Origin of the sequence: Psychrobacter pacificensis (assembly GCF_018336615.1) — a bacterium.
In the GTDB taxonomy this organism is placed as follows: Bacteria; Pseudomonadota; Gammaproteobacteria; order Pseudomonadales; family Moraxellaceae; genus Psychrobacter; species Psychrobacter pacificensis.
Genome location: NZ_CP048752.1, coordinates 980,415 through 1,038,085, shown reverse-complemented (window position 1 = coordinate 1,038,085; position 57,671 = coordinate 980,415). Strand labels below are relative to the sequence as shown.

Genomic DNA, 57,671 nt, shown 5'->3' with positions numbered 1-57,671 from the left:
CATAAGGGTCTCAAACTGTCTATACAGTATGAGACCATATAAGTGTTATGAAAAAGCCGTATCTATATCACTTAACTTATACTGTCGCTGTGTTTGCCATATCTGCGTCATTAAAGGCCGTCTCATCGTTCGAAACCGTTTCGTTTTTTAAGACCGCACTTGGTAAATCGGAAAAATGCAGCGTGTCAATATTGTTAGGCTTCACCGCAGTGACTTGAACCACACCGATGGTACGCTCCAAGAATCCCCCTTCGCAGTAACAGAAATAAAACGCCCATAGGCGGATAAAGGCATCGTCATAGCCAAGCGCCTGAATCTCTGCACGCTGTGCCATAAATGCAGCACGCCAATCACGCAGCGTGTATGCATAATCAAAGCCATAATCATGTAGTTGCTTGATGACCATGTCCGTCTGCTCAGTAAACTGTGTCGTCAGCTCTTGATTGGATAGCAGACAGCCCCCTGGAAAAATATGCGTTTGGATAAAATCGACCGAATCGATATAGTCTTGATAATTCTGATCATTAAAAGTGATGGCCTGCAATACCATAAGACCTGTCGGTTTGAGCAAGCTATTACATTTAGCAAAGAACGTCGGTAAGTACTCATGTCCCACCGCCTCAATCATCTCGATACTGACTAGCTTGTCATATTGACCTGTCAACTCGCGGTAATCTTGTTTGAGTAGCGTGATCTTATCAGACAATCCTGCCGCTTCGACTCGTCGCTTCGCTTCATCATACTGAGCATCAGAGATAGTCGTGGTGGTCACATGGCAGCCATAATGAGTAGCTGCATAAATCGCAAAACCACCCCAGCCTGTACCAATCTCAATGACACTATCATCAGCACTCAGCTGTAAACGTTGGCATATGAGCGACAGTTTGTGCTGCTGAGCATCGCTAAGCGTCACGTCAGGCGTAGGATAGACTGCCGATGAGTACATCATCGTATCATCCAAAAAACGCTGATACATATCATTGCCCAAGTCATAATGCGCTAGGATATTGGATTTAGAACCAGATTTGTCATTACTACGTAGCTGATGCTTTGCTTTCTCAAATGCTTTACTAACGCCCGCAAAACGATTTTCTAATTTATTAAGCACTTCCAAATTACGCGCCGCCAAACGGATCAGGCCCGTCAAATCATCCGTGTCCCATTCGCCATCGATATACCTGTCTGCCAAAGCGATAGAGCCACCAAGCAGCAGTTGACGATAAACCGCACTATCATGAATCTCTAACGTGACGTTTAGAGAATGTCGACCTACTGCTGAACTACTTGCTACCTGAGGAGTGACTTTGCCAAAGCTAGTTGTCTTTGCTGTTTGCTCACCAAAGGTCTCAATCAAAGTAAGACTGCCAAACTGGATATGCTGTAATGCGCGAAATATAAGCTTTCTAGCTAAATGATTCATCCCATCGCTGACGGGTTGTAGTACGGCACTTTCGTTAACCACTTTACTCATGCGAGCGGTTAATTTCTCTAATTTTGTCACTGGTGCTCGGTCGGTCGGTCGTACTGACATCGTATGGTTGTCCTTGTCTAGGTTCTTTTGTTTTGAAATTGACTATATAAAATGTGTTGCTGATTTTTGGATTTCTAGATTATCAATCGTTTAAAGTTTCGCTTTTTAAAGAGGCAGATGTTTTCTGATTACTGTCGGCTAGCTTTTCATCATAATTGATATAAGGCACCTTTTTGATCGCATAGAGTTTAAAGGCTTGCCCATAAATACGTGCTAACGAGGTCATGTTCATCAGTGGGTTTTTTCGCAAGCTATTGCGAACGGTGGTTTCTGTCAGCGGCACCCCTGATATCTTTATACCCGTTTTTAGGACCTCACCGCGCTTATCACTGATATCAATAGCGATACGAACTTGCAAGCCTGTGCTTGGCTGCTTATCTACCGTATGTTGTTGTGTACGTTTTACCGTCACCTGCCAGCGGTATAGCTGATCGATAGGATTAAAAGGTGACACATGAAAGTCCTTGTCATGACAAAACTCAGTCTCTTCTCCTTCTAACAAAAACCCATAGTAATGACGCTTGTCCCAAGGTGTATTGGATACTTCAGCCAATAAGTGCGTCGGCGTCTGCTGCTCATTAAACCCTAAGTAAAAATTGACTGGGCTAAAATACATACCCGCATTACGGCATACGAGTAATCCCACCATATCTCCTGTAGGACTGCTACCTGCATGTTTGATAAATGCTTGGCTCAGACGCTGCTCTAGCGCTTGATTAGATGGTAAGTTGATATCAATATCTTTATTGTCACTTATGTTCTCATTGTCATTTAGGCTCTCATTGTCATTTAGGCTCTCATTACTACTTAGGCTATTGAAACCCTCTAGATAATCATTAGGGCAAAATTGTTGCAGCGCTTTTGTCTTAGCTGAAAATAAAGGCAATCCCTTTGCCAATAACTTCTTTGGTAATATCTTGCTCAGGTGTGATACGCCTAAAACCTTATGCTCACCAAAAGCTGCCGTGTCTATTTCTGGAAGATCCTGTCCTGCCGCCAATGCACTGATATTGATGCCCCAATAGCGATACGGATAAACAAAATTATTCACATTAGGTAGCAACCGACTATGCCATGTCGTGCCCTCAAGCAATTGATGCGCTAATGCAGTAGTATCACAAGCTAGCTCATGACGTAACATATCATTAGTAGGTTTGGTGGACACGGTCATAGACACTCTCTTCGGTAAAGGCACATGATGATAGAAAAATTTGCAATATTGCTCGCAAGGCTATTTGGCTTTACGGCGAGCAAATAAACCACGTTTTTTATTTTGGGAACTATCATGATCCTCACTCTGTAAGCGCTCAGCATAATCAACCAGCTCCTGGTTGGTGGTCGCAGTGTTAATCTGACGCTTATCAAGGGTGCGTGCTTTTGTGTCAGCTTTTACTGGCAAGTCTTTATAACGAAACGGCGTATGTGCGCTATCCGCATTAGGCAAATACGCTGGATCAACCTCGTCTTTTATATCCATATCATGACCGAGCGCCTGACACACACGTAGACCGCTGCGTACGCCATCTTCATGAAAGCCATTAAACCAATATGCTCCGCAAAAATGCGTATGCAACCCTGTGCCAGAGATACTTGACCATTTGGTTTGCGCCTCAATCATCTTTAGATCGAACACTGGATGGCTATAATCAATGCTTTTGACGATTTGCTGATCATCGACTTCATGGTTAAGCGTAACCAAATAATTATGCTTCTTGGTCAGACGCTGCAAGATATTCATATGATACGTTAGCACGGGTTTTGCAGGTGCTTGTGTATTTACGCTAGCTTGATTCTTGTCTGTCACATTGTCTGAAGTCTTTCTATCAATAAGGTAGTTCCAGCTTGCCCATGCCAGTGGCTTCTTGGGTAAGACGCTCGTATCGGTATGCAATATCGCCGTGTTTTCGGTGAAGCGGAAGTGACTCAGCACCTCAGTTTCAGTGGTACTGGCATCTGTTAGAATCTTCAGTGCGGTGTCTGCATGACAGGCAAAAACAACCTCGTCAAATACAAGGTTCTCGATGTTGTTAGCATTACCTTTGTTCTGAACCGTCAACAGCACTTTCTCACCATCACGTGTCACAGACTGTACTGGACTATTGACTCGCACTTTGCCACCCGCTTTGATAAAGCGTGGAATCAGTTTATTAACGTATAGTTTTGAGCCGCCTTTAATCGTGAACCACTGCGGACGATTGACCACATCGAGCAAGCCATGATTGTCAAAAAATTGCGCAAAAAACACCAGTGGGAAATCTTGCACCTCATCCAGACTGGTTGACCAAATGGCAGATACCATGGGCAGTAGATAGTTATCAGTAAACAGCTGACCATAGTTTTTTTGTGCTAGATAACCACCGAGTGTCTGCTCAGTAAATCCGCTAATGTCTTGCCCCGCAGCACGCGCACTATCATACTCTTGACGGAGCTGCTTAATGTGTTTATTAAACTGCAAGATATCTTTGATAAACTGCCAGAACTTTGGATTGAGTACGTTTTTGCGCTGCGATAATAAGGTGTTGAGCGTATGCCCATTGTATTCAAAACGACGTGCGGTATTTTTGACCGAAAAGCTCATATCCGTCGCCTGAAATGGCACTTGCAGATCGTGGAGCAAACGGAAGAAATTGGGATAAGTACGCTCATTAAAAACAATAAAACCGGTATCTATGGCGCTACTCTCTACGTTACTAGTCTTTGCTTTTTTGCCGTCCTGTAGTGCCACATCAATGGTATTTACATGCCCGCCGATATAATCATTGGCCTCAAAAACGGTCACCTCATGTTGCGCGCCTAAGTAATGCGCACAGGTCAGTCCTGACACACCCGAGCCAATAATGGCGATACGTTTTTGCGCTGCCTGATGGTCAGCATTTTTGGCATCATTGCTGTCCGTAGTTTTTTGGTTATTTGCACGCTTGAAACGAATAAACGGCATAAAAGCATTCCCTGTTATATTTTTGCGGTTGTTATCGTGGATGATCTGCTTATCAGTAAGTTATTTCTTATTGAGTTTCTCACTCACTTGCTGCCAGACCAAATCAGGCAATGTGCCCAATGCTTTTAGTGGCATCGTTAATTTTTTGGGGAACTCAATAACCTCGTGCCCGCTTTCTATGCCATCACGGATGGCTTGACTGGCCTGCTTTGGCGTCTGGATAAACGGCATAGGAAAATCATTTTGCTCAGTCATTGGCGTTTCAACAAAACCCGGTACGACCAAGCTCACCGACACATCGTGTGGTGCGAGGCTAATCTGTAATGTTTTCATCAGATAATGGATAGCAGCTTTTGAGCTACCATAAGCTTCAGCACGGGCAAACGGCACGTAAGCAGACGCTGAACCGATACCGACTAGTCGACCTTTAGACGCAATGAGCTTTGGCAATACGCCTTCGATGGCATGAGACAACGTACCCATATTGACTGACATCACTTTCATAAATACCTCGCTATCGAAGTTTGGCATATCTAAATACTCACACATGCCAGCACCGCAAATCGCCAAATCAATGGTGTCGACCTTTTCAAACGCTGCAATGACTTTTTCACGATCCATCAGGTCCAAATCAATCGTCTCTGCGCCGAGCGATTTTAGCTCAGCCAGCGCCTCGTCATCACGGCCGACAGCATACACGGTATGGCCCTCTAGCAGATAATCCTTGGTCAATTGATTGCCAATACCAGAGGTCGCACCAGTAATAAGAATGTGTTGTTTTTCAGCAGAATCTGTCATCGTGAATATCCTTTTTAAATGTTCTTATAATATGAAAAGCGTATCGCTCAACAAAGAGCTGAATAGAGCTGTTTTTAAATTCGGATGCAAGCTTTCATCTGAGCGTATTTGTGCTCTGTTATATGGCTTGTTTTTATTAACCTATACGCCATCTTATTTAACAAACCTAAATAGTTATAGTAGTCGGCTATAGGTTTATTGTTGTGTCTTCGCAATTGCCACAACGAAACCATCTTATCTTTGCTGTGGTCTTCATATTTATACAGTGAGTCATGCTAAAAGACAGTCTGCAATGTTTTGTTATCGGGGTAATAAGACAGCGCTATATCAGCATGCTACAATATTAAAATAGCCGCGCAGACATGGATGAGCGTCTCATTTATGATCGAATTGTGGCTATCTTCACGATAAAATGAGGTGATTGTCTAAACTGCCTGATATCTTGTCCTGATAGTGATAAAAGCGTTATATAATTAATATCGATTTTTACCAATCCCACTTCCATATAAAAAAGGATCTCTCATGAGCGAGTTGCAACTGTCTGACCGCGTCAATAGCATCAAACCCTCTCCTACGCTAGCGATTACCAATAAAGCAAAAGAACTAAAAGCAGCTGGCAAAGACATTATCGGTTTGGGTGCAGGCGAGCCTGATTTTGATACCCCTGACCACATCAAAAAAGCAGCAATCGATGCCATCAATAATGGCTTCACCAAATATACTGCTGTTGATGGTACGCCAGAGCTAAAAACCGCCATCATAGAGAAATTCAAGCGTGACAATGACATCAGCTACGAGCCAAACGAAATCCTAGTATCGGTCGGTGGTAAGCAGTCATTCTTTAACCTTGCCCAAGCGTTTATCAATCCTGGCGACGAAGTCATCATCCCAGCACCATACTGGGTGAGCTATCCTGATATGGTTATCATCGCAGAAGGCGTACCAGTCATCGTAAAATGCCCCGCTGAGCAAGATTTCAAAATCACCGCTGAGCAGCTAGAAGACGCCATCACTGAAAAAACCAAACTGTTGGTATTGAACAGCCCTTCTAACCCGACTGGTATGATTTATACCTTGGATGAGCTAAAAGCCATCGCTGAAGTATTGAAAAAGCATCCACACGTGTATGTGGCATCAGACGACATGTACGAGCACATCCGCTGGACGGGTGATAAGTTCTACAATATCCTCAATGCCGCGCCTGAGCTAAAAGACCGTGCCATTATCCTAAACGGTGTGTCTAAAGCCTATGCGATGACAGGCTGGCGTATTGGCTATGCTGGTGGCCCTGCCAAACTCATCGGCGCGATGAAAAAAGTACAGTCACAGTCTACTTCATGCCCAACCTCCATCAGCCAAGTGGCTGCAGAAGCAGCCATCAGTGGCGATCAGAGCGTACTTGAGCCAATGGTAGCGGCATTTGAGAAGCGCTGCGACCTAGTCGTTAATGGTCTAAACGCCATCAAAGGGATCACTTGCTTGCGCCCTGACGGTGCGTTCTACGTGTATCCTGAAATCAAGCCACTCATCAAAGCCGCTGGCCTATCATCATGTACTGAGTTTTCAGCATGGTTACTAGAAAAAGTCGGTGTCGCGGTCGTACCTGGTGATGCTTTCGGTCTTGGTGGCTATATGCGTATCTCTTACGCGACTGATGAAGCCACATTGCAAGATGCCTTGTCACGTATCGAAAAAGCCATTGCTGACTTGGACGTTGCCGAATAAGTCACAAAGCATCGTTAGCCTTACAAGTGCTTTAACAAAAAAGACGCCGCGTCGTTTCTATGCGGCGTCTTTTTTATGGTTGTTTTTGCTATTTATCCGTAAAAGCCCTCTCCCTCATCATTAAAGTGATATTTTTTACGAGTTATGAAAAAAAACGCTTGACGTATTTTTTATCTTTGCTAGAATACGCCCCACTTAGCAAGAACTCGTTAGAGACTTCTAAGGCTCGTTGTAAGCGATTAGTTACTTACAACCTATTCTCCAATAGCTCAGTTGGTAGAGCAACGGACTGTTAATCCGTGTGTCCCTGGTTCGAGCCCAGGTTGGAGAGCCACATTTTAGTAGTAAACCTTTTGAGTCACTATAGATTCAATTATGGCATTTGCCAAAACCCCCATCAGTTTGATGGGGGTTTTTTTATGGCTTGTATTTGAAAGCAACTCTGCACTGACTCTACTGTCTTAATTAGCTTGGCAGCATAGGCAGCCAAACAACCAAGGCCAAAAGCGTCACTAGTAACACAGGAGGCGTAATCAGCAGGCCTATTTTTATATATTGTCCCCAGCTAATTTTGTAGTTTTTTTCTGCCAATACATGCAACCATAATAACGTCGCAAGACTGCCAATCGGTGTAAACTTAGGGCCCAAATCGTTGCCGATTACATTGGCATAAATCATCAGTTCTCGCGTCGCAGCGGGCACTTGCGCCTGATCAATCGCGAGCGCACCGACCAAAGTCGCTGGCATATTATTCATGATAGACGCGACAATGGCAGATAAAAACCCAGTCCCTACTGTGGCAATGACTGCGCCCTGCCCTCCTAGCCAGTTAAGCACGCGCGCGCCATAGGCGGTAAGACCTGCATTGCCCAAGCCATACACCACCAAATACATACCAATCGAAAACAGGACGATTTGCCAAGGAGCTTTGCGTACGACATCACTGACAGAAATCACCGCGCCGCGTCCGCCTTGCCACAAACGACCAGCGATGGCCATTAGCAACAATGCGATAGCGCCAGTGACAAGTGAAATAGGTAACCCTAGCGGCTCGGTCGCAAAATAAGCAACCAGTAGCAAACCCAACAATGGAAAAGCGGCGCGAAAGACCAATGGATCGGTAATAGCGGATGCAGGGGCACTTAGATTATCGACTGGATAGTGCTTAGGAATATGACGGGCATAGACCATCCACAATACCAGTAGCGTCGCCAATACGGACACAATATTCACGGGCACCATAACTGCCGCATAACGCCCAAAACCAATATCAAAATAATTGGCGCTAACGATATTAACTAAATTTGAGGTGACCAAGGGCAGACTTGCTGTATCAGCGATAAAACCCGTCGCGATGATAAAAGCTAAAGCGGAAGGTGGTGCAAAATTTAGGCGCAGCAAGATCGCAATCACAATGGGCGTCAGTAATAGCGCCGCCCCATCATTGGCAAAAAACGCAGAAATAAACGCACCCAATATAACAATCATCGGAAACAGCAGTCGCCCTTGCCCATTGCCAAGGCGTGCCACATGCAGCGCTGCCCAACCAAAAAATCCTGCTCTATCCAAGATAAGCGAGATGATGATCAGCGCCACAAAAGTAAAGGTCGCATCCCAAACAATATCCCACACGATACCGACATCTGATAGCTGCACGACGCCAAGCGCTAACGCGACCAAGGCGCCGCCCATCGCACTCCAACCGATACCCAACCCTTTCGGTTGCCATATTACCAGCACCAGAGTGACAACAAAAATAGCGAACGCAAGCATGGCACAGCCTTACTTAAATAATAATGTTAATGTGATTGTATTGGGGTAACAGTCTTAGCGTATCCGTATCAAAGCGACTTTTGATTGACGCGGTTCGATACTTCTTCAGCGCTCTCGACGCGTTCTGAATAGCGATCGGTAAGATACGCTGAGCGTCCGCGGGTAAGCCAAGTAAATTTCACCAACTCTTCGCAGACATCGACAAGACGCAGATATAACGGCGACATATCCATGCGATTGTTATCGTTAAATTCTAAAAAGGCTTTGGGTATAGAGGACTGATTAGGGATAGTGATCATCCGCATCCAACGTCCAAGAATACGCATCTGATTGACCGTATTAAAGCTTTGACTGCCGCCACTGACTTGCATTAGTGCTAAGGTTTTACCCTGTGTTGGACGCACGCCACCCAAAGACAGCGGAATCCAATCGATTTGCGCTTTCATGATACTGGTGATACTGCCATGACGCTCTGGACTCACCCAAAGCATCCCTTCTGACCACTGCGCCAACTCTCGTAGCTCTTGCACTTTTGGATGATCTGAATCTACATCGTCAGGCAGTGGCAAGCCTGATGGGTCAAACATCCGCACCTCACAACCATACCAGCGTAACAGTCGGCTCGACTCTTCCGCGGCCAATCTAGAGAATGAGCGCGCGCGGACAGAGCCGTACAACACCAATATTTTGGGCGCATGACGTGGGTCATTAGGCGCGATCAACGACTCAATGTCGATTGGTTGAATATTGTCGACATCGATATTGGGTAAATCGTCAAAGCTAGAATTTGCTGAAGCAGTAGACTCCGTTATTGATGCTGGTTCGGCCTTAGTGTTTGCCATGATAAATGACCTCTCCATCTTCTTTTGTGAAGCTACTGACAGGGTTTGCTAGCAGTTCAAACACGCGCTCTGAAGGACGACATAAGGCCGCACCTTTATCAGTCACCACGATCGGACGATTGATCAAAATAGGATGCGCGATCATGGCATCGATGATGTGATCATCAGAGAGCTCAGGGTTGTCTAGGCCAAGCTCATCATTAACCACCTCTTTACTTCTTAGCAACTCTCTTGGAGAGATTTGCATTTGGGCTAATAACTCAACTAAGCGTGCTCGTGTTGGTGGGTTTTTTAGATATTCCACCACTTCTGGCGTCTCTCCTGATGCTTTCATAATGGCAAGTGTGTTGCGAGAGGTTCCACAATTAGGGTTATGCAAAATTAAAGGTTTCATCGTCATCTTACCTATTTTATCAGTATGTTTATTGAATCGATTATTGGTTTAATGATTATCTTGCTCAGCAGACTCATTTACCCTGCATCCACTTAAACTGTCGATGAGTGAGGCACACAATTCTGGATGGCCTGCACAGCAGTCTTGTAATAAAAATTGAATGACGCTATCCATATGTGAGAGCGACGCCCGATAGATAATTTGCCGACTCTGTCGCTGTGAGACCACCCACCCTGCTCTTGACAGCACTGCTAGATGCGCCGACATGGTATTGTGCGGCACAGAGAGCTGACGGGCTACCTCACCCGCAGGGAGTCCTTCAGGCTCGTGGCTGACCAGCAACCTAAAAGCCTTTAGACGAGTGTCTTGAGAAAGTGCTGCAAAGCTTGCAGTAGCATTAGTTATTTCCATATGTCCAATAATATAGACATATGGAAATAATTCAATGATTTTTGGATGAAATTTTTTCTTTTGGAAGTATCAAAGAACACTCACTATCGTTCAATGAGCCAAACTACTTCTAGCACTAGTGGCTATTATCCTTGGGAGTAATACTGGATAAATTGATTGTATTTGTATTTATAGTTACAGCTTATGGGTTATAACAAGCGCGGTATTACCTAACGCTATAACTTACCGCTGATTTGATAGGTTGTATACTCGACCGACATGAATCAAGCTGATCAGCTTGATCAGTGGCTTTATAAGTAGCTGTGCACTACCAAGAATAAACAGCCACGTCCCATCTGTGGTGAGCGACTCTTTTAAAAAGAAAGACCTACCAATCAAAAACTAAATAGCGATAAGTAAATCATTGACTGCGCCCAACGCATCGTAACGTCGCTGTATCACAATATGATCTTGTCCAACCCCTAAATCTAGCTTTTTACTATCACTCAAAATGCATCCCTTATATATCTATATTTATTAGGCAAACAGATATATCAGGCTGCAAATGCCGCTGTCAACAGAAGGCGCTGTAAGGCGTACGAAAATAAAGAGATTAATACCTGCTATGGCTTATTTATCCAATAATTTTAAGACTAATTTTTACTTATATTACATATTACTGAAAATAGTGGCAAAAAGGATTTTCGATTGATGATCGTGCTATCGTGGGTGGCTCATCTGCAATATACCAAAATATGATGACATTAAGCAAAAACACCTAAACACAAAAAAACCCCAAGTAAACTAATACTTGAGGCGAAACTTGCTTAAACTTTACAGTCTAAATTCGTTTTAAATATGGCGCAGCGGACGGGACTCGAACCCGCGACCCCCGGCGTGACAGGCCGGTATTCTAACCAACTGAACTACCGCTGCTTAGGTCGTCTTAGCTTCTTGCTCTTATTTAAAGAGCCCACTTGCTAAAAAGTGGTGGGTGATGACGGATTCGAACCGCCGACATTCTGCGTGTAAGGCAGACGCTCTACCAACTGAGCTAATCACCCTGAGAACCGTTAAAAAATTGCACTGCAATTTTAGGTTCGCAAGAGAAAATTCCTTAAAGGGAATTTTCTGAAGCTTTTAAAGCAATCAAGCTTTTCAACTTCTAAAGCTATCATCAGCTGTCACACTCAATGTTAACTTAATCAGCTGGGCTTATCTAAGTAAGTCCTCTTGCTGTGGGTGTGTATTATATAGATTTACACTTGGCTGTCAAACGCTATTTTTCAATTTTTTAAATATTTTTCAATTTTATATCGAAATTTTTAGCAAGCATATGTTTTTATTGATTTTATATTTTCATAAAAAATCATTTTTTTTAGACTCGATACTTACTTATTGGTTAATGCTTGCTCAATGTCTTTTTTGATGGCATCTGGCTTGGTCGTTGGCGCATAACGATCGATGACCTGCCCTTTGCTATCGATTAAAAACTTGGTGAAATTCCATTTGATGCCATCTGTCAGTAGGCCACCTTTTTGGTCTTTAAGCCAGTCATAGATAGGATGAGCGTCTGCACCATTGACATCAATTTTCGCCATCATAGGAAAGCTGACACCATAGTTTTTTTGACAAAACGCGCCGATCTCGTCATTGCTACCGGGATCTTGGCTGCCAAATTGATTACAAGGAAAGCCGATAACGACTAGCCCTTGATCTTTGTATTGTTGATATAACGATTCTAACCCTTCGAACTGCGGAGTGAATCCACATTTGCTTGCCGTATTAACGATTAGCAATACTTTATCTTTATACTCAGAAAACGCTTGCGAGCTGCCGTCCATACGCTCAGCGGTGAAGTCATAAATAGTACTCATCATCTATCCTTAAATTGAGAATTTTATTATTTGTTTCAATAACGCCGTTTTCTTTATCACATGAATATTAGAAACCCTTGAAAAGGAAGCACTCTGTACTTCCCCTCTCACACTTCTAAAATCAGATAAAGGACTTACTTCTCAGATTTATCCAAATCAATAGATACTGAGTTGATACAATAGCGCATACCTGTCGTCTCACGTGGACCATCAGGGAACACGTGCCCTAAATGTGCACCGCAGTTGCTACAGGTGACTTCGGTACGAATCATACCCAATGAGTTGTCAACATGCTCGTCTATCGCGCTGTTATCAATCCCTTGATCGAAACTTGGCCAACCACAACCCGCATCAAACTTGTTGCTTGAATCAAACAAACTGGCACCGCAGCCTTTGCAGCGATAAACACCATCATCAGTTGCATCGTTATAAACGCCTGTAAATGGACGCTCTGTGCCCTTTTCACGCATCACATGATACTCGTCAGCGCTCAAACGCTCTTTCCAGTCAGCTTCGGTCAATTGGCTGATTTCTTCTTTACTCAATTGATTGTCTTGCATAATGTACCCTTATTCGATTATTTATTATTGATAACTATTTTATCGCCATATTATTATAAAAACGATGAGTTATATGTGAAGGTTCACAACTCACTATTCAAGGCATATTTAAAAAGAGTACTGCCAACGCTATGTGATTTACAGTGCTTTGGGCAGCACCCTTTGAATAAAATACAGTCAATAATATTCGCTTATCTATAGATGTGAGCAAGATATGAGCATCCAGGAAAGGGGAAAAGACACAATATTGCAAGTTATTCTTGCATTTTATAAAAAGCGTTTCTATCTCTTGCAATATGTTTTGCAATGCAATAATATCTTGCATTGGTAAGTTATGAAAACAATATTCAATTTTGTATCATCTATACACGTTCACTGATTGATAAAGGCTCAAATAACAATGTCCGATAGCAATAGTAAAAGCACGCAAGCAGAGCGGCTAGTACAGCTACGCCGAGACAAAGGATTTACCGCAGAGCAGCTAGCACAGGCAATGACAGCCGCTGGTGCAAAGGTCAGTCGCGGCGCTATCTCCAACTGGGAGCGCGGCACTAATGGTATTGTCTCATCCAAGCTACCGACACTGGCTCGTATTTTAGGTTGTAGCGAAGGCTATCTCTTGCGCGGTGATCTTCAAAGTGAAGATACTAATATGTTTTTATCCGAAGACAACTATTTATCTCAAAGTATGGATTTAGAGACAGCTCCCGCTTCAGCTAGCTCATCAGACAATGGGGCAGCTAAGACTCAGCTTGAGACTTTTCCCGACACCGATAAACATTCACAAACCTACCCGACAAAGGGTCACGCTATGAACACCATAAAAAAATCCGATAAATTACAAAACGTCTGCTACGACATTCGCGGCCCCCTACTCCAAACTGCCAATAGAATGGAAGCAGAGGGTAAGCGCATACTGAAGCTAAATGTAGGCAATCCAGCGCCGTTTGGTTTAGAAGCGCCTCATGAAATCTTGCGTGACGTGGCAATGAATTTATCTGAGGCAACGGGTTATTCGGACTCACAAGGGATTTTTTCGGCGCGCAAAGCCATTTTGCAATATTACCAGTCTAAAGGCCTCTTATCAGCAGTTGATGTGCGTGACGTCTATCTGGGTAATGGTGTCTCTGAGTTGATTGTGATGACCATGCAAGCATTAATGAACGATGGCGATGAAGTGCTGATTCCGATGCCAGATTACCCACTTTGGACAGCAGCGGCTAACCTCGCTGGCGGCACCGCTGTGCATTATCGCTGTAATGAAGCGGACAACTGGCATCCTGATGTTGAGGATATTAAATCTAAAATCACTAGCAAAACAAAGGGCATCGTGGTTATCAACCCCAATAACCCGACAGGCTCCCTTTATAGCGATGAGTTATTAAAACAAATTATCGAAGTTGCTAAAGAGCACAACTTAATCATCATGGCGGACGAGATTTACGATCGTATTCTCTATGATGATAATGTACATACACCGATGAGCACCTTGACCGATGAAGTACTGGTACTCTCATACAATGGCTTGTCAAAATCACACCGTATTGCCGGATTTCGCTCAGGCTGGATGATGGTGTCTGGACGCAAGCAACACGCGACTGACTTTATTGAAGGCTTGGATATGCTGGCATCCATGCGCCTTTGCTCGAATGTTCAAGGACAGTATGCCATCCAAACAGCGATGGGCGGTCATCAGAGTATGCAAGACTTGACCTCCGAAACAGGTCGCCTATATAAACAGCGCGAAATGGCGGTTTCACGTCTCAATGCGATTAAAGGCATTTCTTGTACCATGCCGCAAGGTGCGTTTTACTGTTTTCCAAAAATGGATCCAGAGGTTTACCCTATCACGGATGATATGGACTTTATGATGGACTTACTCGTCGAAGAAAACGTGTTGATGGTGCAAGGCACAGGCTTCAACTGGGACAAACCCGATCATTTTCGTTTGGTCTTTTTGCCTAACTTGCTTGATTTAGAAAATGCGATGGATAGATTGGACCGATTTTTTGCAAAAAAACGCCAGCAGTTTGGCACTGAGTAAATATTCATATGACATTAAAAAACGCTTATCGGCATCATGCTGATAAGCGTTTTTTATGGCTCTAGAATAAGCTTTAGTGCAGAGCTCTAGCGCCTTAAGATTAAAAAATATTGCTCAATACAATATAGCTGATTGCTGATAGACCAGCAGCAACTGGCAAGGTGATGACCCAAGCCAAACCGATTGGTTTCATAAGCGCCCAATTGGTATCTTTATTGACCATACCAATACCCAATACAGCCCCAACCAAGGTATGTGTGCTTGATACAGGAAGACCCATCGTTGATGCGCCCATAACGACAGCAGCAGCGGCCAGCTCAGCTGAGAATCCAGAAGCTGGATGCATCTTCGCTAGATTGGTACCGACAGTTTGAATGACTTCTTTACCGATAAACCAAAGACCAACAATCAGTGCCACACCAAAAGTCAGCATAACAGCAGGTGGTACAGCCGCTTCGGTCGAGATGCTATTGGTACGAATGACATCCATAATCGCAGCAAAAGGACCAACCGCGTTGGCAATATCGTTTGAGCCGTGACTAAAAGCAAATGCTGACGCGGTAAAGACCTGCATCCAGCTAAACATAATAAAGGTGGCTTTGGTCAGATCTTCTTTGTGCTTGCCGCGGATACTTTTGGTATAAATATAAGTTGCAAGCCAAACGAGGGCTGCTATCATCCCCATGATTAAAAAGCCTTGCAGCGTCGTCATACCGTTATTGACGTTTTTCAAACCTTTAAAGATAACCAAGGAGGCCATCACTGCACCGCCCGCAGCCGCAATAATAGGCACCCATTGCTTCAATGCTTTTAAGGTATCGAGGTTGCTGCGCTCGTTTTCAAGCTTATAAAGTTCTTTGTAATAATCCGTCTCTAAATCTTCAACCAAGCAATCATCATCTTTATAGATTTCTTGATCTCGTAGCATCGCTGACGTGTAAGCCAATTGCTCTGACTCTGTCAAGCCATCCAAAAACTCTTTATGGTTTTGCTTTAATACTTTTTTATTGGCTTTTAGCTCACCAATATGCGCTTCTGTTCTATCATTATATTCAATGATATTTTTCTTGATTTGGCCATATAGTAGATAAGACAAAACGCCGCCTAGTAACGGTGATAGAACCCAAGAGATAGCGATAGTGCCAATCTTGCTCCAACTTACCGTTGATAACGCCATTTCAGTACCACCTAACGTGATACCCAATACGATGGAGCTACCCACCACTCCGCCAATAATTGCATGGGTGGTCGACACTGGCAGACCTTTTTTGGTAGCAAATAACAACCAAAACGCAGCAGCAAACAACGCTGAGAGCATGACATAAATAAACTGGTTGGGCTCGACTGAGAGGCCGTCTAAATCGACAATACCGCTTCGGATGGTATCGGTTACTTCACCACCTGCCAGTACGGCGCCCGACACCTCAAATATCGCTGCGATACCCAATGCTTGCGGGATAGTCAGCGTTCCTGCACCCACTGAAGTACCAAAAGAGTTGGCGACATCGTTACCACCGATATTGAATGCCATAAAGACACCAAACGCGGTCGCTATAATAAACAGCGTCGTTTGCTGACGCATGGTGTAATCTAAACCCCACCACAAAAAGTAGATGGTCATCGCAATCAATAAAATGGCAAAAAATAGATTTACTTTCGTAGAGCCGACTGATTGGGTTGGCCCTGTAGAACTGTTGCTAATACCCATACGTTAATACGTCCTGCGTAAGCTGATTGAAATTATATGCGATTAGTAACATTGCGCAGCCATACATGTGAGTTTTAAAACCACACACTAAAGTAGCATGATGATAAATACGCAACGTGCTTTTTAAACAATGAATGCTAAACAATAATATTTAGCGGATTTTGCTGCCGTACCTTAGAATCATTCATCTATGCTTGATTCAAGGCGTTGATAGGCTTCTCTGTAAAAACACATCACATATCAAAAAGCCGCAAAGTATATTGCCCAATCATTTGATTACAGCATCTTGCGGCTTATCTTTCTGGTGATGTTACGGTCTTTATCAGTACATTTTTTATCAATACAGTGTTTATCAATACTTAGATACGGCGATAATGTCTTTTAAATATCTGTACTCATCATAAAATATGCATCTGTCAGCGCATTTTATGACAGGGTAAAGACAATTGCGGCCCTATTATATTAAATATAATCACATAATGCATAATGATATTGCAAGATTTGTAACTGTGAGCGTGTCCACAGAACTCATCCTTTATCAATGACAGATTAAATTTCGTATGTTTCCCTAAGCAAAATTGGGGAAAAATGGTTTTTCAAAAGTATAAATAACTGGCAAATCTTAGTTATTTTGTGATAGCTAATTGCCATCAGATGCTTCCGATAACTGCTGTATGGCATGATCTAAGACGTCTAAACGCGCTTGTCGCTTTTCATTGGTCGCGATAATACACCACGGCGCTGTTTTTGTATTGGTGCGTGCCAGCATATCTGCTGCAGATTGCACGTAATCTGACCATTTATCACGATTGCGCCAATCATCATCAGTGAGTTTGAATTGCTTGTGCGGTGTATCTTGACGGGCTTCGAAGCGTTTTAGCTGCTCTTTTTTATCAATAGCTAACCAGTATTTAATGACCAACGTTCCAGCTGTTGTTAAGTCGGATTCGAAACGATTGATTTCATCATACGCGCGTTGCCACTCCTCATCGGTGGCAAACCCCTCAACACGCTCAACCAATACTCTGCCATACCAAGTCCGATCAAAGATGGCAATACGGCTAACACGGTTGGTTTGTTCATTGGGCAGTTTGGTCCAAAAGCGCCATAAATAAGGGTGCTGAGTCTCGTATAACATCGGTGCGCCGATATTGTAAATTTGATATTCACGTGGATCGAGTGCGGCAACTAGCCTTTTGATTGCGCCTCCTTTCCCAGCCGCATCCATGCCCTCAAAGGCAAAGACAACATGACGACCTTGACGCGCCCGTAGTAATTCAGCGAGACGTGTTTGCTTCTTTGCCAAAGCATCATTATATTCAGACTTACTAATCTTTGAATCATCAATATTGGTCAAGCTTTTCGGTATCTTTACCGGTTCAAACGGCGCCTGTTCAACTTTTGGTTTGGATTTTTTTGTCTTGGACGGTGGTTTTTTTTCTGCAGATTCAGTTGTACTGGTACGACTACTAACGAGCGCCATTTGCATAGCATGTAAGACTTCATGACAAAAATCGTCAGCCGCTGCCGATTTATCATCACCATCAATGATGATCCAGTCATCTTGTTGCCGTAAGAGAGTGGCTGCAACCTCATTAAATTTTTCGATCACTGTTTTGCTGTTCCAGTCAATTTGATACAAAAACTGCGGATCAGCCTTACTATCTTGTAGACGGCTATGCAGTGTTTCCATATCCACATGGAACCAGCATTTCAGTAGCCGAGTGTGATTGGCTATAAGATCCTGCTCAAATGCTTTGAGCTCAGCTAACTGCTGCTGTAAATAGGCTTGCCATTTCGCAATAGGAAGCGCATTTTTATCGATATGTTTTTGATTTTTTGACTGCTTCTTTTTATCTTCGTTATTTGATGTTGCTATGCGCATGACGTTGTATAACAAGTCAGCATACCAATTACCAAAATAAACCATCACATCGCCATGGCGCGGCATCGCGCCGGTATGAACTTGCCAAATAGGCTGATAGCTTAGCGGCGCATGGCCGACGGTTGCCTCAACTTTAAGCAATCTTGGATCGACCCATTGCCTCAATTGCTTAACAGCGGTACCCTTGCCTGCCTGCTCCATCCCATTAACGAGTACCAGCAGCCCCGTTGGTTTATTGAGCGTTGGCGGTGTCTGTTGCCGGGTGGCTCTTAGCGCATACTGCGCCGTAACCAAGGCGAGCCTAAGGGCATCCTTGTCCATAGAAAACTGACTCAAAGGATTGGGCGTTAGGCGCTCCTCGACGACTTGCTCACTAAACTGCGAACTGACCGCTTGTGGTGCCTCTGGTTCAGTAGTATCATTTTTTTGGGACATGATTGGACTCACTTTTATTGTTATTGAATGATATTGTTATTACACTGCTTTGCCATTGAATGATATTAGATACTCTCGCTTGGCAGACTCTTTTTGACACTGCGTTTTATGCTAGAGTAATTTCATCAAGCTATTTCATCATAGCATTGCGCCAATCGAGTAAATAATATTGCTATGTAACAGTTTGGCATTTGTATTCTCATTTATTTTCTTTTATGGTGAACACAATTTTTAATACTTGCTAAAATAGCTATTCAAAAGCCTATGCGGTTAAACAACCACAATAACGCTGCCTCAAATTTTCAATATTATCTATTTTTATTATAGGATTTACTGCCATGACCGCTCTAGCCGACTTGCAACAGCATTTGACACGTTTTTGGGCTCTGCCTCACCATGAAAATGACGTATTGAGAGCCAAGCTCAATGAAGTACAAACATGGCAACAAGTACGTATCCGTCACACCCATCGTGCACTGTTTGAACAACCCAAAAACCAGCTAATGGCAGATTATTTTTTAACGAAGCTATATGGTGGTGATGAGTTCGAGATACTAGCAAAACAACTGGCCCGTATCCTGCCAAAAGCCAAAAAACTAGAACGTCTTGCCAAAGAGTCTGCATTAGAGGCTGGCAGCATGGGTATTCAAGCAGCAATTTTGGCCATTGAGCTGGATCTACATTTGGCTGAGTGGCTACTCGATCAAAACTTACCAGTGAACGCAGACAATATGCTAGCTGCCTACCGTGCGGTTGATGAGGAAGCTGAACGCCGAGTACAGATTGCCAACCTAAAAGACGTTTGTTACCGCACTGACAAACACTTAAATACCTTTATGCTCAAAAAGGCCTTTGCATTGGCAAAAAGTGCTGCTTATCGCAGCAATTACCAGCCACTTTATGATTTCATCGACGCAGGCTTCAAAGCTATGAAACCTTTAAGTAGTGTAAGCAGTTTTATTGAACCGTTTTGTGAACGTGAACTGCTAATTGTTGATGAAGTACATAATGGCGGTAAGCCAGTAGGGTTTGGTGTATCATAGAATCAATACGCTAAATAGCCAATTAATTCTTGGCATATCTCAGGCTGTACATAGCCTAATAAAAACAAATCTTAGGATAATGTGATGACCGACACATCAAGTAATAACAACGCTCATTTGCAGAACAAATTGGTAAAAGACAGTATCGATCACAACCAAGATATCAGCGCGCAAATATTACGCGCGCAGACAGCTGCATCTAATAAAGATAACAGCAATAATGACTTTACTAAAGTCCAAGACCTACCAACTGGAACGCCACAAGGCCAACAAACGACTATGCCAAATACCGAAAAACCAACCAGCACGGATACTTCAGTACGCACAGAAAGGCAAGCGCTTTTCAATCAGCGTGATGATATCAATAACCCACATACGCCTGAAACTGATGGCAATGAGCAAACTCACTTTGGCTATAAGACGGTCAACAAAGCCGAAAAACAAGCACGTGTGGCTGATGTATTCACCTCTGTCGCCAAAAAATACGACATCATGAATGATTTCATGTCATTTGGTATTCATCGTCTATGGAAGCGCTACGCCATTAGCCTATCAGGGGTTCGTGCCGGTCAGCATGTACTCGATATCGCGGGCGGTACAGGCGACTTAGCCAAAGTATTCAGCCGTGAAGTCGGTAGAAATGGCCATGTTGTATTATCTGATATCAATGCTGCCATGCTAGAAGTGGGCCGCGAGCGCTTAATCAATGCTGGCTGCAATAACGTTGATTTTATATTGGCGAACGCTGAGACGTTGGCACCATTTGATGACAACAGCTTTGATTTGGTCACCATCAGCTTTGGTTTACGTAATGTCACCGACAAAGATGCAGCGCTGCGTGCGATGTACCGTGTCCTAAAGCCGGGTGGTCGCTTATTGATTTTAGAATTCTCAAAGCCCGTGTTTGAGCCATTATCTAAAGCATATGACTTGTATTCATTCACAGCGCTGCCAATGATGGGCAAGCTGATTGCTAATGATTCTGAAAGCTATCAATACTTGGCAGAGTCGATTCGCATGCATCCTGATCAGCAGACGCTCAAACAGATGATGCAACAAGCAGGATTTGAGAACTGTGATTATCATAACTTGACTGCTGGCATTGTCGCTGTACATCGTGGCTTTAAAGCGTAAAGTACGATTAGCAATACTATATTAAACCAAACATACTACGCGCTGACTCAAAGGCGCTCACTTAATGATGCGAGAGCCTTATGCTGACTGTCTTACTATTGGCTGGTGCCGAAAAGCTGATTAACATTGCTATTGCGAGTGACGAGATTACCAAGGCAGGGTTAGCGCCGCTTGCTGGTAAAGTACTGCGTCTCAACATGGGTATGCCTGACATTCATTTGGACGTGTTGTTCACTCATGAACGGTTGCGTTTTGAGCCAGTCACGACAGACAGTGTCTTTGAGCCAAGTGGTCAGATGAATGAGCGCCAAAAAGCCAGTATGGAGCGCGCCCGTTTTGGTCATAGCCGTCCGGACTGTACCATTACAGTCGATAATCCAGCGCAGCTACTCAATCTGATGCGCGGCGCGGAGGGTAACTTACCAATCGCGGGCGATTACAAAATACTGATGCAGCTCAAACAGCTGGTGGCTGGCTTCGATCCTGATTTGGCTGGGCAGCTTGAGCCATTAATCGGCAAACCAATGGCCAGTCAATTACATCTTCTTATCTCTCAGCTTAAAGGTAGCTGGCGTCATAGTGCCAAACGTGCATTTGATGATGTCAGCGATTGGGCTAATGATGTGGCAGGCAATAGCGCGCCTGACCCTATTGAGGTCGCTGAAGTCAACGATCTCAAACAGCAGATTCTAAAGTTGCGTGCTGATGTCGAACGTGAAGAGGCCAAACTTGCGGCTATCAAAGCAGAGCAAGCACTTTCCCACAATAACTCGTTTCACCAGTAGTTTGCTTTATTAGTAGCTTGTCTTATCAATGATGAGCACACGCTATTACTGATAGCATTATCTATAATGACGCATAGCGCCTACCCTATTTTCGTTTTTGTCCAGAGTACCCAATCCCATGCTATTATCTCACCGCGCCCGTCTACTAGAGCTTTGGCGTATCGCCGCAACTTATCGCCTTGATACCCATTTATCTGTCGAAGAAGCGCCGCAACTGCAACCTTTAGCACGCTTAATTCGTACGCATCCAGCAGCATGGGGTAAAAAGCATCAGCCAAATGGAATCAAGTACGCGCTTGAAGAGATGGGTACACTGTTTCTCAAATTGGGTCAATTACTCTCAACGCGTCGCGACTTGGTACCGCCTGAGATTATCGCTCAGTTAGTACAGCTACAAGATAAAGTTAAACCTTTCGACGCTGATATTGCTGTCGCTCAAATTGAGCATCCAAAACATGGCCTAGGTCAGTCCATCGATACATTGTTTGCACGATTTGATATTAAACCACTAGCGGCAGCCTCTATCGCCCAAGTCCATACTGCAGCTCTGCATGATGGGCGTGAAGTGGTGGTTAAAGTCGTGCGTCCTGATATTCGCACTGTGATTGTCTCTGATTTTGAGCTGCTACGAGAATTGGCAAGTTGGGCATCGGCTCGTATCGAAGCGGCGCGTGCCGTCCATATTATAGATATTGTCGAAGACTATCGACAAGTAATGCTCAATGAGCTGGATTTGACCCTTGAGGCGGACAACACTACCCAGATGCGCAATAACTTCTTGGGTTCAGCATTGATGTATGTGCCTGAAGTATATGATGCTGCCAAAAACGTGATGGTCATGGAGCGTATCCAAGGCGTTCCCATCTCACAAGTTGAGGTGTTTGATCAGTTGGGTTATGACCGTGCCGCGCTTGCAGAGAAAGGCTTGACGATATTTTTCACCCAAGTCTTTCGGGATAACTTTTTTCATGCTGATATGCATCCGGGCAATGTGTTTGTTGAGACGCCACCTGTCAAAACATTACATGCAGATATGGCAGCGGTTGATTTGGGTCATCAGCCACGCTATATCGGGCTTGATTGTGCCATCATGGGTACCCTGTCAAAAGATGATCAGCTTATCGTGGCACGTATGTTACTTGCAGTCATGAATAACAACTTTACCGCGGTCGTCGACATCGTTAGCCGTGCAGGTTGGATACCACCAAATGCTGATAAACATGCGCTGATGCGTGATATGAAGCGTACCGTAGGCCCCATGCTACAAAAATCAATCAACGATATCGATTTTGCTGGTGTGCTGATGCAGATTTTAGACATTGCTCGTCGCCATCATATGAGTATCCCGCCGCAGCTGATGCTATTACTCAAAACCTTGGTACATGTAGAAGGGCTCGGTCGTGACCTCTATCCTGATCTTGATATCTGGTCACTTGCCAAACCAATCTTAAGTAGCTGGATTAAAGAGCAGTTAGACCCGATGCGTAACTTACAACAGTTGCGCCAACAGTTACCTGAGCTACTCTTATCTACTACCGACATTCCAAAGCTACTGGATCAAGGGCTACAAAGCCTTGCCTCACAAGGCTCACGGCAAGACAGCCAACTGCGTGAAATACAACAAATACGCGCCGATATGCTCAACGACCGTCGCCGCGACTGGTTGGCATTGGCAGGATTCGGAATCAATATTGGCATTGCGACTCAAGTAGGCTGGTTTGCACCTTTCTTTTATTTGTTAGCTATTGTGGTGGTCATTTGGCGTATCCTAGCTTAATTACCATAGGACAAATTCCTGTCAATGACACATATTAAATAGATATTGAATATGCTTTAATGCTAAATAGTCGCATTATCTATAGGATTCATCATGTCATCACTACCATTGTCACAGACTCATAATACTATCAAGCCAGATCATAGCTTGGCTATTACAGCCTTACAGGAACGTTTTGGCAAACAACTGAGTGTGAATTCGACAGTGCGTGAGCAGCATGGCCATACAATGACGTGGCTCACCAATCAGCCACCAGATGCAGTATTAACGGTACAGGACAAACAGGAAGTAGCAGCGGCGGTCGAGATTTGTAATCAGTATGAGATGCCAGTGATTGCTTTTGGTATCGGTTCATCTTTGGAAGGCCAGCTCAATGCAACTTATGGTGGGTTATGTATCGACATGCACGCAATGAATGCCATTTTGCAGGTTCATAATGAAGATTTGACCGTTACCGTTCAGCCTGGCGTGACGCGTGAGCAACTGAACCATTATCTGCGCGATGCAGGGCTGTTTTTTCCGATAGATCCCGGCGCCAATGCCAGTATCGGTGGTATGGTCGCCACTCGTGCGTCGGGCACCAATGCGGTACGCTACGGTACCATGAAAGATGTGGTACTCGCACTAGAAGTCGTGACCGCAAGTGGCGATATCGTAAGAACAGGCACACGAGCCAAAAAATCTGCCGCAGGCTATGATTTAACACGGCTGAAATCAAAACATACATAGAGTCAAAGCAATAATCAAAAAAAATGCGCCTGCTTTTAATTAGAAGCAGGCGCATTTTTAATGCTCATTGTCATAACATTTGATCAATTGCCATCTGTGTTAGCACCCTTCCACGAGCAGTACGCAATACATACCCTTGTTGAATAAGGTAAGGCTCAATCACGTCCTCAAGCGTACCTCTATCCTCAGCCATTGCCGCTGCTACGGCTTCGACCCCAGCAGGACCACCATCAAAGCGCTCGTGTAATATCTCTATATAGCGTCTATCCAGATGATCGAGTCCTCGTCTGTCCACTGCTAACATATCTAGCGCACTACCTGCAATCGCACCATTGATACTACCATCGCCTTTTACCTCAGCATAATCACGCACACGGCGTAACAGGCGGTTAGCAATCCTTGGTGTACCGCGTGCACGGCGGGCAATCTCTATAGCGCCATCCTCACTCATTGGTACACGCATCAAGCGTGCTGCTCGGCTCACAATTGTTGTGAGATCCGCAATATTATAGAACTCTAAACGCTGTACGATACCAAAACGATCACGCAGCGGTGAGGTCAATAGCCCAGCTCTGGTAGTTGCTGCCACCAATGTAAACGGTGGCAGGTCAAGTTTAATAGAACGTGCGGCAGGCCCTTCACCAATCATAATATCCAGCTGAAAATCTTCCATCGCTGGATAGAGTATCTCTTCAATGACCGAGCTCAAACGGTGGATCTCATCAATAAATAATACGTCACCCGCTTCCAGATTGGTCAGCATAGCAGCCAAATCCCCTGGACGCTCAAGCACAGGCCCTGAGGTAGAGCGCAGATTACCCCCCATTTCACGAGCAATGATATTGGCAAGGGTCGTTTTACCCAGCCCTGGTGGACCAAATATCAGCGTATGATCTAAGGCTTCATCACGGCCTCTCGCCGCACCGATGAACACCTCCATTTGCTCACGTACCACTGGCTGACCAATATACTCAGCCAATAATGCTGGTCGAATATTGGCATCAGGTGCATCATTTGCGCCTTCTAGCGGATTAATTAAGCGATCTTGCATCATAGAATTTATCATTATATTAAAAAATTAGGTAATAAATAGCATAACCAAACGCTGCGCATAAGTCATGCAAAACCTCATAAAGTAGAGGCCAAAACGAAAATAAGCGACACTCAATGTCGCTTATCTGTTAAATGCACTATTTTGTTATTATCGATAGATAACTTTGGAACGTGAGCTTAAAAACCAGATAGCTGTTGCAATGTGGCTTTTAACAACCCCTGAGTGTCTACAAAGGTGTCACCCTTACTTTTAGCCGCTTTGATGGCGAGCTGAGCTTCTTTTTCTTTGTAGCCCAAGCTAATCAGTGCCCCTTCTACTTCAGCAATGATACTGCCGTCGTGAGAAACAGCGGTTTGCTGAGGCATGAGCTCAAACGAACCGTTGTCCACTTCGATATTCTTTAGCTTATCTTTTAGCTCGATAAGTAAACGTTGCGCCGTCTTTTTACCAATACCCGGTATGCGCGTCAATGCCGCCTCTGACTCTTGCTCAACATGCATTTTTAGCTCAGCCGCTGACATTGCAGACAGCATCGCTAGCGCCATTTTTGCCCCAACGCCATTGATCTTAATCAATTGGCGAAAGACATCGCGCTCTTTACGGTCAATAAAACCATAAAGCAGTTGCGCATCCTCACGTACATGAAAATGTGTCCAAATACTCGCCTGCTCGTTAAGGTGCAATTGACAAAATGACGGCAATGGCAGCTCGATATCATAACCCACACCAGCGGTTGTCATGATACAAGCCGTTGGCGCCATTAAGTATTGCACCTGTCCGGTAATCAATCCAATCATCACTCACCTCTGTTGGTTATTATAAAGTTAAATCCGCTGCCATTTATTATGCAAGACCATCTTTCACTAGCATGGTCTATTGCTTATACACGCCTAGCCTTATTGGTAAAAATCGACCATGCCTTCAAGGCTAATTGGACGAATTTTATGCGCTTGACCAGCGGAACCAAACGCTTCGAAACGATTGGTGCAGATGCCTGACATCGCGACCATAGACGCTTTGAAGTATTTACGTGGATCGAATTCGCTTGGATTATTTGCCAAGAACTCACGGATAGCACCTGTTGATGCTAGACGCAGATCGGTATCAATATTTACTTTACGCACACCATGCTTGATCGCTTCTACGATCTGCTCAACCGGTACACCATACGTTTCGCCAATATCACCGCCGTTTTCATTGATGACTTTTAGCCATTCTTGCGGCACTGATGAAGAGCCATGCATGACAAGATGGGTGTTAGGGATACGGGCATGAATCTCTTTTACACGCTCAATCGACAAAATATCGCCTGTCGGTGGACGCGTGAATTTGTAAGCACCGTGACTCGTACCGATAGCAATCGCTAGCGCGTCAACATTGGTGTCTTTTACAAATTGCTCAGCTTCATCAGCACTGGTCAAAAGCTGCTCGTGATCTAATACGCCTTCTGCGCCAGAGCCATCTTCTTCGCCTGCCATACCGGTCTCAAGGCTACCTAGGCAACCGATTTCGCCTTCTACAGAGACACCGCACGCATGTGCCATTTTGACCACTTCACGAGTGACGCTGGCATTGTAATCATAATCCATTGGCGTTTTGCCATCTTCACCAAGTGAGCCGTCCATCATAACTGATGAGAAACCAAGCTGAATCGAGCGCTGGCAGATAGCTGGTGACATACCGTGATCTTGATGCATCACCACTGGAATATGTGGCCATTCTTCGATAGCAGCGATAATCAAATGACGTAAAAATGCCGACCCTGCATAGTTACGTGCGCCCGCACTGGCTTGAACAATAACAGGTGAATCACAAGCATCCGCAGCCATCATGATTGCGCGCATTTGCTCTAAGTTATTGACGTTAAAGGCAGGAACACCGTAGTTGTGTTCAGCGGCATGATCTAGAAGTTGACGTAAGGATATTAGGGCCATAAGACGCTCTCTGATTGGATTTTGAATAGTATTTTAAATGCAGCTTTGTAACAATCATTCCGCTATCTGCTCGACCATACTGACTGTATAGTCAATCCTAAATAAAACAGATACATTATATATCAAGGTGGAACTGGTCTAAATTGTCCTTGCGTGCTGTGCCTACGCTGCTCGATGCTGCGAGAAATTTATCCCAGTCCCACTGTATCGCTTTTATACTGAATTAACTATATATATCAGTCAAAGTCTGACTCATTTGGGATATGATTATCACGCGGTGATTATAGCAAAAATTGTGCTGTCTTCGTAGCAGTTGCCTGACTATTTGTCAGTCTAATCAGTCTCTTTCTCTCATTGATGTCTACGACAACTGAACCATTTTATCTATCATACTCATAGCACAGGACGCAAAAAGCCTTGGCAATCACCAAGGCTTTTCTAGTATTTCGAGGCTTATAGAGCAATGACTATGGTAATGAATGACTTATAATAGTATCCAAAAAGTCAGTCATTTAATTGCTTAGTTATGGCGTAGCTTAGTACTGTTGCTCTGCATCAACTGCAACATCGTTAGCACCATCAGCAACAGCATTGGCACCATCGGCAACTGCTTCAGCAGTATTTTCAACTGCTGTGTTAGTACCTTCAGCGATAGCATCACCAGTGTTCTCTAGAGCGTCTGTTGCAGCTGCACCAGCAGTGTCTGCACTTTCAGCAACTTCAGCACCAGCGTTTTGAGCAGCAGCTTCAGCTTCAGCAGCAGCAGCGTCTACTTCGGCAGCAGCAGCATCAGCGTTTGCAGCAGCATCATCGCCAGCTGACTCAACAGCAGCTTCAGTGTTCTCTTCTGTTTGTTGGCTACATGCAGTAACTGCAAAAGTACCAGCAAGTATGCTAGCAAGTAACAAATGACGTTTTAACATAATAAACCTCTCGTAAATAATGCATGTCAAGATACATGGTCGCGCTATTTTATAGAGTGCGAATGAGACATGCAATAATAATTTTCAGTGTAGAAACAAATAATTACTGCTTAATAATCAATGACTATAAATTTTAGCTATACCAATATAAACAAGCCAAATGAAAGTCAAAATATTATTTTCACAGACTACCTTAGATGTTTACTGTTAGTTGTACGTCTAGTGTTACGAAAATACTGAGTAACGTTAATTAGTTAAGCGTTAATTTGTAATGCAGCAACTGCTGGAAGCACTTTACCTTCTACAAATTCTAAAAATGCACCGCCGCCCGTTGACATATAACTGACACCATCAGCGACTTGATATTTATCAATAGCCGCCAAAGTATCACCGCCACCCGCAATTGAAAAACCGTCGCTGTCTCTTACAGCTGTTGCTAGTATTTGTGTCCCTTGACCAAAAGCATCAACTTCAAAAACACCGACTGGACCATTCCACAAGATGGTTTTTGCATTGATAATAGCATCGGCAAGTTCCTTCGCGCTTTCTGGCGCGATATCCAATATCATGTCGTTATCACCAATAGCATCAACAGACTTGATTGTCGCAACTGCCTTTTGCAATGAACCAGTAAAGTCAGCAAAATCGATGTCGTCTTTATCAGCAACAACCACATACTCAGGTAGTAGTATCTCAGTCTTGGTCATGATATCGCGCGCAGTATCGATCAAATCTGCTTCGTATAGCGACGCGCCCACACTATGCCCTTGCGCCGCTAAGAAAGTATTGGCAATACCGCCACCAACGATAATCTGTGTACAGACTTCAGCTAAACTATGTAGCACTTCTAACTTGGTAGACACTTTTGAGCCGCCAACGATGGCAAGCATAGGCTGAGCTGGTGTTTCAAGCGCCAGGCTCAAGGCATCAAGCTCAGCTGCCAACAAAGGCCCTGCACAAACATTTTTTTCTGCTTGACGCATCGCTTGCGTCACGCCTTCTGTTGATGCTTGCGCACGGTGCGCGGTACCAAAGGCATCCATAACAAAGACATCACATAAATCTGCGTATTTTTTTGCTAACGTCGCATCGTTTTTCTTTTCACCATCGTTAAAGCGCACATTCTCTAGTAATACGACTTCGCCAGGTTTTACAGCAGCGCCTTGAGTCAGGTAATCATTATTCAGGCGCACTGGTGACGCTAATTGCGAGCCCAATTTGTCTGTCAAATAATCAGCAACTGGTGCCAATGAATAAATAGACTCAGGATTGCCTTCTGTTGGACGTCCCAGATGTGAACAAACAATAACAGCAGCACCCTTCTCTAGCGCCATCTCAATAGTAGGTAGACTTGCTTGTAAGCGAGCATCACTGGTGACTTTACCGTCTTTAATAGGGACATTTAAATCTTCTCGAATCAATACCACTTTATCGGTTAAGTTCAGCTCGCTCATACGCAAAAAATTCATTACCTGCTCCTATGCATCAATATATCTATTAATTTACGATTACTATCATGATTGATATGACTGATAATTTTTTAACTATCATTTACTATATCTGCTCTAACAATGAGCCTCATTAGACTGCACACTTGTATCTTTATATGTCTTCATCACTGAGTCTTTATACTAACTATCACACCAAGTTACTGGAACAGATAAGTGAGTAGAAATCAGTGGCGGTGTATTCTATCAGTTTTCTATGAGATGCTCACAAGCAAACTTTCACGATTTTTAAAAACATGAAAATATTGAGTGAGTAATTTTACTCCAGCATTGATAGGAAACGGTTGTAACTGCTAGCTTTGAACTCATTCAATAAACAGTAACATTTCGTGGTGGTACTCAGCAGTCAGGCTCTTTATGATAGAAGCGTTGACAATAACAATAACTTTTTAGGAGAACACAATGAGTATCGACTTAGACACTGCAAAGCAAAATCTATTAAAACTAAAAGATGAGTACGAGTCTCGCATTGACAAAATCGAAGATCATATCCAAAACCCACAAGATGATCTCAATGAGCACTGGGAAGATCAGGCTATATCCTATCGTCAAAATGATATGCGCAAAAATTTAATGAGCGAAGCGCGTCAGAGCCTAATCTATGTCGAAAATGCCTTAAGTCGTATCGAAAATGGTACTTATGGCGAGTGCGAGGTTTGCGGTAAACCGATTGAAGAGCAACGTTTAGAAGCGCTGCCCTACGCTACTTTGTGTATGGAACATGCTGAATAGCTAATAAATTTCATCTAGAACACATTTTATACAGCAGGTGTTTTCCATTTAGAAAGTGCCTGCTGCCATTGATAGCAACGCTCGGCGATTTTTTCTACAGGCAAATCCATAATATCGCCTACTACCGCCACAAGCGCAATTGGTATGCCTGCCAGCTCTGAAATATTTTCTGCAGTTAATCCGCCTATCACACATATAGGTATGCCTTGTTGACAGCCTTCAATCAACTTCTGACGCGAGATAATATCAGCATTCGGTTTTGTGGTAGAGGTAAATATGGCACCCATCGCAGCGTAGCTTGCACCATCATCCTTTGCCTCTTTGACTAATTCAATATTCCCATGGCAAGTTCGACCAATTATTTGAGTCGATTCAAGAGACTGCAAAGCATCACCAATTTTGCCATCTCCTTGCCCAAGGTGTACACCAATACCAAGCTTGGCTGCTATTGCAATATCATCATTCATAACGACTGGAACGTCATGTGCTTTGGCCAGCTTAACAATCTGTTTGGCTTCTTCATAAAGCGTTATATGACCATCTGGTAGACTAAGTGTTTGCTTGCGCCGAATCTGCAACAATGCGATTAGCCCTGTTGATAAGGCGACATCTAACTTTTGATACAACAATTCAAATTCATCATCATTGGTCAGCAAATATAGCTTGGGTATCGCAGATGAGGTTGATGACTGTTTCATAAGGCAGATCCTTAATCTTAAACTCAACACAATAAAAAGGCTGTTATATGGTATAACAGCCTTTTTTACATATTTAAAACAGCGCGTCTATACGGTACGACGTGTCGCCAAGCTGTTTAGAATGTTTTTAGCATCGCCCCAACGTGTTGCTGAGCTGTTTGCCCCTAGGATGACGATAATTGCAGGGCGATTATTGACTCGCGTTTCCATCACAACACAGCGCCCAGCTTCGTTAATAAAACCTGTTTTTGAGATACCGATTGGGTAATCACCTGCACGAACCAAGCTACTAGTGTTGTTGGCTTTATAAGTGCGATTACCACTTGAGTAGTTTGAAACAAAGAAGTCATAGCTCTTGGTGGTAGAGAAGCGACGAATCACATCGTAGTTGCCAGCAGCACGAACCATTTTTACCAAATCATTCGATGAAGCAACGTTACGCTTATCAAGACCCGTTGGATCACCGAAAAACGCAGTAGTCATACCTAGATCTTGTGCTTTTCTGTTCATCGCACGGATAAAGGCATTGTAGCCGCCTGGATAGTTACGTGCCAAGCTCTTTGCGGCTGGGTTTTCAGACTTCATCAAAGCCATCAATAGCAACTCGGCACGGTTTAAACGATCACCTGATTTTAGGCGTGAGCTGGCGCGCTTAGGCCCTACAAAGTCTTCTGGATCAAGCGTGATTTCTTCACGCATATCGAGACCTGCATCTAGCACAACCATGGCTGTCATTATTTTAGTAATACTGGCCATAGGACGCGCGATGTCAGCGTCTTTTTCGTAGATAGATTCGCCCGTTTCAGCATCAATCACCGCGACACTGCGCGAGTCTGTACTGATTGGGATCATATCACTGCTACCAAATGCGCCGCGATAAGTCGTATTGTATCGAGCAGTATTGTTACTGCTAGCAAAACTGCTGCTATTTGTGATATTGGTCGTACCATAGCCGTTGTCGACTTTTTTGATAGCAGAGCCATTAGACTTGTACATGATGTTACGCGCTTCAGACAAGCTATCAGCACCGCCCCAACTCAAGCGTGCACTAGAAGCTGTCTCAGTGCTACCATTAATTGTAAGTGCGGCTTGTGCAACACTGCCCAAACTCAATGAAATCATCGCAGCGATCAATTGCTGTTTGGTTAATAGTAGTTGCTTCATTATGCCTCCTGCTGTCGCTATCACGCCAGTTACATACTGCCTGACGCCAAGAACGTACGTAGCGTTTATAGATGTGTTTGTAAGTACTCACATAGAGCTTTTGTATTTTTAGTGTATCATGGTTTACATTTAAGTTTAATCTATCAAACTGATTTAACGGTTTTTTTTAGCTTCATTCAAACTTTGATACAACTGATTTATATTTTAGAAACACTGATTAACAATACAGCAATATAACTTAACTTAGAATGTTATGATTCTTTGTACTTTATTATATTAAATGAAGATATTGATACCGCATATTAGCCGTATCCTATGTATTTAAAATAAAAAACTGTATTTAGAATCAAAAAACGGCTTATGTTAACGTTGTTTTTTCTGTTATTTAATCCTTATAAAAACATTCATTCTGACAAACGATAAAGAGTATGGTTATGATTAAAGTGTTGGTGGTCGATGATCATGATTTAGTACGGATGGGTATTAGCCGTATGTTGTCAGACAGCCCCGATATCGAAGTAGTGGGGGAAGCAGATAGCGGTGATATGGCAATCAAACAGGCCAAGCAGTTACGTCCTGACGTGGTCTTGCTAGATGTCAACATGCCCAATATTGGTGGCCTTGAAGCGACCAAACGCTTGATTCAGCTCGATATGGGTATCAAGATTTTAGCTGTTAGTAGTATGTCTGCACAGCCCTACCCCTCAATGCTCATCAAAGCTGGTGTCAATGGTTATATCACAAAAGGTACGCCACTTGATGAGATGATACGCGCGGTCAAAAAAATCTATCAAGGTGGTCGCTATTTTAGCCAAGACGTTGCTGAACAATTGGCGGACGTCTTATTGTCTGATAATGCCAGCTCGCCTTTTGATTTGTTAAGTGATAGAGAAAAGCAAGTGGCTATGATGGTGGTCAATTGCCAAAGCCCGCAGCAGATTGCTGACCAATTATTTGTCAGCGTCAAAACCATCAATACGTATCGCTATCGTATTTATGAAAAAGTTGGCGTTGATAGTGATGTGAAATTAACGCATTTGGCCATTCGCCATGGTTTGATTCAACCATAAGTTGCTTAGTATCTCCTTTGTCATCACGGTCAATTTATGAAACCTGCCACCACCATCATTTCTGCCATCAGTCGCTATTTACACCACGATGATACACTTCCTTTGCCGCAGCTGCGCAGACTAGGCATTATTTACAGCAGTTATCGTTTTGTCGTCAGTATATTTTCTATGCTGATGGTATATATATCTGCACGCGCCGGTGATAGCGTCTCTCTCCCCAGTTTTTTACAGCAAACAGCCCTGAGCTTTTATGTGATGCTGAGCTTGATTTTGCTCGGGCTGTTTTACGTTGTCACAAAGCAGATGCGCCGACAGTTAGCGTTTGGGCTCGTATTAGACGTTATTATATTAAGCTTATTGCTGTATACAGCAGGTGAGCCGGACTTACAACTGACCATGCTCTATATGGTCGTTGTCGCCGCTAGCTTTATGCTATTGCATGGTTCACAAGCGCTAGTTATCACTTTGTTGGCTATTATTTTTGTTATCTATCAGCAGTTTTTTTATGCCATTGCCAATAGTATGAATTTGGCCAATTTGGGTGATGCTTTGCTGATGTCAGCAAGCTTCTTGGCAGTAGGGGGTTTGAGTTGGTCTATCTCACAACGTTTGGTACAGCTTGAGAAAGTTGCACAAAGTCATGCCAAAGAGGTTGAACGACTCAATGTCATCAATCAAGAAGTCATCACACAAATGGTCAATGGTGTGATTGTCATCGATAAACAGAATATCGTCCTTGCAAATCTTGCGGCCCATCAACTGCTCAGTATCACACAAGATTCATCATTGCCTGCATCTAGCACTTCAACCAATATAAAAGAAATGAGAGGCGATACGCCTCATGCCATTCTATCTAACTTTAAACAACAACTTAGCAAACAGCATTCTCAGCTACTCCAAGCTTGCTTGTCAGTGGCAACAGGACAATCGCGTACGTTTACGTACGATGTGCCTGAGGTGGCAAACGCTTCGATATTTGGTAAGCTACGCGTACAAATCATCCCGCTAAAAGATGATAGCAAACTAATCCTATTGGAAGACTTACGCCGTGAGCAGGCCAGCGCCCAACAATTAAAACTGGCGTCGTTAGGACAACTCACTGCCAGTATTGCTCATGAAATTAGAAATCCTCTAGCCGCCATCTCACAAGCCAGCCAACTACTGATGGAAGACTTGACCGAAATTGAGGCAAATGCATCAAATGTCAACACGACGGGCAATCATGAGCTCTATGAAATGATATTTTCACAAACCAAACGCGTCAACCGTATTATTGAAGATATTTTAAAACTGTCTCGTCAGCAAGCGGCCTCTCAGCAAGCCATTGTTTTGGCTGAGTGGATGCCAGTATTTTTGGATAATTATTTCCAAGGGCACGACATTTTTCTGCATCTAAAAACCCAACCAACCATATCATTTGATCCTCACCAGTTAGAACAAATTTTGATTAATTTGATCAACAATGGCTTGCGTTATAGCAGCTATAGCCATCCTCACGCTTACGTAGAAATCGAGATTTACTGTGCAGACAGCGATGTTATAATTGACATATTGGATGATGGTGATGGTATTAAAACTGAGGATTTAAAACATTTGTTTAATCCATTTTTTACAACAGACAAAGCTGGCACGGGCTTGGGACTATATTTATCGCAAGCCTTTTGTGAAGCCAATCAGGCACGTTTGCTTTATATTCCTGAACATGAAAAAACGTGTTTTCGTTTTATTTCGCCTGCTATTGACTCTGAAAATATCTTGCAAGCCGTGGAAGAAAATCTTTATTAATCCCAGTCATAAATCAAAATACTACTTAATCACAAATTTTTGAACATTACCTATTGGTAGCTAATAGCCACCGTACATGATTGATTTACAATTTTTTTTGTAAAAGAAGTTTACCCCTATTTAGACCTAGCTATTAATACTTTGCAGCCATTGAATTTGACGAGATAATGTATGACAACAAGCGCGCTAGTCGTTGATGACGAAGTGGATCTATGCCGATTAATGCAAATCACTTTGACTAAAATGGGCATCAAAAGTGATGTAGCCTATACTTTGGCGCAAGCAAGATCATACTGGCAAGACAATACTTATGATTTTTGCCTCACTGACTTGAAACTACCTGACGGCTCAGGGTTGGAGCTGGTCAAAGAAATCAGTAACAGCTCGAATACACCGATAGCCGTCATCACTGCTCATGGAAGTATGGATCTGGCCATTGAAGCACTGAAGCTTGGTGCTTTTGATTTTGTCAATAAACCGCTTGAGCTACCAAGATTACGTCAATTGGTAGAAAACGCTCTAAAGGTTATTCATCAGGATAATGGGGCACAAGCCACGCCTGAATCCTCACCTGAGCAAAAGATGCTGGACGCTAGACTAATCGGTGATTCTGCGGTCATGCACCCTCTTAAAAACACCATATTAAAATTGGCACGCTCACAAGCGCCTGTTTTTTTATCTGGTGCGTCTGGTACAGGTAAAGAGGTCGTCGCTAGACTGATTCATGATTTAAGTCCGCGACGAGATGGCAGCTTTGTACCAGTAAACTGCGGTGCAATACCTTCTGAGCTGATGGAGTCAGAGTTTTTTGGTCATAAAAAAGGCAGTTTTACAGGGGCTGTGGCTGACAAGCAGGGATTGTTTCAGCAAGCCAATGGCGGTACTTTATTTTTAGATGAGGTGGCAGACTTACCATTAGCGATGCAGGTGAAGCTGTTGCGTGCTATTCAAGAAAAGACCGTGAGGGCCATTGGTGACACCAAAGAAGTACCAGTAGACATCCGCATTTTATCCGCTACTCATAAAGATTTGAGCCGCTTGGTACAGGATGGCGCATTTCGACAAGATTTGTATTATCGTATCAATGTGATTGAGCTTAAGCTACCGACATTGAATGATCGACGTGATGACATCCCTGTATTAGCAGAGCATTTTTTAGCCATGATTTTTGCTGAGTGGCAGCTAGAAATACCCCCATCTCTCACGCGTGAAGCCAGCGAACGTTTGCAGCGTCATGACTTTGCCGGTAACGTTCGTGAACTACGTAATTTACTTGAGCGTGCAGTGACGTTGGCGGAAACTTCGGACATTGATATCAGTCATTTAGGCCTACCTGATGTTAGTCACGACCTTAAAGATACGCAAGCTCACAGCAATGCGCAACAATCTAACCATTACGCAAATGAGCAAAACCAATCTCAACCAACTACCCAAACAATGTCTAAAGCAATAGAAAACCGTGAACAGACTCTTCAATCTGACAGTGAGATAACGGCTGTAAAGCACAAGCAAGAAACAACCAACTTGCACCCTTATCGTACTAATACCCAACACTACCCTTCAATGATACAGCGCTCAGTGCCCAATAATACAGAACCATCAACCAGCTCAAGTGATACGAATGAAAAAGTACCCCTCCATCGTCCTATTCAACCAAAAGAGAATGAGACTACAAGCCTGCAAGAACCGCTTGATGGTCAATTGCCAGCCCAAGGGTTGGAGCATTATCTACAGGAACAAGAAAAGCAATTAATCATCACAGCCCTCAAACAAACTGGCTGGAACAAAACCCAAGCAGCAGAACTACTTGGGACGACTTTTCGCTCATTACGTTATCGTATGAAAAAGTTAGAAATTGCAGAAGATCAATCTGAGTAAGTCTTCTATCGGGCCATTGGATTTTTATTTCAGAGATTCAATGGCTGCCTGACGGTATATTGTTAAATCTATCAACAATATACTAATTTGCAGTAGTCTTTCGAATGAAGCGGATGCCAGAATCGAGCGCGCGGGGTTTTAATAAATCCAGCGCCTGCTGCTCCCATGAGCTCTCACTTCCTGACAAAGTAATGTCAGGCTCAACGCCGATGACATCGATCTGCCTGCCTGATGCTGTCATATAGTTAGCTACTGTCAACTTGACTGCTTGCTCGTCATTGAGTGGTATGACTGACTGTACTGAGCCTTTACCATAGCTTACTTCACCGATGATAGTAGCGCGTTTTTGTGCCTGTAAACTACTGGCCAAAACCTCTGCCGCTGATGCCGAGTAGCGATTTTGTAGAACAACCATAGGTAGAGGCTTAAGTATCGCATCCCCTTGGGTGGTTAGTACGCGCGATTTGTCTTGACGTGCTTGTACTTGTACCACATCGGTATCATTCATAAATAAACTGGCAACGCTCACCGCCGATGTAAGAACACCGCCCGGATTGTCACGCAAATCAAGTAGAATGCCTGAGATAGGTGCATCTAAATTAATCAAACCTTCCAACAGCTTTTCACGGCTATTGTTCTGGAATGCAGGTAGTTTAACAATCGCAATGCCATCGACGAGTTTTGTCTCGACAATTTGAGGGTGGCTGTTATTACGCTGCAATGTCGTCGTGTGCTTACGGCGACCAGCTTTAGAGGTGATGATATCTACTTGGGTACCAGCAATCCCTGTTAATAGCTGCTCAACATCGTTACTTTGCCGATTTTCGTCAAGTTTGAATTCACCAACTTGGTGTAAATAATCGCCCACTGCGATGCCTTTTTTATCTGCAGGCGAATCATCAATAACTTCTGTGATGATCCAATAACCTACCTCTGGCTCATAAGTAACTTGGATACCGATATCACCTACGTCCCCTTCGGTAAAAGCGCGTAGGTTTTCATAGGCCTCCGCATCCAAAAACTCAGCATGGCTATCGAGCTTAGTTAGCATACCGCTCATTGCATTATTAAATAACTCCTCATCATTGACCGCGTCAACATACTGACGGCGCACTAAATCAACAACAGCAACAAAGGTCTTTAATGTCTGAGGAGAAATTGCATTCAATGATACTTGCGCAACCTCTGATGGAATACTGGTATCGATATTATCATCATCGTCAATTCCCGCACTTTCGTCTGGCATACTGTCTATTGAGTCATCTGATTCGTCGGCAGCATTCAGCATCTCAGTATCATCTTCAGCCACTATATCATCGGCATTCAAACTGATAAGCTGTAGGCTTGATGTCGGACTAGCATCACCGACTGAGGTCACTGCTGCTTGCGCGTCCATACTGACAATACACAATCCAAGCAAACCTATTGCTAGACTGGGCTTAAAGCCTATAAACTTGAAGTATACGGGTTTGGACATAATGGTCGCTAGCGACGTCTTTATCACTCGTTGGCCTAATTGTTTAGACAAAGATGCGCACACAAAAGAGATAGGATGCATAAAAAACTCATTTAAATAATAGAATGTATAAAGTTATTGTTATGTATTACCGTATAAGTTAACACCAAAGGCCTCTCTCAAACTAGGGCAGTTTTGCAAATCATCAAGCAAAATCCATCATAGAAAAAGGGAAAGGTAATAGCTACCCCTCCCTTTTCTGGTTTATATCATTCATCTAACGAGCCAGGTCTTTACAGATTATCCGATGTACGGATAATCTGAGACAACTGGCTTAAGATGCTGAAACCAATAAACTCTCACCAGTCATTTCGGTGGGTGCATCAACATTCATTAGTGCCAAAATAGTCGGTGCCACATCACTGAGCTTACCGCCACGACGTACCTGTAGTTTTTGTGCGCCTACGTAAATCAGCGGTACATGCTCTGTCGTATGCTGAGTATGTACTTGACCACTTTCGTAGTCTTGCATTTGCTCACAGTTACCGTGATCAGCTGTGATCAGCATATCGCCGCCAGCCGCTTTTACTGCCGACTCGACACGGCCCACACAGACATCCAACGCTTCGACCGCCTTTACCGCAGCATCGAAAACCCCTGTATGACCTACCATATCTCCATTGGCATAATTGACAACGAGCACATCATATTGGCCAGATTCAATCGCTTCTACTAATTTATCCGTCACTTCAGGCGCGCTCATCTCAGGCTTCAAATCATAAGTGGCCACATCTGGAGAGGGTACTAGGATACGCGTTTCGCCTTCATATTCCTCTTCACGGCCACCACTAAAGAAAAACGTCACATGCGCATACTTCTCAGTTTCTGCGATACGTAGCTGTGTTTTACCTTGATCCTGCAGATACTCTCCCAAGGTATTGGCCAAAGACGTTGGATAGTAAGCGATGCTGGTTTTTGGATTATCCGCCAATACATCAGAATACTTGGTCAACATCACAAAGGCGGCAAGTTTTGGCTGCTTTTGACGGGCAAAACCTGAAAACTCATGATCAGGTAAAACAAAGGCTTGGGTAAGCTCACGGGCACGGTCGGCACGGAAGTTCATAAATATCAGCGCATCATTGTCTTCGACGGTATAAGGCACCTCATCACGTCCGATGACAGTCGTCGGGCTGATAAATTCGTCAGTCTCACGTGCTTTATAAGCCGCTTGGACAGCACCGTCCGCACGTGTCGACAAGCGATCTGCCTTACCTTCAGTGATCAGCTCATAAGCTTTTTGTACGCGATCCCAGCGGTTATCGCGATCCATTGCATAGTAGCGACCGATGATGCTGGCAATCTGTACGCGCCCGCCTTCATAATGAGCATTCAATTTATCGATATAATCACGTAGACGATTGATATATTTATCCGCAGATTTAGGCGGTGTATCGCGGCCGTCTAAGAAGCAATGGATAAAGACGTTTTTGGCACCATGGACCAATGCTGAGTGACACATGCCTTCGATATGGTCTTGATGTGAGTGAACACCGCCGTCTGAGAGCAGACCCATAATATGTACGTTACCGCCAAGCTCATTGGCCGCTTTTACTGCGTCAACCAATGCTTCGTTTTTGTAGAATTCGCGATTGGCAAGCTCATTTGAGATGCGAGTCGAGTCTTGATAAAGAACACGGCCAGCACCCAAGTTCATGTGGCCAACTTCTGAGTTACCAAACTGACCATCTGGCAAGCCCACATCCTCTCCTGAAGCAGAAATCAGTCCATGAGGATACTGCTGATAAATTCTGTCTAAATTCGGCATATTTGCCGCAGCAATGGCGTTATCTTTATCTTCTTCACGATAACCAAAGCCGTCTAATATCATTAAGACATGCGGCGTTTTTTTATTCTGTGCGCCGTCTTCTTGCTTACTGCTGAGCTGCTGCGCCTGATTGTCGCCAATAGATTCTGATGCTTGCTGGGTACTGATCATATATTACCGCTCCTCGAGTGAATGAACGCCTTCAATGCTATGTTAGGGTATGGAAAGCCCTATATATTAACACATATCTTAAAATAGCTGAAAAACTGACAATATTTTACTAATGAGCAGTCCTTTTACATAGTTATCTAGAGTACGACATATATCGCTTATACCAATCGTCAATACTGCGTATCAATCTGTAAATCCTACTTGCAATCATTTATCTCATTGGTTAAGATGAATCTATTCTGAAGTGTTGGCTAGTAGATGTTTATTCCCTGAGCCGATAATGCTTTACCAGGATGTGGTACCTATCGTCTCATTGTGTATGCCTGCACCGCTTGCGGTGTATCAGGAAACCTGCAGAGAGGATGACGCATCCGCCCTGAACTTCACGGTTCATGGGTCACCATCTTACAGCGGCACTTCGGTTGTTTCATTCGGTTTGTAAATATGTTCTTTATAATTAATGTATTTACTGCCACCAAAAACCCCTTTCGTTAATGACGGAAGGGGCTTTTTCTATGCCTAATGAATGACTAAATCATCGTTACTCATCATTAGCAGATTTGGTAATTTTTTTCACATCTTTAGGGATGTTTTTGGCCGTACCATCAACAGTCGTATGTTGTTTGAATACGTCACCAAACGGGTTTTGCTGTTGTTGACCAAATGGATTTTGGTTATTCATACCGCCTACGCCACCGAATGGATTCTGACCACCCATTCCACCAAATGGATTTTGGCCGCCCATCTGTTTTGCCATCATTTCCATCATTTTTTGCTGATTGTTCATGACATAGTTATTGGCAAAGTCTTTGAGTTTCTTTTGTACTGGTGGCAAGATCACGAGTAGCGCGAGCACATCACTCAGCACACCTGGAATAAGTAGCAAAATACCCGCGACTGCCATAGCAATGCTCTTAATCATGGTGGACTCTGGTGGACGCATTGCAGGATTCATCATACCACCTGCTTTCATCTGCTGAGCCATTGGATTCAAAGAAGCCATACCTTTGCGTATAAGAGAAATACCGATCACTGCTGCGACAATAAACCACATGAATACCCACCAGCCGCTCATGAATTGAGCAAGCAAATACCACAGTAGCATCTCGATAATAAACCAAACGATGGCTATACCAACTATCTGACCCATAAAGTGTCGTCCTATAAAATAAAAACCAATAAATTGAGCGCCATGCAAATTAAAATGGCTAACATATAATGTATATGGGGATTGGTTGCTATACTATCAAACTTACGGCTGATTTTTAAGCCATAAAACAAAATGTAAGCAAGACGGAATACTATGGCAATTATTATCGGGATCGACCCAGGATCACGCATGACGGGTTATGGAATAGTCCAGCAGACGGGTGATAAGCTCACTTATATCGATGCAGGCACGATTCGCACAGATACCAAAGAGATGCCTGAACGCCTCAAGCGTATTTTTAATGGATTGACCCGCATTACGCAGCATCACTTAAAATACGCTGACGAGCCTATCTATACGGCGATTGAACAAGTCTTTATGGCAGAAAACCCTGATTCTGCACTCAAGCTTGGGCAAGCACGAGGCGCGGCTATTGCAGCGATGGTCGCCTTGGATTTAGAAGTATCAGAGTATACTGCTCGGCAGATCAAACAAGCGGTGTGCGGCTATGGTGCTGCTGCTAAAGAGCAAGTGCAGGAGATGGTTTGCCGCATACTACAGTTAGAAGTCGTACCCCAACAAGATGCAGCCGATGGTCTTGCCTGTGCTATTTGTCATGCGCACTCAAGCCATTCTATGAATAAAATACTACTTAATAGCTCTATGCGAGGACGCGGTGGCTCTAAGAAAAAAGGTCGTTGGCGTTTGACCGAAGAAGATTTGGGTAACTTGCGTTAAAGATAGGCGTTAAAGCAGACAAGCTTCAAAACCAATAGGCATTAAAATAGTGAGGCAATAAAAAAACACGCTATTGGATGCGTGTTTTTTTATGAGTACCAGCACTGTCACTTTATCATTTGCAAGACGAAATTATAGCGGACTACTCTACGACTGCACTTTCAATGACAGCATCGAGTACATATGCATACTTTTCATTATCATTTTCTGTTGTCTCATCTGATTCTATTAATTCGTTAGTCTCTAATCGGTAGCGCTGCAATCGTAATACTTCTTCGTGCATACCGTCATGCTGGTATCCATCTATTTCTCCCGCAAATACTCTCCACTTCCCTTCACGAACTTTGACACCTTGGTCGTTGTAAGTGACGGGCCTAACCTGAAGACACTGCTTTTCACCATTCATATCACAATTGACTTCTTTGGCATTCACTGCCCAAAATACCGTCTCGCCCTTACTGTTGTATTTCGCTTGAGGTGTGAGTTTGCCACTCCATACCAAAGTGACATTATCGTTGGTAAATTGGGTCAATACTGGGCTGTCACTTTGCTCTATTTTTAACTCACTATTTCCTAGCATTAATGTATTTAATGTGTTTTCTGCCATATCAAGATCGCTACAAGACATTTTGGTGCTCATTTCTTCCTCGATACTCAATGTATGTCCTTGCAGCTGATAAGCAGCGCTTATTGTATTACAACCGACACTATAGATAAGTGTGTCTGGATTAAATACCAGAGTCCCCTGACCATCGATATCTGTAAGCTCACTTATAGGCTGCTCATTGGCATCCGTTGCCCTAACCAAGCTCCAACGATGACGAGACAAAGTATTCATCAGCTTTTCTTCGGGAGTAAATGTCGTCGAGCCAGATTCAGTAGTTGCTGAGTTGGTATCCGAGGCCCTATCCTCAATCGCTAGTGAGTCTACTTTTTCACCAGTATTGGAGATACCTGATCCTTCATTGTCGTGAGCCGTGTTTTCTTTTTGACAAGCGCTCAGCATCAAGCTCACCGCCATAATACTTGGCAATAAAAACGTTGTCAGTGCTGATTTTTTGGCTCTACCTACCATATTACGAACCTCTTAATAAGCGTATATCAATTTTCTCGATTACTTATTTCTATATACTTGCTGGTCTTGCATCTTTTGAAGAAACATTTAATTAACTGTTCTGGCAATATCGTTATTATAATCACGTTAAATTAACCACTATAGACCGAGCATTATTAGCTTATGTAATAAAATGTTGATTTTTATTATGTTTGAAATTCTTTCATTACTCTGCTATCTAATGTCGTTAATTTCATGGACAAAAAAAGGATAGCTAATACATATTAGCTACCCCCGATATTATCTTTAATGAGCAAGCATCTAAAAACAATAGAACTTGCGATGTATCTCTTTATCTAATCATTGATTTCCGCAGGCTTAGCTTTAGCCATGTTTTTGATGCTGAAGCGCTCATTCATCATTTGATAAAAACGGGCTAGGTTTTTGCCTTGCTCATTCGGATCAACTTTGAGCACTTTACCAAAATCTAAGCCCAAATATAGCACGATATCTGCAAAGCTTAGCTGCTCACCCACCAGATACTCACGACCTTCTAGGATTGTCTCAAAATACCCCATGGCTTTGACAGCACGGGCAATTGATGGCGCAACAAATTCTGGCACTTGTTCAACACGCTGGGCTTTAGACGGATGACTGTGCTGAAACGCTAGCATTAAATTATACATCACCTCAAACTCAGCAATACGGCGCATCGAGCACACTTGGGCACGCTGTATCACGTCATTGCCCATAACAGAACGCTCACCATAGACGCGATCCAGATACTCACAGACTGCTTGTGAGTCATTGAGCACGGTGCCATCGTCTAGTGTTAAGACAGGCACTGTCTGCATCGGATTTATTTTGGTAAATTCGTCTGACATCTGCTCATTTTTGGCAAAATCAATATCAATCACATCAATGTCATCCATATCATCAACATCAATCCCTTTTGATGCCAATAAAATAAGGGCTTTGCGCGGGTTGGGTGCTATACGGGTGACGTATAATTTTTTCATGATGAACTCCTTGTAAGAATGATTGAATAGAAATTTAGCGCTGATACGCTTTATTATGATGGTGGCACTAATGAGCACCCTATCTATTGATACTCCATACCATAGTTATAGCCTACTCTGACCGTCATGGCAAAGGCTTATTATTCATGAGGTAAAAATAGCAAAAGCCCCATAACTTTAAGTCACGGGGCTTTATTTAATCATATTTATGCAACCAGTCCAGTTATTTATTAGGGGCTGGGGTCGTACGTAGGTACGGCTTGATTTCTTTATGACCTTTTGGGTATTTGGCAGCAATATCTTCGTTTTTGACACTTGGTGGAATGATTACGTCATCACCGTCCTTCCAATCTACAGGCGTCGCGATGTTATATTCATCCGATAATTGTAGCGCATCAATAACACGGATAATTTCATCGAAGTTACGACCACAGCTGGCTGGATAGGTCAGAGTCAGACGTACTTTTTTGTTTGGATCAATGATAAACACGCTGCGAACTGTCGCGGTGTTATCAGCATTTGGGTGAATCATATCATACAAATCCGCAACCGTGCGATCAGAGTCTGCAATGATAGGGAATTTCACCGCAGCGCCTTGTGTCTCTTCGATGTCGCTGACCCAGCCTTTGTGATCTTCTAAGCCGTCCACTGACAAAGCAATCGGCTTGACATTGCGTTTTTGGAACTCACCGCCCAATGCAGCGGTGCGGCCAAGCTCAGTAGTACAAACTGGCGTATAGTCGGCAGGATGCGAAAACAATACCACCCAGCTATCACCCGCCCAATCATAAAAATTAATATCACCCTCTGTGGTGCTTGCATCAAAGTTTGGTGCGGTGTCGCCTAAACGTAAATGTGCCATACTAAATTCCTTATTTATATGAATGATGAGCGCTGAGCTTACTGTCTTATGCGCCCTATTATTATAAACCGATTATTGCAATGTGCGAGACGGTTTGATCATTTGCTTATCCCGTCTAGTGCATCAATAAAACTCACTTTATAGTACCAAACTGGTTATGAATGTCTTGTGACGGATTGTAATGCGGTTATTCCATTTAACCCTAAGTAGATATATCGATTATTTCTTAAACCACCATCCCTGCATCCCATAAGCAAAACTCACCAAACTTGCCTTTTTTGCTCACGCCTCCAGCCACACGCCCAGCATCAGTCAATACTAGCTCACCATCTTGCGCTTCTAAGTAACCCGCCGCAAGCAACTTATCATTTAACTCTTGGGTCTTGAGACCTAATTCTTTAGCAAGCTTGGCGGTGGTCAGTTTAGAATAACTAGGTGCGGCGTCTGTTGTAGACGTGATGGTTGCGTTGGTAGGAGCGCTCATTGTTTTGGTGCTAGGTTCAGGCTGGTTCTCAGTTTCAGTGACTTTTTCAAGAGACATCCTAACTTCATCACTGATACGAATAATGCGTTGCGCTTCTTCATAAGTATCAGCATAAAGCTTAGCATCGTCATTACGATAAATCAGTACGCCCATCTCATTATTATTGACTTGGCTAAATTCGTACAGGTTCAAACTGGTAATAATGCACTCGTTTTCATTCAGGTAGCATTTCGCATGCAAGTTTTTGCAAAAGCTGGTACGAATAAACGTTAAGTTTTTTAACCAGTTTATTTCTTCTGGATGTAAGTCATTTTTGCCATAGACAATGCGAATATCGATTTTTAGACGGTTGCGATCTTCTAGCAGCTCTTTAATGCGTTCATTCAGCTTTAAATATGGGCTAATAATAATCAACCGATCAGACGCATTTTTAATCAATTCTTCTAAATGATAAGTCGTCCCACTGCTATTCAAAAATTTTGCCATGCTCACTTCCTTAGATATGACTGTCAAAAACTTCATAATTATTCACAAAAAAGCCCATCTCTAGCGTACTAGAAATGGGCTTGCTTGCAAACTACTATTGTTTAGTATTGTTTCAAAACATCATTTTAGCAACGACATTTTTAGAGACGGGGCCAACAGAGATTACGCGGGCTTATAGCTATCGCGCAAACTAACGATTTGGTTAAAGACTGGCTTATCAGTGCTATGATCTTCGCTATCGGTGATAAAGTACCCTTCACGCTCAAACTGGAAACGCGTGCCAGCGTCAGCATTGGCTAAAGATGGCTCAACGACAGCATCCAGCTCAGTGAGAGAGTCAGGGTTTAGCGCTTGATGAACATCAGCGACGCCACTTGGGTCTTCAGCACTGAATAGCTGCTCATACATGCGCACGGTCGCTGGTACACCTTGACTGGCTGATACCCAATGAATCACCCCTTTAACCTTGCGGCCTTCCGGATTGTTACCTAGCGTTGCAGGATCAATCGTTGCTTTTAGCTCAACGACATTGCCATTTTCATCAGTGATATGCTCAGTGACGGCTAGCACGTAAGTGTTACGCAGACGAATCTCTGGCTTTTCTGGAGACAGGCGCTTGTAGCCTGCTGGCGGTTCAATCTCGTAATCACCTTGATCGATATACAAAGTCTCGGTAAACGGAATCTCACGCTCACCCATATCGACGTTAGGATGGTTCGGCTGCGTCAACCAAAGCGTCTGCGTGGCATCATCAAAACGCGCGTTCACGCTATCGGCTTTTTGCGTCTCCCAACTACTAACCGCCTCGCTAAAGTTAGTAATCGTCACTTTTAATGGCTTTAGTACCGCCATGCCGCGACCAGTAGTCGTCTCTAATGACTGACGAACGCTAAACTCTAGTAAACGAAAATCAACCACGCTATCGGCTTTGGTCACGCCCACACGCTCACAAAAGTCACGCAAGCCCGCTGGCGTATAACCACGGCGGCGCATACCAGCGATAGTCGGCATACGGGGATCGTCCCAACCACTCACGATACCTTCATCAACGAGCTGCTTAAGCTTACGCTTACTGGTCAATGTATGATCCACATTTAAGCGGCTAAACTCGTACTGATGCGGCGGCACGTCAAAGCCGATCTTGGCGATGACCCAATCATAGAATGGACGATGGTCTTCAAACTCAAGCGTACATAGTGAATGGGTAATACCTTCGAGCGCATCAGAGAGTGGATGCGCAAAGTCATACATTGGATAAATGCACCATTTATCACCAGTCTGATGATGAGATTGGTGCATCACGCGGTAAATGACAGGGTCACGCAGGTTCATATTTGGGCTTGCCATATCGATCTTGGCGCGCAATACCGCCTTACCTTCAGCGTACTTACCGTCTTTCATATCATTGAACAGCGCTAGGTTTTCCTCGACACTAGCATCACGCTGCGGAGATGGCGTTCCCGCTTCATTGAATGAACCACGGTTGTCGCGAATCTGCTCAGGCGTTTGCAAATCGACATAGGCATCGCCTTGCTCAATCAACTGTATTGCCCATGCATGTAGCTGATCAAAATAACTTGACGCGTGATACGCCTCGCCTGCCCACTCAAAACCGAGCCACTTCACATCATTTTCGATATTGTCAATATAATCTTGTTTTTCTGCAGTTGGGTTGGTGTCATCAAAACGCAGGTTACACACCCCGCCGAACTCTTTGGCCACACCAAAGTTTAGGCAGATAGATTTTACGTGACCTAAGTGCAAGTAGCCATTTGGCTCAGGCGGAAAACGTGTGACAATTTGCTGGTATCTTTGCGCATTGACATCGTCACGAATGATATTACGAATAAAGTCGTTTTTTACTTCGTCTTTTTGTGCATTGTTGCTTGAGTGCTCACTCATCGGATATTGCTCCTAACGCAAATTGTCAATTTGTGATACGTGCCATCACGCATCACAAAACGTTCAAAATAAATTATTAAAATAAATTGGGATATAAAAACTCAGATAACGCGTCCGCATTATCACAATTTGTCAAAGCTGATCAAAAATGGCTAAAGTTGCGTTATTCTATCAGCTTTTGCAAACGCATTAACAGCCTGATACATGACACGGGATAAAAAAGCCGTTAGACTACCCGTAACTTTTTAACAACCAACTTTTAACCACCACTTGACAGCGTCATTTAAGGCGCTGCAATCAAAAAGGAATATCCCATGGTAGACATGCCACCAGTAGTAGAACTTGACACCAATATGGGTGCGATCGTTATCGAACTCAACGAAGAAAAAGCGCCAAAGACCGTAGAAAACTTTTTGAACTACGTAAAATCTGGTCAGTATGACGGTACGATTTTCCATCGCATTATTGATGGTTTCATGATTCAAGGCGGCGGAATGGACGCTGAGATGAACGAAAAACCAACCAACGCGCCTATCGAAAATGAAGCGGACAATGGTTTAAAAAACGACAAAGGTACTATCGCCATGGCGCGTACCCAAGATCCACATTCAGCAACTAGCCAATTCTTCATCAACGTAAAAGACAATGATTTCCTAAACCACACTGGCAAAAACATGCAAGGTTGGGGTTACACTGTATTTGGTAAAGTCACCAGCGGTATGGATGTGATCGAAAAAATGAAAGGCGTCCCAACTGGTCGTTTCGGTATGCATGCTGATGTGCCAAAAGAGCCAGTTGTGATCAACTCTGCGACCATCGTTTCTCAGTAGGTCGTGATAAGTAAGTGTTACTGATAGTCTGACAATAGACGACAAGGATTATGATAAATGCAAACGTTTAATCATCTGATAACGACCCGCCCTCATCAAGTGCGGCAAGTATTGATTAGCGATTTGCATTTATCGCCTCAGGAGCCTGCCTTAGTGCAGGCTTTTTTGGCGCTGCTCGATGACTGTCTTGCTCTGCCCGCGCTCAAACGCCTCTTTATATTGGGCGACTGGTTTGAGGTATGGCTGGGTGATGATATGTATTTATCCCTATTAAAAGAAAAAAGGTCAGAAGACGAGCAAATGGCGCATTGGCTAACCCCATTGATTGCAAAGCTAAAACAGCTACGTATCAATGGCTGTGAAATATTAGTCATGCATGGCAACCGTGATTTTTTGTTAGGACAGCCGTTTTGCAATCTGTTCGGTGGGGAGCTGATAAGCGAGCCGTATACTTTGACTGTTGGTCAGCAGAATTACCGTTTAGAGCACGGTGACGCACTCTGCACCGATGATAAGAAATATCAACTCTTTCGCAAAATTATGCGTAATCGTCTGACTCAGTGGTATTTGCTTAATAAGTCGTTGGAAAAACGCTTAGCCATCGCAGACAACATGCGTAAAAGAAGCCAGCAAAACAATGCTACTAAAGCGGCTTATATCATGGATGTGAATGATGAGGCCGTACGTCAAGCCATTACTACTAGCGATGCTTTATTGCACGGACATACGCATCGTCCAGATATTCATCAGGCGACTGCTGATAAAAAACGCTACGTGCTTGGTGATTGGCGCTTGCTAGATAAAGACACTCGCCAGCCGAAAGTAAGCGCTGTGATTGGTGCAGTGACAGACGACGAGTATTCAAATGACCGTTTGAATAGTAATAATTTAAGCAGTGATGATGCTGAGTTTGGATTATTTGAGTTTGAATTTTTTATCCGCTGAATGGCGTTTTAGACAACGCATCTAAACAATATTTCTTCGATATAAAAAGGGTCTGTTGATCGTTCAACAGACCCTTTTTACGTTTACTACAATCTTGAACTGTTTATTGCTCGCTATCTAAATCCATCAATTTAAAGAAATGCTGACGATAATGCTTTAGCTCACGAATAGAGTCGCGGATATCGTCTAAGGCCAGATGACTACCCCCTTTTTCAAAGTTCTTTAGAATGTCAGGACGCCAGCGGAAACACAGCTCTTTGATTGAGGACACATCAAGGTTGCGATAATGGAAGAAGCGCTCAAGCTCTGGCATTTGGCGCGCCATAAAGCGGCGATCTTGACAGATAGAGTTGCCGCACATTGGCGATTTACCACTATCGACCCATTTACTCAGAAACTTGATGGTTTCAGCTTCCGCTTCCGCCAATGTCACCGTGCTACGACGCACACGGTCGACCAATCCTGACTGACCATGTTGCTTGGTATTCCAGTCATCCATCTTATTTAAGACTTGATCCGATACCTTGATCGCAAACACAGGCCCTTCAGCAAGCACATTCAAATCTTCGTCAGTCACGACAGTGGCAATCTCGATAATCTCATCGTTTAAGGTATCAAGTCCGGTCATTTCTAAATCAATCCACACCAGCCCTTTTTTGCCTTGATTTTTGATTTTAATCTTATTGGGATGGTCACCGGTAGCCATAAAATATCCTATCATTCATAATTTTGAAAAAACAACTTTAAAAAAAACAACTTTAGAAAAACAATTGAAAAAACGTATTACACGTAGACACCCGTGCTCAGACAGTATTGCAACACGCTATTTGGTTTAGAAAACCTATAGAGTCGTACAATATTACAAAACCCCTGTCTGACGCAGACGCTTTAGGCTGTATGTTAGCAAATTTTCACGCTACACTTAGCAATATTTTTATAATAGGTTAAAACCCATGGCATTAATCCGGCAACGCAAACTGACCAAACAACAGATTCGTCGCATCGACAAGCAGCAATTGTTAAGTCAAGACAGCATCGATGACAGCTTGATGGATGGCGTGGTCATGGCGCATTACGGTAAGCAACTAGAAGTACAGGTAACAAGTCTACCTGCAGTGATACCTGAGCAGCCAGAGATTGCGCCTGATGATCCAGAGCCATTTTGGCAAGCGCTTGCGCTCGGCGATATTTGGCGCTGCCATGTACGCACTAACTTGCCGATGCTAGCCGCTGGTGACCAAGTGCGCTGGAGTGCCGACTCCAACACAGGCTTTGGCCGTATCGAAGCCGTCAAACCGCGTACCTCATTGGTCTCTCGCCCTGACCGTTATCATAAGCTCAAACCTGTTGCCGCCAATGTTGATATTCTGGCCATCGTCTTTGCGCCATTGCCTGCTGCCGCTCCTACTTTGATCGATCGCTATCTGGTCGTCTGCCATCACGCGGGCGTCAAACCACTGCTCGTCCTCAACAAAGCCGATCTGTTGGCACAAGAAAACGGCGTCGATACGAGTGAATTATTGGCACAATATGCTGCACTCGGTTATGAAAGTGTTCTGACGTCGGTCGATTGCCCTGAAAATATCGCCGAGAGTGACGAGCAAGAAGGTCTCGATGAGCTAAAACGCTACATAGACAAAAAGTTGGTCATTTTTGCAGGGCAGTCTGGTGTTGGCAAAAGCAGCCTTATTAACGCCCTACTTCCTGAGTCTGGTCAAAGCGTCAATATCATCTCGCAAAACTCTAAGCTTGGTCAGCATACGACAACGACAAGCCGATTGTTACCATTTAACCCCGAGGATTTGACGCAAGGTGGTATCGTCGATACACCAGGTATTCGCGAGTATGGTATTTGGCACCTCACACCTGACGATATCACCTCAGGCTTTATTGAGCTGGCACCACTAGCTGGCAGCTGCCAATTCCGTGACTGTCGTCATACCCATAACAGCAAAGGCTGCGCGCTGTGGCAAGCCGTGGCTGACGGTACCGTATTACAGCGCCGCGTTGAAAATCTCGTGACGCTACGAGAGGAAGCTGATACTAAGCCTTATTAAGCCCAATTAACATCATTTCAAAGGCAAAATGATAGATTGATTATTGACCGTGTCATCGCCCGTTTACTATAGATGACCTTATCGGTATAATAGCGCCTTGTTCACTATCATTGGGCTGGCTTCTCAGCTCAATAGAACACCTATTTTTTTGGAGGTATGGTTTGGATCGTGCGCTGGAATTTGTGGGCAACCACCCGTTTTTATTTGGTATATTAGCCGTACTTGCTATCCTGTTTTTTACCATTGAAAACAAACGTAGCGGTAGAAAAATATCGCCCAACACCCTTGGCATGATGGTCAACTCTCAGAACGCGCAGCTGATCGATATTCGCGCCAAGAAGAAGTTTGAATCAGGCTATATTCAAGGCAGCCGCAACATCCCGTTCACTGATCTCAAAGAGCGCTTAGCAGAGATTCGTGCGATTGAGCAGCCAGTGATTATTATCTGCGATATGGGTGTGCAAGCAGGCGCTGCGATTCAGATGATTGGTAAAGACAGTGTTTATCGCTTAGAGGGCGGTATTGGCGGCTGGCAAGGCGCTGGTATGCCATTGGTTGGTGTAAAAGACGCTAAATCAAAAAACAAAGCTAAGACCAAGCCTAGTTTAAGCAAATAATAGATTGGCTAAAATATAGCTTCTGACTAAAAAAAGCATCCGATTAACGATAGCAAAATAAAAAGACACCTTAGCAATAGGTGTCTTTTTTTATATCCTGTTTATACTGCTACTGAGGGTTTTAAACTAAGACGGCTTGAATTTGTCATGCTCATCCCCACTGTAGTAATGAGCACAGTTGAATACATGTGCACTTTACTCATTGATAACAGATTCTATCAATACTTAGACTATGATAATTTATCAGGCTATCTATAATAAGTTTGTTATCTCATAAATTTATAAATAAGGATTTACCATGACTGTATCTGTTAAAGTTTATACGACCCCTATCTGCCCATACTGCTCAAACGCCAAACAACTACTAAAAACCAAAGGCGTTGATTACGAAGAAATCAGCATGCATGACATGAGTAGTGAAGATCGTCAAGCGCTGATGAAAAAAACCAATAACTATCGCACTGTGCCACAAATTTTCGTTGGTGAAACCTTTGTCGGTGGCTTTGATGAACTCAACCAAATGAACCAGCAAGGCAAACTTGACGAGCTATTAGCGGGTTAATCTGCTACCTTGCTTTACTGTCTGTCTTTATTGGTTTGAAGATGGACAGTGGCAGACTCAAAAGCCATAGTGAGACGTAACCATAAAAAACATCGAGATTTGATCTTGGTTTATATTACAATGCTTTTTTAAAATCGTAGTTTGCCCCATTATTTGATTTAATTTTAGAGGATTTATCATGGCTGAAGAACAAGCACAACCACAATTGGCACTAGAGCGTATCTATGTAAAAGATATGTCACTTGAAGTACCAGGCGCAAGCGTATTCACCAAAGAGTGGAACCCAGAGCTTGATATCAATTTGTCTAGCAATGCTGAAAAATTAGATGACGATCATTACCAAATCGTCCTAACCGTTAGCGTCACGGCAAAAAATGCTGAAGAAGCGGCATTTATCGCTGAAGTGCATCAAGCAGGTATCTTCTTGTTAAAAGACATCCCAGAAGATCAAATCGGTCAAATCTTGGGTGCATACTGCCCTAACGTGCTGTTCCCATATGCCCGTGAAGTCATCAGCGACATCGTAACGCGCGGTAGCTTCCCGCAATTGCTACTAGCCCCTGTCAACTTTGATCAAGCGTACGCGCAAAGCCAGCAACAAGCACAAGTTGATGCCCAAGGTAATGCGTAAGGGATACTTGAAGGTATATGAGCCTATTGCGTCATATATTTTGATGAGAAAACCGTTTACTTATAATGAGTAAGCGGTTTTTTTGTGGGTGATTTTCAATCATGAGTCAGCAATATGCTGAATGCTTTTTATAGAAGATAAAATTATCCAATATATAAATATTAGCCATAAAAAAAACCCTGCTATTAAACAGGGTCTTCAACGACCACATCGACTGGCTAAATTAATTAGCTAAAATCAAACATCAGCCTTTTAACGCAGACAAAATCTGCTGCTTAACCTCTTCGATATCTTGCGTGCCATCAAACTTATCGTAGTTTGGTGAATCTGCGCCCTCGGCGGCTTTTTCTTGATAAAAACCAACCAATGCAGAGGTTTGCTCATGGTAAGTCGACAGACGGTCGCGAATGGTCGCTTCTTGATCGTCTTCACGCTGGATAAGTGCTTCGCCCGTTACGTCATCGATGCCCTCAACCTTTGGTGGGTTGTGCTGCACATGATATACACGGCCTGAACCTGGATGTTGACGACGACCAGACAGACGATTAACGATCTCATCATCGGGCACACTAATCTCTACCACGTGATCGATGGCAACATCAGCATCGGCAAGTGCTTGTGCTTGAGGAATCGTACGTGGAAAACCATCAAAAATACAGCCATTGGCACAATCAGGCTTTGCAATACGCTCTTTTACGAGATTGATAATGAGGTCATCAGAAACCAGACCACCAGCATTCATGATATCTTTAGCTTTTTTGCCAAGCTCGCTGCCTTCTTTGATAGCAGCACGTAGCATATCACCCGTCGATATCTGCGGAATATCATATTCCTGAGAAATAAACTGGGCTTGAGTACCTTTACCGGCGCCTGGTGGACCTAGCAAAATAATACGCATCATTACACGACTCTCCTGAATTCAATGGGATTTTGGGATTACTACAACTTAGGGATTAATTGATTGCCAAGACACCTTACCTTGTGACCTAACAAACCTCAAGTTTTTTTCTAATTAAGGTCATAAGTTGCCATGACTTATCTTTCCATATAACACTGCTAAGCCTTTTGTGGTCAACAGCATTTATATGAAAAATACTCACAATAACCAACCATAATACTAGGGGATTTGTTGATTGATTTCTACATTGGCCTGATTTTGGTCAGCACGAATCACAACAGGATTACCTGATAAATCTCCTGACTCTGCGATAGCTGTGCCGCTGTGACTAATACGCGCAATAACAGCCAACTCAACCTTATCAGAACGGGCTGATCTTAGCGTACGCTCTGGCATCATCGCATCAAGATCGCTTAGGCTAATAGTAGCCTCGCCCTGCTTAATCGCACTAATTGGCAAACGCTTGGCAGCAAATGGCGGGCCACCATTCACATCACGAATCGCCACAAACAGCACGTCATCCGCTTTGACCAATGGCATTAGGCTTGAGTTGATCTTAACGGTCACCTCAATGCCCTCAGACGCTTGTTGCTGCTGCATGGTCACATTGGCACTGAGCTCATCTAGACTGGATAGCGCCTGCGTATGGTCGCCTGGTTTGGCAGAAATACTGTCACGCAAGCGTTTGATCCAGCCTTGTGCTTGATCAAAGTTATTTGCTCGCGCCTCACCCATTGCCATGAGCATTTGCGCGCCTTCATGCTGTGGGTTTTTGGCCAATACAGTTTCTAGCACTCGGCGACTATTTTCGTCTAGCTGACCCTTATTAGCAAAGAAATTAATCTGCGCGTAAGTAATCGCAATCTCTTCATTATCAGGTGACAAACGATAAGCACGTGATAAGGCCTCTAGTGCTGAATCGGTCGCCTCTAATGATAAGAACAACTCTGATAGGCGCATCCAACGATTGTAATCGTACGCATGGCGATAGACGTTGGTCTGCATGGCACTAATCAGCTGATTGCCATCTTCAATCGCCCAAGCAGGTGGCTGGTCAATCTTGCCAGTTAATAAGTCATCCGCCACTTGACCAACTTTGTCTTCGCTTGCCCAAAGCTCGAATACAGGCGTGCGATCCCCGACCATCAAGTACGCCATGGCAGACAGCACAGGTACCCAAAAGACAATGATCAATCGGCTTTTGATACCAGGCGTGACCATAGGTGCGACTTCACGCTGAGCATCCAAAAGCTGACGTTCAAGCTCAAGTTTTTGGTTTTGATAGTGATGCTCATCAATGATGCCGCTGTCTTTATCTGTTTTCAGCTCTGCTAAGCGCTCACGAAATACGGCAACGTTGATACCTAATAGCTGATTGTCCAAAGGCTTACTATGCGTACGCGGTGCTCTCAACCATGGTTTGATAGCTATAACAGCAAGCAATAAGGCGGTCAGTAGGCTCAGCGCAATAAATAAGCCAACCGTAGAAAATATGGTCATTTTTTGCCCCCAAGGCTTGTAATATCGTGAACGTCTTTATTATCAGCACGTGACAATAAGCGCTCAAGCTCCGCTTTTTCGGCAACAGATAGCGCCTCAGCGGTATTATCTGCTGTCATGCCGCTTGCACCACTGGCAACAAGCTGACGTCGTTTACTTTGCCAAAACCAACCTACTAACAAGATGATGAGCAATAATGGTGGGAAAAACCATAAGATCCACGTTGAAGGACGCACTGGTGGCTTATAGCTGATAAAGTCGCCATAACGTTCCTGCATATAGGCACGAATCTCGCCATCGCTACGACCATCTTTGACCAAATCGTAGGTTTTTTGCTTTAAGTCTTGGGCAATGGGCGCATCAGATCCTGCAAGGTTTTGGTTCTGGCATTTTGGACAGCGCAGCTCTTCGATAAGACCACGATACTGGGCTTCTTGCTGTACAGAGTCAAAATCATAGACATCAATAGCAGCAAAACTGGCCATACTGAATAGACAAGCGATAAGCAAGCTTGCTAACTTTATCGCAACGGATTTTATTTGATAGGCTATCATTGACATGCCTCCTCAACCTGACTTGGCTCTAAACTGACGCCATTATTATTGGCATCATTAAGCACCATCAAGCAAGGCGCAATACGGCTTTGCCAGTTGCTCTCATTGACCTCACCGATAATATGCTGACGAATAATCCCTTCACCATCGACGACAAAAGTCTCAGGCGCGCCAGTCAGCCCCAAATCTAAAGCAAACTGCCCCGATAGATCCTGAATAGACATCGAAAACGGGTCGCCGCCTTTATTCAAATATCCTAAGGCATCCCCAATATCATCTTTATAGTTGACACCGACCAAATTGACACCGCGCTCCTCCAATTTCATTAAGAAAGGATGCTCGATGATGCAAGTAGGACACCATGATCCCCAGATATTCATTAAGAACGGCTGATCAGGCAGGTTGTCATTGGTCATGATGCGACTGGTATCTGACAATAGCGGCAACTCAAAAGCCGGTACTGGGCGCTCAAGTGCTGTGTTCGTCACGATATCCGTCGGTTTGCCCAAGCGCATATACAGCATGGCAACCAGACCAATAAAAATCACCAGCGGAATCAAAAAACCTAATTTAAGCGACTTTTTGCGTTTGGTATTCTTATTGCTTTGCTGAGCCTGTTTATCAGGTGCATTGTTTGAGGTCGTCATATTACTGATCCCCTGTCTTGATAGCTTGCGATTCCAAATCTGCCACCGTAGCAAAGCCTGATTTTTTGGCAGCGATTTGCGCAGGTGTTCTGGTTTTCTTAATACGGTAACGATTGTCTAGCATACTGAGCAATGCACCAAATGCCATAATCAGCGCACCTAGCCA

General features: G+C 43.7%; 51 protein-coding genes, 3 tRNA genes, 1 other RNA gene and 1 pseudogene (1 of these 56 only partly in view). 20 read left to right on the top strand and 36 right to left on the bottom strand.

Translation table 11 applies throughout. The features are described from left to right. Positions 1-76: 76 nt before the first annotated feature. The 4 genes from GYK50_RS04500 to GYK50_RS04485 form a co-directional block, all read right to left on the bottom strand. Positions 77-1,531, bottom strand: a complete 1,455-nt coding sequence (locus GYK50_RS04500; protein ID WP_083328843.1) for an SAM-dependent methyltransferase — start codon at positions 1,529-1,531, stop codon at positions 77-79. An 82-nt stretch (positions 1,532-1,613) separates the two neighbouring features. After that, positions 1,614-2,702, bottom strand: a complete 1,089-nt coding sequence (locus GYK50_RS04495; RefSeq protein WP_212564348.1) for a DUF1365 domain-containing protein — start codon at positions 2,700-2,702, stop codon at positions 1,614-1,616. A gap of 60 nt (positions 2,703-2,762) precedes the next feature. Next, entirely contained in the window at positions 2,763-4,469 is a 1,707-nt protein-coding gene (locus tag GYK50_RS04490; RefSeq protein ID WP_212564347.1) for an FAD-dependent oxidoreductase, read from the bottom strand. Between the two features lie 60 nt (positions 4,470-4,529). Further along, a complete protein-coding gene (locus GYK50_RS04485) occupies positions 4,530-5,267 on the bottom strand; it encodes an SDR family NAD(P)-dependent oxidoreductase (RefSeq protein ID WP_093068775.1) in 738 nt (245 codons plus the stop codon). Positions 5,268-5,789: 522 nt separating this feature from the next. On the opposite strand from GYK50_RS04485, the gene GYK50_RS04480 reads away from it, so the two are divergent. Continuing rightward, the gene (locus tag GYK50_RS04480; protein WP_071001946.1) at positions 5,790-6,992 is read left to right on the top strand and encodes a pyridoxal phosphate-dependent aminotransferase; all 1,203 of its coding nucleotides are present in this window, start codon (positions 5,790-5,792) and stop codon (positions 6,990-6,992) included. 258 nt (positions 6,993-7,250) lie between these two features. Then, a tRNA-Asn gene (locus GYK50_RS04475) sits at positions 7,251-7,326 on the top strand. A 131-nt stretch (positions 7,327-7,457) separates the two neighbouring features. Here the strand turns inward: GYK50_RS04475 and GYK50_RS04470 are convergent. From GYK50_RS04470 to msrB, 9 genes are all read right to left on the bottom strand, one after another. Beyond that, positions 7,458-8,765, bottom strand: coding sequence for an arsenic transporter (locus GYK50_RS04470; RefSeq protein WP_071001947.1), 1,308 nt, complete (start codon positions 8,763-8,765; stop codon positions 7,458-7,460). A gap of 68 nt (positions 8,766-8,833) precedes the next feature. Next, a complete protein-coding gene (arsH, locus tag GYK50_RS04465) occupies positions 8,834-9,607 on the bottom strand; it encodes an arsenical resistance protein ArsH (RefSeq protein ID WP_223333026.1) in 774 nt (257 codons plus the stop codon). Beyond that, a complete protein-coding gene (gene arsC, locus GYK50_RS04460; protein WP_093068772.1) occupies positions 9,594-10,001 on the bottom strand; it encodes an arsenate reductase (glutaredoxin) in 408 nt (135 codons plus the stop codon). Before arsC ends, arsH begins: the two co-directional genes overlap by 14 nt. Before the next feature lie 48 nt (positions 10,002-10,049). Then, complete coding sequence (locus GYK50_RS04455; protein ID WP_093068769.1) at positions 10,050-10,412, bottom strand: ArsR/SmtB family transcription factor; 363 nt, start codon at positions 10,410-10,412, stop codon at positions 10,050-10,052. Between the two features lie 222 nt (positions 10,413-10,634). After that, complete coding sequence (locus tag GYK50_RS04450) at positions 10,635-10,790, bottom strand: YrhK family protein (RefSeq protein ID WP_197496725.1); 156 nt, start codon at positions 10,788-10,790, stop codon at positions 10,635-10,637. 460 nt (positions 10,791-11,250) lie between these two features. Further along, positions 11,251-11,327 (bottom strand) — tRNA-Asp (locus GYK50_RS04445). 52 nt (positions 11,328-11,379) lie between these two features. Next, positions 11,380-11,455, bottom strand: a tRNA-Val gene (locus GYK50_RS04440). 327 nt (positions 11,456-11,782) lie between these two features. Continuing rightward, positions 11,783-12,268, bottom strand: coding sequence for a glutathione peroxidase (locus GYK50_RS04435; RefSeq protein WP_071001950.1), 486 nt, complete (start codon positions 12,266-12,268; stop codon positions 11,783-11,785). Between the two features lie 134 nt (positions 12,269-12,402). Then, positions 12,403-12,828, bottom strand: a complete 426-nt coding sequence (gene msrB / locus GYK50_RS04430) for a peptide-methionine (R)-S-oxide reductase MsrB (RefSeq protein ID WP_058025889.1) — start codon at positions 12,826-12,828, stop codon at positions 12,403-12,405. Between the two features lie 400 nt (positions 12,829-13,228). Here msrB and GYK50_RS04425 point away from each other — a divergent pair, with 400 nt between their 5' ends. Then, positions 13,229-14,872, top strand: coding sequence for an aminotransferase class I/II-fold pyridoxal phosphate-dependent enzyme (locus GYK50_RS04425; RefSeq protein WP_212564346.1), 1,644 nt, complete (start codon positions 13,229-13,231; stop codon positions 14,870-14,872). Positions 14,873-14,972: 100 nt separating this feature from the next. Here the strand turns inward: GYK50_RS04425 and GYK50_RS04420 are convergent, their stop codons facing one another. Together GYK50_RS04420 and GYK50_RS04415 are read right to left on the bottom strand one after the other, a co-directional pair. Further along, positions 14,973-16,580: an inorganic phosphate transporter gene (locus tag GYK50_RS04420; RefSeq protein WP_093068765.1), complete on the bottom strand. Its 1,608-nt coding sequence runs from the start codon at positions 16,578-16,580 to the stop codon at positions 14,973-14,975. A gap of 640 nt (positions 16,581-17,220) precedes the next feature. Continuing rightward, positions 17,221-18,900: an ATPase gene (locus GYK50_RS04415; RefSeq protein WP_093068763.1), complete on the bottom strand. Its 1,680-nt coding sequence runs from the start codon at positions 18,898-18,900 to the stop codon at positions 17,221-17,223. 338 nt (positions 18,901-19,238) lie between these two features. On the opposite strand from GYK50_RS04415, the gene GYK50_RS04410 reads away from it, so the two are divergent. The 5 genes and pseudogenes from GYK50_RS04410 to GYK50_RS04390 form a co-directional block, all read left to right on the top strand. Further along, positions 19,239-19,943, top strand: coding sequence for an FFLEELY motif protein (locus GYK50_RS04410; protein WP_071001955.1), 705 nt, complete (start codon positions 19,239-19,241; stop codon positions 19,941-19,943). Positions 19,944-20,027: 84 nt separating this feature from the next. Then, on the top strand, positions 20,028-21,077 hold the full coding sequence (gene ubiE / locus GYK50_RS04405) for a bifunctional demethylmenaquinone methyltransferase/2-methoxy-6-polyprenyl-1,4-benzoquinol methylase UbiE (RefSeq protein WP_071001956.1): 1,050 nt from the start codon (positions 20,028-20,030) through the stop codon (positions 21,075-21,077). A gap of 80 nt (positions 21,078-21,157) precedes the next feature. Continuing rightward, entirely contained in the window at positions 21,158-21,862 is a 705-nt protein-coding gene (locus GYK50_RS04400) for a ubiquinone biosynthesis accessory factor UbiJ (RefSeq protein WP_071001957.1), read from the top strand. A 118-nt stretch (positions 21,863-21,980) separates the two neighbouring features. After that, positions 21,981-23,639: an ABC1 kinase family protein gene (locus tag GYK50_RS04395; RefSeq protein WP_071001958.1), complete on the top strand. Its 1,659-nt coding sequence runs from the start codon at positions 21,981-21,983 to the stop codon at positions 23,637-23,639. Positions 23,640-23,732: 93 nt separating this feature from the next. Then, positions 23,733-24,350 (top strand): annotated as a pseudogene (locus GYK50_RS04390) (FAD-binding oxidoreductase); the annotation flags it as partial. Between the two features lie 88 nt (positions 24,351-24,438). Here GYK50_RS04390 and ruvB read toward each other — a convergent pair. The 5 genes from ruvB to GYK50_RS04365 all read right to left on the bottom strand — a co-directional run bounded on the left by ruvB (position 24,439) and on the right by GYK50_RS04365 (position 29,748). Beyond that, entirely contained in the window at positions 24,439-25,419 is a 981-nt protein-coding gene (ruvB, locus tag GYK50_RS04385) for a Holliday junction branch migration DNA helicase RuvB (RefSeq protein ID WP_058025939.1), read from the bottom strand. 179 nt (positions 25,420-25,598) lie between these two features. Continuing rightward, a complete protein-coding gene (gene ruvA, locus GYK50_RS04380) occupies positions 25,599-26,219 on the bottom strand; it encodes a Holliday junction branch migration protein RuvA (protein WP_071001959.1) in 621 nt (206 codons plus the stop codon). A 99-nt stretch (positions 26,220-26,318) separates the two neighbouring features. Next, complete coding sequence (gene fba / locus GYK50_RS04375; protein ID WP_212564345.1) at positions 26,319-27,356, bottom strand: class II fructose-bisphosphate aldolase; 1,038 nt, start codon at positions 27,354-27,356, stop codon at positions 26,319-26,321. A gap of 536 nt (positions 27,357-27,892) precedes the next feature. After that, positions 27,893-28,279 (bottom strand): hypothetical protein, encoded by a 387-nt coding sequence (locus tag GYK50_RS04370; RefSeq protein ID WP_093068760.1) that lies wholly within the window; start codon positions 28,277-28,279, stop codon positions 27,893-27,895. Between the two features lie 254 nt (positions 28,280-28,533). After that, on the bottom strand, positions 28,534-29,748 hold the full coding sequence (locus GYK50_RS04365; RefSeq protein WP_212564344.1) for a phosphoglycerate kinase: 1,215 nt from the start codon (positions 29,746-29,748) through the stop codon (positions 28,534-28,536). Positions 29,749-30,189: 441 nt separating this feature from the next. On the opposite strand from GYK50_RS04365, the gene GYK50_RS04360 reads away from it, so the two are divergent. Further along, positions 30,190-30,519, top strand: coding sequence for a TraR/DksA family transcriptional regulator (locus GYK50_RS04360; RefSeq protein ID WP_186474153.1), 330 nt, complete (start codon positions 30,190-30,192; stop codon positions 30,517-30,519). Positions 30,520-30,545: 26 nt separating this feature from the next. On the opposite strand, the gene GYK50_RS04355 is transcribed toward GYK50_RS04360, so the two are convergent. Together GYK50_RS04355 and GYK50_RS04350 are read right to left on the bottom strand one after the other, a co-directional pair. After that, positions 30,546-31,217 carry a thiamine phosphate synthase gene (locus tag GYK50_RS04355; RefSeq protein ID WP_212564343.1) on the bottom strand — a complete coding sequence of 224 codons (672 nt, stop codon included), beginning with the start codon at positions 31,215-31,217 and terminating at the stop codon, positions 30,546-30,548. Between the two features lie 87 nt (positions 31,218-31,304). Continuing rightward, the gene (locus GYK50_RS04350) at positions 31,305-32,381 is read right to left on the bottom strand and encodes a serine hydrolase (protein ID WP_212564342.1); all 1,077 of its coding nucleotides are present in this window, start codon (positions 32,379-32,381) and stop codon (positions 31,305-31,307) included. 434 nt (positions 32,382-32,815) lie between these two features. Here GYK50_RS04350 and GYK50_RS04345 point away from each other — a divergent pair, with 434 nt between their 5' ends. The 3 genes from GYK50_RS04345 to GYK50_RS04335 all read left to right on the top strand — a co-directional run bounded on the left by GYK50_RS04345 (position 32,816) and on the right by GYK50_RS04335 (position 37,114). Then, positions 32,816-33,451 (top strand): response regulator, encoded by a 636-nt coding sequence (locus GYK50_RS04345; RefSeq protein ID WP_058025905.1) that lies wholly within the window; start codon positions 32,816-32,818, stop codon positions 33,449-33,451. 36 nt (positions 33,452-33,487) lie between these two features. Beyond that, positions 33,488-35,236: a sensor histidine kinase gene (locus GYK50_RS04340; protein ID WP_212564341.1), complete on the top strand. Its 1,749-nt coding sequence runs from the start codon at positions 33,488-33,490 to the stop codon at positions 35,234-35,236. Positions 35,237-35,407: 171 nt separating this feature from the next. Continuing rightward, on the top strand, positions 35,408-37,114 hold the full coding sequence (locus GYK50_RS04335; protein ID WP_212564340.1) for a sigma-54-dependent transcriptional regulator: 1,707 nt from the start codon (positions 35,408-35,410) through the stop codon (positions 37,112-37,114). Positions 37,115-37,196: 82 nt separating this feature from the next. Here the strand turns inward: GYK50_RS04335 and GYK50_RS04330 are convergent, their stop codons facing one another. Both GYK50_RS04330 and gpmI read right to left on the bottom strand, forming a co-directional pair. After that, positions 37,197-38,360 (bottom strand): S41 family peptidase, encoded by a 1,164-nt coding sequence (locus tag GYK50_RS04330; RefSeq protein ID WP_420070484.1) that lies wholly within the window; start codon positions 38,358-38,360, stop codon positions 37,197-37,199. Positions 38,361-38,904: 544 nt separating this feature from the next. Further along, positions 38,905-40,569, bottom strand: coding sequence for a 2,3-bisphosphoglycerate-independent phosphoglycerate mutase (gpmI, locus tag GYK50_RS04325; protein WP_340050049.1), 1,665 nt, complete (start codon positions 40,567-40,569; stop codon positions 38,905-38,907). Between the two features lie 233 nt (positions 40,570-40,802). Here gpmI and ssrS point away from each other — a divergent pair. Beyond that, positions 40,803-40,998, top strand: a non-coding RNA gene (gene ssrS, locus GYK50_RS04320) — 6S RNA. 112 nt (positions 40,999-41,110) lie between these two features. Here ssrS and GYK50_RS04315 read toward each other — a convergent pair. Next, positions 41,111-41,719, bottom strand: a complete 609-nt coding sequence (locus GYK50_RS04315; RefSeq protein WP_212564338.1) for an FxsA family protein — start codon at positions 41,717-41,719, stop codon at positions 41,111-41,113. A gap of 153 nt (positions 41,720-41,872) precedes the next feature. On the opposite strand from GYK50_RS04315, the gene ruvC reads away from it, so the two are divergent. Then, positions 41,873-42,457, top strand: a complete 585-nt coding sequence (gene ruvC / locus GYK50_RS04310) for a crossover junction endodeoxyribonuclease RuvC (RefSeq protein ID WP_071001968.1) — start codon at positions 41,873-41,875, stop codon at positions 42,455-42,457. 142 nt (positions 42,458-42,599) lie between these two features. Here ruvC and GYK50_RS04305 read toward each other — a convergent pair whose 3' ends face one another. The 5 genes from GYK50_RS04305 to GYK50_RS04285 form a co-directional block, all read right to left on the bottom strand. Further along, complete coding sequence (locus GYK50_RS04305) at positions 42,600-43,532, bottom strand: META domain-containing protein (RefSeq protein WP_212564337.1); 933 nt, start codon at positions 43,530-43,532, stop codon at positions 42,600-42,602. A 335-nt stretch (positions 43,533-43,867) separates the two neighbouring features. Next, complete coding sequence (locus GYK50_RS04300; protein WP_212564336.1) at positions 43,868-44,530, bottom strand: glutathione S-transferase family protein; 663 nt, start codon at positions 44,528-44,530, stop codon at positions 43,868-43,870. Positions 44,531-44,753: 223 nt separating this feature from the next. After that, positions 44,754-45,392 carry a peroxiredoxin gene (locus GYK50_RS04295; protein WP_071001971.1) on the bottom strand — a complete coding sequence of 213 codons (639 nt, stop codon included), beginning with the start codon at positions 45,390-45,392 and terminating at the stop codon, positions 44,754-44,756. A 226-nt stretch (positions 45,393-45,618) separates the two neighbouring features. Next, positions 45,619-46,362 (bottom strand): phospholipase D family protein, encoded by a 744-nt coding sequence (locus GYK50_RS04290; RefSeq protein ID WP_212564335.1) that lies wholly within the window; start codon positions 46,360-46,362, stop codon positions 45,619-45,621. 162 nt (positions 46,363-46,524) lie between these two features. After that, positions 46,525-48,264: a glutamine--tRNA ligase/YqeY domain fusion protein gene (locus tag GYK50_RS04285; protein WP_212564334.1), complete on the bottom strand. Its 1,740-nt coding sequence runs from the start codon at positions 48,262-48,264 to the stop codon at positions 46,525-46,527. 314 nt (positions 48,265-48,578) lie between these two features. On the opposite strand from GYK50_RS04285, the gene GYK50_RS04280 reads away from it, so the two are divergent. Together GYK50_RS04280 and GYK50_RS04275 are read left to right on the top strand one after the other, a co-directional pair. After that, complete coding sequence (locus tag GYK50_RS04280; RefSeq protein ID WP_071001973.1) at positions 48,579-49,094, top strand: peptidylprolyl isomerase; 516 nt, start codon at positions 48,579-48,581, stop codon at positions 49,092-49,094. Between the two features lie 57 nt (positions 49,095-49,151). After that, on the top strand, positions 49,152-50,039 hold the full coding sequence (locus GYK50_RS04275) for a UDP-2,3-diacylglucosamine diphosphatase (protein WP_212564333.1): 888 nt from the start codon (positions 49,152-49,154) through the stop codon (positions 50,037-50,039). A 103-nt stretch (positions 50,040-50,142) separates the two neighbouring features. Here the strand turns inward: GYK50_RS04275 and orn are convergent, their stop codons facing one another. Beyond that, complete coding sequence (orn, locus tag GYK50_RS04270; RefSeq protein WP_212564332.1) at positions 50,143-50,745, bottom strand: oligoribonuclease; 603 nt, start codon at positions 50,743-50,745, stop codon at positions 50,143-50,145. A gap of 247 nt (positions 50,746-50,992) precedes the next feature. Here orn and rsgA point away from each other — a divergent pair, with 247 nt between their 5' ends. The 4 genes from rsgA to secB all read left to right on the top strand — a co-directional run bounded on the left by rsgA (position 50,993) and on the right by secB (position 53,906). Next, a complete protein-coding gene (gene rsgA / locus GYK50_RS04265) occupies positions 50,993-52,096 on the top strand; it encodes a ribosome small subunit-dependent GTPase A (protein WP_212564331.1) in 1,104 nt (367 codons plus the stop codon). 161 nt (positions 52,097-52,257) lie between these two features. Then, a complete protein-coding gene (locus GYK50_RS04260) occupies positions 52,258-52,713 on the top strand; it encodes a rhodanese-like domain-containing protein (RefSeq protein ID WP_058025919.1) in 456 nt (151 codons plus the stop codon). 298 nt (positions 52,714-53,011) lie between these two features. After that, positions 53,012-53,275 carry a glutaredoxin 3 gene (gene grxC, locus GYK50_RS04255; RefSeq protein WP_058025920.1) on the top strand — a complete coding sequence of 88 codons (264 nt, stop codon included), beginning with the start codon at positions 53,012-53,014 and terminating at the stop codon, positions 53,273-53,275. Between the two features lie 178 nt (positions 53,276-53,453). Further along, positions 53,454-53,906, top strand: coding sequence for a protein-export chaperone SecB (gene secB / locus GYK50_RS04250; protein WP_058025921.1), 453 nt, complete (start codon positions 53,454-53,456; stop codon positions 53,904-53,906). A gap of 244 nt (positions 53,907-54,150) precedes the next feature. Here secB and adk read toward each other — a convergent pair whose 3' ends face one another. The 5 genes from adk to GYK50_RS04225 all read right to left on the bottom strand — a co-directional run. Next, the gene (gene adk / locus GYK50_RS04245) at positions 54,151-54,807 is read right to left on the bottom strand and encodes an adenylate kinase (protein WP_071001977.1); all 657 of its coding nucleotides are present in this window, start codon (positions 54,805-54,807) and stop codon (positions 54,151-54,153) included. A 216-nt stretch (positions 54,808-55,023) separates the two neighbouring features. Beyond that, positions 55,024-56,304: a c-type cytochrome biogenesis protein CcmI gene (gene ccmI, locus GYK50_RS04240; RefSeq protein ID WP_212564330.1), complete on the bottom strand. Its 1,281-nt coding sequence runs from the start codon at positions 56,302-56,304 to the stop codon at positions 55,024-55,026. Then, entirely contained in the window at positions 56,301-56,789 is a 489-nt protein-coding gene (locus GYK50_RS04235; protein ID WP_379542903.1) for a cytochrome c-type biogenesis protein, read from the bottom strand. The genes ccmI and GYK50_RS04235 overlap by 4 nt, the downstream gene beginning before the upstream one ends. Before the next feature lie 65 nt (positions 56,790-56,854). Then, positions 56,855-57,505, bottom strand: a complete 651-nt coding sequence (locus GYK50_RS04230; protein WP_212564329.1) for a DsbE family thiol:disulfide interchange protein — start codon at positions 57,503-57,505, stop codon at positions 56,855-56,857. Position 57,506: 1 nt separating this feature from the next. Further along, positions 57,507-57,671, bottom strand: the 3' end of a protein-coding gene (locus GYK50_RS04225; protein ID WP_212564328.1) for a heme lyase CcmF/NrfE family subunit. 1,866 nt of this gene lie beyond the right edge of the window; only the last 165 of its 2,031 coding nucleotides appear in the window; its start codon lies off the right edge, out of view; its stop codon occupies positions 57,507-57,509.

Excerpts from the sequence above, each read along its gene's own strand:
- GYK50_RS04500 (WP_083328843.1), bottom strand. The coding sequence starts at position 1,531 with ATGTCAGTACGACCGACCGACCGAGCACCAGTGACAAAATTAGAGAAA.
- GYK50_RS04495 (WP_212564348.1), bottom strand. The coding sequence starts at position 2,702 with ATGACCGTGTCCACCAAACCTACTAATGATATGTTACGTCATGAGCTA.
- GYK50_RS04490 (WP_212564347.1), bottom strand. The coding sequence starts at position 4,469 with ATGCCGTTTATTCGTTTCAAGCGTGCAAATAACCAAAAAACTACGGAC.
- GYK50_RS04485 (WP_093068775.1), bottom strand. The coding sequence starts at position 5,267 with ATGACAGATTCTGCTGAAAAACAACACATTCTTATTACTGGTGCGACC.
- GYK50_RS04480 (WP_071001946.1), top strand. The coding sequence starts at position 5,790 with ATGAGCGAGTTGCAACTGTCTGACCGCGTCAATAGCATCAAACCCTCT.
- GYK50_RS04470 (WP_071001947.1), bottom strand. The coding sequence starts at position 8,765 with ATGCTTGCGTTCGCTATTTTTGTTGTCACTCTGGTGCTGGTAATATGG.
- arsH (WP_223333026.1), bottom strand. The coding sequence starts at position 9,607 with ATGGCAAACACTAAGGCCGAACCAGCATCAATAACGGAGTCTACTGCT.
- arsC (WP_093068772.1), bottom strand. The coding sequence starts at position 10,001 with ATGAAACCTTTAATTTTGCATAACCCTAATTGTGGAACCTCTCGCAAC.
- GYK50_RS04455 (WP_093068769.1), bottom strand. The coding sequence starts at position 10,412 with ATGGAAATAACTAATGCTACTGCAAGCTTTGCAGCACTTTCTCAAGAC.
- GYK50_RS04435 (WP_071001950.1), bottom strand. The coding sequence starts at position 12,268 with ATGAGTACTATTTATGACTTCACCGCTGAGCGTATGGACGGCAGCTCG.
- msrB (WP_058025889.1), bottom strand. The coding sequence starts at position 12,828 with ATGCAAGACAATCAATTGAGTAAAGAAGAAATCAGCCAATTGACCGAA.
- GYK50_RS04425 (WP_212564346.1), top strand. The coding sequence starts at position 13,229 with ATGTCCGATAGCAATAGTAAAAGCACGCAAGCAGAGCGGCTAGTACAG.
- GYK50_RS04420 (WP_093068765.1), bottom strand. The coding sequence starts at position 16,580 with ATGGGTATTAGCAACAGTTCTACAGGGCCAACCCAATCAGTCGGCTCT.
- GYK50_RS04415 (WP_093068763.1), bottom strand. The coding sequence starts at position 18,900 with ATGTCCCAAAAAAATGATACTACTGAACCAGAGGCACCACAAGCGGTC.
- GYK50_RS04410 (WP_071001955.1), top strand. The coding sequence starts at position 19,239 with ATGACCGCTCTAGCCGACTTGCAACAGCATTTGACACGTTTTTGGGCT.
- ubiE (WP_071001956.1), top strand. The coding sequence starts at position 20,028 with ATGACCGACACATCAAGTAATAACAACGCTCATTTGCAGAACAAATTG.
- GYK50_RS04400 (WP_071001957.1), top strand. The coding sequence starts at position 21,158 with ATGCTGACTGTCTTACTATTGGCTGGTGCCGAAAAGCTGATTAACATT.
- GYK50_RS04395 (WP_071001958.1), top strand. The coding sequence starts at position 21,981 with ATGCTATTATCTCACCGCGCCCGTCTACTAGAGCTTTGGCGTATCGCC.
- ruvB (WP_058025939.1), bottom strand. The coding sequence starts at position 25,419 with ATGCAAGATCGCTTAATTAATCCGCTAGAAGGCGCAAATGATGCACCT.
- ruvA (WP_071001959.1), bottom strand. The coding sequence starts at position 26,219 with ATGATTGGATTGATTACCGGACAGGTGCAATACTTAATGGCGCCAACG.
- fba (WP_212564345.1), bottom strand. The coding sequence starts at position 27,356 with ATGGCCCTAATATCCTTACGTCAACTTCTAGATCATGCCGCTGAACAC.
- GYK50_RS04370 (WP_093068760.1), bottom strand. The coding sequence starts at position 28,279 with ATGTTAAAACGTCATTTGTTACTTGCTAGCATACTTGCTGGTACTTTT.
- GYK50_RS04365 (WP_212564344.1), bottom strand. The coding sequence starts at position 29,748 with ATGAATTTTTTGCGTATGAGCGAGCTGAACTTAACCGATAAAGTGGTA.
- GYK50_RS04360 (WP_186474153.1), top strand. The coding sequence starts at position 30,190 with ATGAGTATCGACTTAGACACTGCAAAGCAAAATCTATTAAAACTAAAA.
- GYK50_RS04355 (WP_212564343.1), bottom strand. The coding sequence starts at position 31,217 with ATGAAACAGTCATCAACCTCATCTGCGATACCCAAGCTATATTTGCTG.
- GYK50_RS04350 (WP_212564342.1), bottom strand. The coding sequence starts at position 32,381 with ATGAAGCAACTACTATTAACCAAACAGCAATTGATCGCTGCGATGATT.
- GYK50_RS04345 (WP_058025905.1), top strand. The coding sequence starts at position 32,816 with ATGATTAAAGTGTTGGTGGTCGATGATCATGATTTAGTACGGATGGGT.
- GYK50_RS04340 (WP_212564341.1), top strand. The coding sequence starts at position 33,488 with ATGAAACCTGCCACCACCATCATTTCTGCCATCAGTCGCTATTTACAC.
- GYK50_RS04335 (WP_212564340.1), top strand. The coding sequence starts at position 35,408 with ATGACAACAAGCGCGCTAGTCGTTGATGACGAAGTGGATCTATGCCGA.
- GYK50_RS04330 (WP_420070484.1), bottom strand. The coding sequence starts at position 38,360 with ATGCCAGACGAAAGTGCGGGAATTGACGATGATGATAATATCGATACC.
- gpmI (WP_340050049.1), bottom strand. The coding sequence starts at position 40,569 with ATGATCAGTACCCAGCAAGCATCAGAATCTATTGGCGACAATCAGGCG.
- GYK50_RS04315 (WP_212564338.1), bottom strand. The coding sequence starts at position 41,719 with ATGGGTCAGATAGTTGGTATAGCCATCGTTTGGTTTATTATCGAGATG.
- ruvC (WP_071001968.1), top strand. The coding sequence starts at position 41,873 with ATGGCAATTATTATCGGGATCGACCCAGGATCACGCATGACGGGTTAT.
- GYK50_RS04305 (WP_212564337.1), bottom strand. The coding sequence starts at position 43,532 with ATGGTAGGTAGAGCCAAAAAATCAGCACTGACAACGTTTTTATTGCCA.
- GYK50_RS04300 (WP_212564336.1), bottom strand. The coding sequence starts at position 44,530 with ATGAAAAAATTATACGTCACCCGTATAGCACCCAACCCGCGCAAAGCC.
- GYK50_RS04295 (WP_071001971.1), bottom strand. The coding sequence starts at position 45,392 with ATGGCACATTTACGTTTAGGCGACACCGCACCAAACTTTGATGCAAGC.
- GYK50_RS04290 (WP_212564335.1), bottom strand. The coding sequence starts at position 46,362 with ATGGCAAAATTTTTGAATAGCAGTGGGACGACTTATCATTTAGAAGAA.
- GYK50_RS04285 (WP_212564334.1), bottom strand. The coding sequence starts at position 48,264 with ATGAGTGAGCACTCAAGCAACAATGCACAAAAAGACGAAGTAAAAAAC.
- GYK50_RS04280 (WP_071001973.1), top strand. The coding sequence starts at position 48,579 with ATGGTAGACATGCCACCAGTAGTAGAACTTGACACCAATATGGGTGCG.
- GYK50_RS04275 (WP_212564333.1), top strand. The coding sequence starts at position 49,152 with ATGCAAACGTTTAATCATCTGATAACGACCCGCCCTCATCAAGTGCGG.
- orn (WP_212564332.1), bottom strand. The coding sequence starts at position 50,745 with ATGGCTACCGGTGACCATCCCAATAAGATTAAAATCAAAAATCAAGGC.
- rsgA (WP_212564331.1), top strand. The coding sequence starts at position 50,993 with ATGGCATTAATCCGGCAACGCAAACTGACCAAACAACAGATTCGTCGC.
- grxC (WP_058025920.1), top strand. The coding sequence starts at position 53,012 with ATGACTGTATCTGTTAAAGTTTATACGACCCCTATCTGCCCATACTGC.
- secB (WP_058025921.1), top strand. The coding sequence starts at position 53,454 with ATGGCTGAAGAACAAGCACAACCACAATTGGCACTAGAGCGTATCTAT.
- adk (WP_071001977.1), bottom strand. The coding sequence starts at position 54,807 with ATGATGCGTATTATTTTGCTAGGTCCACCAGGCGCCGGTAAAGGTACT.
- ccmI (WP_212564330.1), bottom strand. The coding sequence starts at position 56,304 with ATGACCATATTTTCTACGGTTGGCTTATTTATTGCGCTGAGCCTACTG.
- GYK50_RS04235 (WP_379542903.1), bottom strand. The coding sequence starts at position 56,789 with ATGGCCAGTTTTGCTGCTATTGATGTCTATGATTTTGACTCTGTACAG.
- GYK50_RS04230 (WP_212564329.1), bottom strand. The coding sequence starts at position 57,505 with ATGACGACCTCAAACAATGCACCTGATAAACAGGCTCAGCAAAGCAAT.